This window comes from Maribacter sp., from assembly GCF_039968975.1.
Taxonomy (GTDB): Bacteria; Bacteroidota; Bacteroidia; order Flavobacteriales; family Flavobacteriaceae; genus Maribacter.
This window is the reverse complement of the sequence record NZ_JBDVOT010000153.1, coordinates 1-57068: the sequence shown is the minus strand read 5'-3', so window position 1 is coordinate 57068 and position 57068 is coordinate 1. Positions and strand designations below refer to the sequence as shown.

General features: G+C 34.7%; 59 protein-coding genes and 2 pseudogenes. 41 read left to right on the top strand and 20 right to left on the bottom strand.

Annotation, left to right across the window (positions count from 1 at the left end):
* Both ABJI11_RS10580 and ABJI11_RS10575 read left to right on the top strand, forming a co-directional pair.
* Positions 1-352 (top strand): annotated as a pseudogene (locus ABJI11_RS10580) (serine protease); the annotation flags it as partial.
* A 78-nt stretch (positions 353-430) separates the two neighbouring features.
* Entirely contained in the window at positions 431-1204 is a 774-nt protein-coding gene (locus ABJI11_RS10575; RefSeq protein ID WP_348351926.1) for a patatin-like phospholipase family protein, read from the top strand.
* Positions 1205-1266: 62 nt separating this feature from the next.
* Here ABJI11_RS10575 and ABJI11_RS10570 read toward each other — a convergent pair whose 3' ends face one another.
* Complete coding sequence (locus ABJI11_RS10570) at positions 1267-2316, bottom strand: ferredoxin--NADP reductase (protein ID WP_348351925.1); 1050 nt, start codon at positions 2314-2316, stop codon at positions 1267-1269.
* A gap of 1009 nt (positions 2317-3325) precedes the next feature.
* On the opposite strand from ABJI11_RS10570, the gene ABJI11_RS10565 reads away from it, so the two are divergent.
* The 28 genes from ABJI11_RS10565 (at position 3326) to ABJI11_RS10430 (ending at position 28826) form a co-directional block, all read left to right on the top strand.
* Positions 3326-3778, top strand: coding sequence for a DUF695 domain-containing protein (locus ABJI11_RS10565; RefSeq protein ID WP_348351923.1), 453 nt, complete (start codon positions 3326-3328; stop codon positions 3776-3778).
* A gap of 444 nt (positions 3779-4222) precedes the next feature.
* Positions 4223-4570 carry a YciI family protein gene (locus ABJI11_RS10560; RefSeq protein WP_348351921.1) on the top strand — a complete coding sequence of 116 codons (348 nt, stop codon included), beginning with the start codon at positions 4223-4225 and terminating at the stop codon, positions 4568-4570.
* A gap of 3 nt (positions 4571-4573) precedes the next feature.
* A complete protein-coding gene (locus tag ABJI11_RS10555) occupies positions 4574-5812 on the top strand; it encodes a sigma-70 family RNA polymerase sigma factor (protein WP_348351919.1) in 1239 nt (412 codons plus the stop codon).
* 114 nt (positions 5813-5926) lie between these two features.
* Positions 5927-7396, top strand: a complete 1470-nt coding sequence (locus ABJI11_RS10550) for a DUF5687 family protein (protein WP_348351917.1) — start codon at positions 5927-5929, stop codon at positions 7394-7396.
* A gap of 54 nt (positions 7397-7450) precedes the next feature.
* On the top strand, positions 7451-8170 hold the full coding sequence (locus tag ABJI11_RS10545) for an ABC transporter ATP-binding protein (protein ID WP_348351915.1): 720 nt from the start codon (positions 7451-7453) through the stop codon (positions 8168-8170).
* Between the two features lie 384 nt (positions 8171-8554).
* Positions 8555-11110 (top strand): hypothetical protein, encoded by a 2556-nt coding sequence (locus tag ABJI11_RS10540; RefSeq protein ID WP_348351913.1) that lies wholly within the window; start codon positions 8555-8557, stop codon positions 11108-11110.
* 3 nt (positions 11111-11113) lie between these two features.
* Positions 11114-11524, top strand: coding sequence for a polymer-forming cytoskeletal protein (locus tag ABJI11_RS10535; RefSeq protein WP_276491503.1), 411 nt, complete (start codon positions 11114-11116; stop codon positions 11522-11524).
* Positions 11502-11729 carry an AtpZ/AtpI family protein gene (locus tag ABJI11_RS10530; protein ID WP_027065440.1) on the top strand — a complete coding sequence of 76 codons (228 nt, stop codon included), beginning with the start codon at positions 11502-11504 and terminating at the stop codon, positions 11727-11729. The genes ABJI11_RS10535 and ABJI11_RS10530 overlap by 23 nt, the downstream gene beginning before the upstream one ends.
* Before the next feature lie 489 nt (positions 11730-12218).
* Positions 12219-13394: a F0F1 ATP synthase subunit A gene (atpB, locus tag ABJI11_RS10525; RefSeq protein ID WP_348351928.1), complete on the top strand. Its 1176-nt coding sequence runs from the start codon at positions 12219-12221 to the stop codon at positions 13392-13394.
* A gap of 38 nt (positions 13395-13432) precedes the next feature.
* On the top strand, positions 13433-13627 hold the full coding sequence (gene atpE / locus ABJI11_RS10520) for an ATP synthase F0 subunit C (RefSeq protein WP_027065438.1): 195 nt from the start codon (positions 13433-13435) through the stop codon (positions 13625-13627).
* A gap of 89 nt (positions 13628-13716) precedes the next feature.
* Positions 13717-14217 (top strand): F0F1 ATP synthase subunit B, encoded by a 501-nt coding sequence (locus tag ABJI11_RS10515; RefSeq protein ID WP_348351911.1) that lies wholly within the window; start codon positions 13717-13719, stop codon positions 14215-14217.
* An 8-nt stretch (positions 14218-14225) separates the two neighbouring features.
* A complete protein-coding gene (gene atpH, locus ABJI11_RS10510) occupies positions 14226-14765 on the top strand; it encodes an ATP synthase F1 subunit delta (protein ID WP_348351909.1) in 540 nt (179 codons plus the stop codon).
* A 1-nt stretch (position 14766) separates the two neighbouring features.
* A complete protein-coding gene (locus ABJI11_RS10505) occupies positions 14767-15576 on the top strand; it encodes a hypothetical protein (protein WP_348351907.1) in 810 nt (269 codons plus the stop codon).
* 29 nt (positions 15577-15605) lie between these two features.
* On the top strand, positions 15606-17186 hold the full coding sequence (atpA, locus tag ABJI11_RS10500; RefSeq protein WP_348351905.1) for a F0F1 ATP synthase subunit alpha: 1581 nt from the start codon (positions 15606-15608) through the stop codon (positions 17184-17186).
* A gap of 45 nt (positions 17187-17231) precedes the next feature.
* A complete protein-coding gene (locus ABJI11_RS10495; protein WP_348351903.1) occupies positions 17232-17789 on the top strand; it encodes a hypothetical protein in 558 nt (185 codons plus the stop codon).
* A gap of 89 nt (positions 17790-17878) precedes the next feature.
* Entirely contained in the window at positions 17879-18739 is an 861-nt protein-coding gene (gene atpG, locus ABJI11_RS10490; protein ID WP_348351901.1) for an ATP synthase F1 subunit gamma, read from the top strand.
* A 141-nt stretch (positions 18740-18880) separates the two neighbouring features.
* Positions 18881-20101 carry a TCR/Tet family MFS transporter gene (locus tag ABJI11_RS10485; RefSeq protein ID WP_348351899.1) on the top strand — a complete coding sequence of 407 codons (1221 nt, stop codon included), beginning with the start codon at positions 18881-18883 and terminating at the stop codon, positions 20099-20101.
* A gap of 73 nt (positions 20102-20174) precedes the next feature.
* Entirely contained in the window at positions 20175-21017 is an 843-nt protein-coding gene (locus ABJI11_RS10480) for an alpha/beta hydrolase (protein ID WP_348351897.1), read from the top strand.
* Positions 21017-21511 carry an RNA polymerase sigma factor gene (locus ABJI11_RS10475; protein WP_348351895.1) on the top strand — a complete coding sequence of 165 codons (495 nt, stop codon included), beginning with the start codon at positions 21017-21019 and terminating at the stop codon, positions 21509-21511. Before ABJI11_RS10480 ends, ABJI11_RS10475 begins: the two co-directional genes overlap by 1 nt.
* Positions 21504-22064, top strand: coding sequence for a hypothetical protein (locus tag ABJI11_RS10470; RefSeq protein ID WP_348351893.1), 561 nt, complete (start codon positions 21504-21506; stop codon positions 22062-22064). Before ABJI11_RS10475 ends, ABJI11_RS10470 begins: the two co-directional genes overlap by 8 nt.
* Positions 22065-22145: 81 nt before the next feature.
* On the top strand, positions 22146-22586 hold the full coding sequence (locus ABJI11_RS10465) for a hypothetical protein (RefSeq protein WP_348351891.1): 441 nt from the start codon (positions 22146-22148) through the stop codon (positions 22584-22586).
* A gap of 51 nt (positions 22587-22637) precedes the next feature.
* Positions 22638-24098: an oligosaccharide flippase family protein gene (locus ABJI11_RS10460; protein WP_348351889.1), complete on the top strand. Its 1461-nt coding sequence runs from the start codon at positions 22638-22640 to the stop codon at positions 24096-24098.
* Positions 24095-24529, top strand: coding sequence for a dUTP diphosphatase (gene dut, locus ABJI11_RS10455; RefSeq protein ID WP_348351887.1), 435 nt, complete (start codon positions 24095-24097; stop codon positions 24527-24529). Before ABJI11_RS10460 ends, dut begins: the two co-directional genes overlap by 4 nt.
* 15 nt (positions 24530-24544) lie before the next feature.
* Positions 24545-25477 carry a hypothetical protein gene (locus tag ABJI11_RS10450; RefSeq protein WP_348351885.1) on the top strand — a complete coding sequence of 311 codons (933 nt, stop codon included), beginning with the start codon at positions 24545-24547 and terminating at the stop codon, positions 25475-25477.
* A gap of 9 nt (positions 25478-25486) precedes the next feature.
* A complete protein-coding gene (locus ABJI11_RS10445) occupies positions 25487-26272 on the top strand; it encodes a DUF4292 domain-containing protein (RefSeq protein WP_348351883.1) in 786 nt (261 codons plus the stop codon).
* 4 nt (positions 26273-26276) lie between these two features.
* The gene (locus tag ABJI11_RS10440; protein ID WP_276491516.1) at positions 26277-27500 is read left to right on the top strand and encodes a peptidoglycan DD-metalloendopeptidase family protein; all 1224 of its coding nucleotides are present in this window, start codon (positions 26277-26279) and stop codon (positions 27498-27500) included.
* Positions 27501-27511: 11 nt separating this feature from the next.
* Positions 27512-28357, top strand: coding sequence for an aldo/keto reductase (locus ABJI11_RS10435; RefSeq protein ID WP_348351881.1), 846 nt, complete (start codon positions 27512-27514; stop codon positions 28355-28357).
* Between the two features lie 151 nt (positions 28358-28508).
* Positions 28509-28826 (top strand): hypothetical protein, encoded by a 318-nt coding sequence (locus ABJI11_RS10430; RefSeq protein WP_348351879.1) that lies wholly within the window; start codon positions 28509-28511, stop codon positions 28824-28826.
* Positions 28827-28896: 70 nt separating this feature from the next.
* On the opposite strand, the gene ABJI11_RS10425 is transcribed toward ABJI11_RS10430, so the two are convergent.
* The 4 genes from ABJI11_RS10425 to ABJI11_RS10410 all read right to left on the bottom strand — a co-directional run bounded on the left by ABJI11_RS10425 (position 28897) and on the right by ABJI11_RS10410 (position 32471).
* Positions 28897-29820: a hypothetical protein gene (locus ABJI11_RS10425; RefSeq protein WP_348351877.1), complete on the bottom strand. Its 924-nt coding sequence runs from the start codon at positions 29818-29820 to the stop codon at positions 28897-28899.
* Between the two features lie 105 nt (positions 29821-29925).
* Positions 29926-30759, bottom strand: coding sequence for a prolipoprotein diacylglyceryl transferase (gene lgt / locus ABJI11_RS10420; protein ID WP_348351875.1), 834 nt, complete (start codon positions 30757-30759; stop codon positions 29926-29928).
* 167 nt (positions 30760-30926) lie between these two features.
* The gene (locus ABJI11_RS10415; protein WP_036151042.1) at positions 30927-31439 is read right to left on the bottom strand and encodes an acyl-CoA thioesterase; all 513 of its coding nucleotides are present in this window, start codon (positions 31437-31439) and stop codon (positions 30927-30929) included.
* Positions 31440-31499: 60 nt separating this feature from the next.
* Positions 31500-32471: an SPOR domain-containing protein gene (locus ABJI11_RS10410; RefSeq protein ID WP_276491520.1), complete on the bottom strand. Its 972-nt coding sequence runs from the start codon at positions 32469-32471 to the stop codon at positions 31500-31502.
* A gap of 92 nt (positions 32472-32563) precedes the next feature.
* Here ABJI11_RS10410 and dprA point away from each other — a divergent pair, with 92 nt between their 5' ends.
* Entirely contained in the window at positions 32564-33682 is a 1119-nt protein-coding gene (gene dprA, locus ABJI11_RS10405) for a DNA-processing protein DprA (protein ID WP_348351873.1), read from the top strand.
* Between the two features lie 168 nt (positions 33683-33850).
* On the opposite strand, the gene trpS is transcribed toward dprA, so the two are convergent.
* The gene (gene trpS, locus ABJI11_RS10400; RefSeq protein ID WP_276491522.1) at positions 33851-34819 is read right to left on the bottom strand and encodes a tryptophan--tRNA ligase; all 969 of its coding nucleotides are present in this window, start codon (positions 34817-34819) and stop codon (positions 33851-33853) included.
* A 70-nt stretch (positions 34820-34889) separates the two neighbouring features.
* Between trpS and ABJI11_RS10395 the strand changes: the two genes are divergently transcribed.
* A complete protein-coding gene (locus ABJI11_RS10395) occupies positions 34890-35630 on the top strand; it encodes a lysophospholipid acyltransferase family protein (protein ID WP_348351871.1) in 741 nt (246 codons plus the stop codon).
* Between the two features lie 26 nt (positions 35631-35656).
* Here the strand turns inward: ABJI11_RS10395 and ABJI11_RS10390 are convergent, their stop codons facing one another.
* The 4 genes from ABJI11_RS10390 to recA all read right to left on the bottom strand — a co-directional run bounded on the left by ABJI11_RS10390 (position 35657) and on the right by recA (position 39299).
* A complete protein-coding gene (locus ABJI11_RS10390) occupies positions 35657-37171 on the bottom strand; it encodes a hypothetical protein (protein WP_348351870.1) in 1515 nt (504 codons plus the stop codon).
* A 33-nt stretch (positions 37172-37204) separates the two neighbouring features.
* Complete coding sequence (locus tag ABJI11_RS10385; protein WP_348351868.1) at positions 37205-37771, bottom strand: RNA polymerase sigma factor; 567 nt, start codon at positions 37769-37771, stop codon at positions 37205-37207.
* Positions 37772-37786: 15 nt separating this feature from the next.
* Positions 37787-38209, bottom strand: coding sequence for a hypothetical protein (locus ABJI11_RS10380; protein WP_276491527.1), 423 nt, complete (start codon positions 38207-38209; stop codon positions 37787-37789).
* Positions 38210-38291: 82 nt separating this feature from the next.
* Positions 38292-39299 (bottom strand): recombinase RecA, encoded by a 1008-nt coding sequence (gene recA, locus ABJI11_RS10375; RefSeq protein WP_276491528.1) that lies wholly within the window; start codon positions 39297-39299, stop codon positions 38292-38294.
* 374 nt (positions 39300-39673) lie between these two features.
* Between recA and ABJI11_RS10370 the strand changes: the two genes are divergently transcribed.
* The 9 genes from ABJI11_RS10370 (at position 39674) to ABJI11_RS10330 (ending at position 49138) form a co-directional block, all read left to right on the top strand.
* Positions 39674-40705 (top strand): rhodanese-related sulfurtransferase, encoded by a 1032-nt coding sequence (locus ABJI11_RS10370; RefSeq protein WP_348351865.1) that lies wholly within the window; start codon positions 39674-39676, stop codon positions 40703-40705.
* A gap of 243 nt (positions 40706-40948) precedes the next feature.
* Entirely contained in the window at positions 40949-42151 is a 1203-nt protein-coding gene (gene ricT, locus ABJI11_RS10365; RefSeq protein WP_348351863.1) for a regulatory iron-sulfur-containing complex subunit RicT, read from the top strand.
* Positions 42144-42629 (top strand): gliding motility lipoprotein GldH, encoded by a 486-nt coding sequence (locus ABJI11_RS10360; protein WP_348351861.1) that lies wholly within the window; start codon positions 42144-42146, stop codon positions 42627-42629. The genes ricT and ABJI11_RS10360 overlap by 8 nt, the downstream gene beginning before the upstream one ends.
* Before the next feature lie 3 nt (positions 42630-42632).
* Positions 42633-44978 (top strand): transglycosylase domain-containing protein, encoded by a 2346-nt coding sequence (locus ABJI11_RS10355; protein WP_348351859.1) that lies wholly within the window; start codon positions 42633-42635, stop codon positions 44976-44978.
* A gap of 107 nt (positions 44979-45085) precedes the next feature.
* A complete protein-coding gene (locus ABJI11_RS10350) occupies positions 45086-45784 on the top strand; it encodes a CoA transferase subunit A (protein WP_348351857.1) in 699 nt (232 codons plus the stop codon).
* A 4-nt stretch (positions 45785-45788) separates the two neighbouring features.
* The gene (locus ABJI11_RS10345) at positions 45789-46442 is read left to right on the top strand and encodes a CoA transferase subunit B (protein ID WP_348351855.1); all 654 of its coding nucleotides are present in this window, start codon (positions 45789-45791) and stop codon (positions 46440-46442) included.
* Positions 46443-46935: 493 nt separating this feature from the next.
* A complete protein-coding gene (locus ABJI11_RS10340; protein WP_348351853.1) occupies positions 46936-47301 on the top strand; it encodes a hypothetical protein in 366 nt (121 codons plus the stop codon).
* A gap of 147 nt (positions 47302-47448) precedes the next feature.
* A complete protein-coding gene (locus ABJI11_RS10335) occupies positions 47449-47973 on the top strand; it encodes a GNAT family N-acetyltransferase (protein WP_348351851.1) in 525 nt (174 codons plus the stop codon).
* A 16-nt stretch (positions 47974-47989) separates the two neighbouring features.
* Entirely contained in the window at positions 47990-49138 is a 1149-nt protein-coding gene (locus ABJI11_RS10330) for a serine hydrolase (RefSeq protein ID WP_348351849.1), read from the top strand.
* 9 nt (positions 49139-49147) lie between these two features.
* Here ABJI11_RS10330 and ABJI11_RS10325 read toward each other — a convergent pair whose 3' ends face one another.
* From ABJI11_RS10325 to ABJI11_RS10280, 10 genes and pseudogenes are all read right to left on the bottom strand, one after another.
* Positions 49148-50338, bottom strand: a complete 1191-nt coding sequence (locus ABJI11_RS10325; protein WP_348351847.1) for a methionine aminotransferase — start codon at positions 50336-50338, stop codon at positions 49148-49150.
* Between the two features lie 49 nt (positions 50339-50387).
* Positions 50388-50933 (bottom strand): type 1 glutamine amidotransferase domain-containing protein, encoded by a 546-nt coding sequence (locus tag ABJI11_RS10320; protein WP_348351845.1) that lies wholly within the window; start codon positions 50931-50933, stop codon positions 50388-50390.
* Between the two features lie 133 nt (positions 50934-51066).
* The gene (locus tag ABJI11_RS10315) at positions 51067-51549 is read right to left on the bottom strand and encodes a very short patch repair endonuclease (protein WP_348351843.1); all 483 of its coding nucleotides are present in this window, start codon (positions 51547-51549) and stop codon (positions 51067-51069) included.
* A 64-nt stretch (positions 51550-51613) separates the two neighbouring features.
* Positions 51614-52360, bottom strand: a complete 747-nt coding sequence (locus ABJI11_RS10310) for a succinate dehydrogenase/fumarate reductase iron-sulfur subunit (RefSeq protein ID WP_348351841.1) — start codon at positions 52358-52360, stop codon at positions 51614-51616.
* A 64-nt stretch (positions 52361-52424) separates the two neighbouring features.
* Positions 52425-54440 carry a fumarate reductase/succinate dehydrogenase flavoprotein subunit gene (locus ABJI11_RS10305; protein WP_348351839.1) on the bottom strand — a complete coding sequence of 672 codons (2016 nt, stop codon included), beginning with the start codon at positions 54438-54440 and terminating at the stop codon, positions 52425-52427.
* Positions 54441-54452: 12 nt separating this feature from the next.
* Positions 54453-55133, bottom strand: coding sequence for a succinate dehydrogenase cytochrome b subunit (locus tag ABJI11_RS10300; RefSeq protein WP_348351837.1), 681 nt, complete (start codon positions 55131-55133; stop codon positions 54453-54455).
* Between the two features lie 167 nt (positions 55134-55300).
* The gene (locus ABJI11_RS10295) at positions 55301-55735 is read right to left on the bottom strand and encodes a hypothetical protein (protein ID WP_348351835.1); all 435 of its coding nucleotides are present in this window, start codon (positions 55733-55735) and stop codon (positions 55301-55303) included.
* Positions 55736-55845: 110 nt separating this feature from the next.
* Positions 55846-56235 (bottom strand): DUF2721 domain-containing protein, encoded by a 390-nt coding sequence (locus ABJI11_RS10290; protein WP_348351834.1) that lies wholly within the window; start codon positions 56233-56235, stop codon positions 55846-55848.
* A gap of 12 nt (positions 56236-56247) precedes the next feature.
* Positions 56248-56586, bottom strand: a complete 339-nt coding sequence (locus ABJI11_RS10285) for a cupin domain-containing protein (protein ID WP_348351832.1) — start codon at positions 56584-56586, stop codon at positions 56248-56250.
* 4 nt (positions 56587-56590) lie between these two features.
* Positions 56591-57068, bottom strand: a pseudogene (locus tag ABJI11_RS10280) (glycosyl hydrolase); the annotation flags it as partial.

Here is a 57068-nt window from a genome sequence, read left to right as displayed (position 1 = left end):
AAAAGAGCTAGAGGTAGAGCTACATAATTCTCAAGGTGGAACAGATTTTATCAAGAAAGAGAAGAAAGAAGTATTTAATCTTTTAGGTGCAGATTTCGAAAATGTAGATAGGCAATTAGCTAAAAAATTGGATATTGATGGTGGGGTACAGGTTTCTAAACTATACCCTGGTAAGATTAAGAGTGAAACCCAAATGAGAGCTGGTTTTATCATTACGCATATTGATGGTAAACGTGTAAATGATATCGATGATGTTGCTTCCATTTTGGAAAATAAAAAAGGCGGAGTGATGCTGGAAGGTGTTTATGAAGATGGCACTAAAAATTATTATGCCTTCGGATTGGATTCATAGTCCGCTATAATGATTAATTTTATGCCAAGCGGATAATAGTATTCGCTTGGCATTTTTTTTGAAATTAATTCTAGATAGATGCAATTAGGTTCTAAGTCCATAGGTTTGGTGCTTTCCGGCGGGGGCATTAGAGGCATGGCACATATAGGTGTTATAAAGGCAATGCAAGAGTTTGGCATAGAGGCCAAGGTAGTTTCCGGTAGTAGTATCGGTGCTTTGGTGGGTGCGCTGTACGCAGCAGATAAACCTGTGGTTGACATGCTTAAGTTTTTTAAGGAAACACCGTTGTTCAAATACAATTACTTTGCTGTTGCCAAACCGGGTTTATTGAATAGCGAGAGCTATATAGCTTCTTTTAAGAAGTATTTTCCAGATGATAGTTTTGAGGCTTTAAATAGAGAACTTCATGTAGTCGCTACAAATTTGCAGAAAGGCGAAGAGCTTTTTATAGATAAGGGTGAATTGATAAAACCTTTGTTAGCATCGGCTGCATTGCCACCTGTTTTTAGTCCCGTGGAATATAACGGTGAACTTTATGCCGATGGCGGAATCATGAATAATTTTCCATCTGAAGCTGTACTTCCCAAAGTTGATTATGTAATTGGCAGCAATGTATCTGTAGTTTCTCAACTAGAGAAAAAGCATTTGAATAATTCATTTCAATTGACAGGCAGAGTAACCGGATTGATGATTTATGCCATAAACCGACAAAAAATTAATAACTGTCATCTTGTTCTAGAATCTAAAGAACTAGAACATATTGGTTTACTAGATAGGAGAGGCATTGAAAAAGCCTATGCAATAGGCTATGAAGCCGCGGTAAGAAAGTTTGAAGAAGTCTTTAGTAGCTAGATAATAAAACGGCCGGTTGAATCATAATTCAACCGGCCGTTTTATTTAATTTTTATGTGAGCTTAAACATCATCAAAATCTACTTTAATAGTAGGTGTTGTTGCATGAGCTTGGCAGGTAAGAATAAAGCCATCTGCTATTTCTTTATCCGTCAAAATTTGGTTCATGACCATTTCAGCACTTCCTTCCGTTACCTTGGCGATACAGCTACTACATACTCCGCCTTGACAAGAGTATGGAGCATCAATATTCTCCTTCAAAACAGCATCTAAAATGATTGTTTTCTTATCCATGGTAAACTGAAATTCCTCATCATCAACAAGAACGGTAACCGCTGTTTGGCCATCTGCCTGTATTGGTAATTCTTCTTTTATCTCAGTAGGTGTAAAAAGCTCAAAATGAATTTTATCTTTATCCACTTCATTTTCTGTTAAGGTGTCTTGCACCAAACGGATCATCTCTTCAGGTCCACATAAATAGTAACCATTAAAATCAACGTCCTTATGCTTATTTAATAAAGCATAATTCACGGTTGAGGTATCTATTCTACCAAATAAAGCCTTGTCTTCACGGGTTTGACTATTGGTGAAGTATACAAAAAACCGATTGGCATATTCTAGTTCAAGTTTTACCAAATCTGTATAAAACATAGTCTCTTCGTAAGATTTGTTTCCGTAAACCAGAACAAATGTATTCTTTGGGTTACTATCTAAAACAGATTTTACAATACTCATAATAGGGGTAATACCACTACCTGCCGCAAAAGCAGCAATGTTCTGTACTTCTTTAGAAGCATTGAATACAAAACGACCTTCTGGCTCCATAACCTCTAAGGTATCACCAACTTTTAATTCAGAATTGGCGTAGTTAGAGAATCCGCCATTGTCTACTTTTTTAATACCTATAGTAATGCCATCTTTTTCAGGAGATGAACTAATAGAATATGCTCTTCGTAATTCTTTACCTTTAATCTCTTTTTTTATGGTGATATACTGACCAGAAATAAACTTAAAGGTTTGTGCCAATTCTTTCGGAATTGAAAAGGTAACGGCAACAGAGGTTGGCGTTAATTTCTTAATATGTTTTACCGTTAATGGGTGAAAATGCGACATATGTTCGTTTCTTTAAATCGAATTACAAAATTAAGCATGCTTTGCCGATATCATATGACATTTGTCAAAAAAGTAGGTTTTGTTAATTTTTGTTTAACTTTTAGGATAGTATAATTGGTTTTTATTTTGCTAGTGCTTGTCTGTGACGAGTGCCGTACCTATTAAGTATTGGGTTATATATCGATAAAATATAATTTCAAAACTGGTCCCAGGCTGGCGTTAACTAGCTAATGACTTACTGTTGCGGCCACCAGTTGCAAACTGGCGGTAGCGGGGATTGGAAAACTATGCTATAGAATAGTAGTTAATAATTAATATTTTATGAGAGGATTTTTTTCCTTTATACGTTTTTTTTACGATAAATTATATTATTCGGATTATTCTAGGCTTAACAAGAATGATATAGATTCTAGCATTCAAAAGCTTATGTTTATCAGTTTTTGTCAATCAATCAATATTTTGACATTAGTTAATTTGCTTTTTTTATTTACTAATGTAACGTTTGAATTTTCTTTAAAATGGTTTTACCTTTTTATTAATATCTTGATATATGGTATTAATTATTACCATTATGAGTATAAAGAATATAATGATACTATACTGAAAAACAGAGATAAATATTACGATAAGCATATTTTGTTAAAAGCTTTGTTGTATTTATTTTTCTCGTCATGGATTTTTATAGAGAGTATGATAATTTATGTTGATAAAGTCGTTAGGTTCATTTAGATGTTAGTATTGTAAGCTTTAAGAGAATTATTTAGATAAGATTTTTATTGGAATCTTTTTATTTTGATATAGTTACGTATCCCGGCTAGCGCTCGTCTGTGACGAGTGCCGTAACGTGTAAGTATTGGTTAATAAATCCATATAATAATTCCCATACTGGTCCCAGTTGGCGTTAATTAGCTAATGGCTTACTGTTGTCTTCACCAGTTTTAAACTGGCGGTAGCGGGGGCAAACAGATTATTTTGATGCAAACGGAAATAAACAAATTAAAACAAAGTCATGAAAGATTATTTTCAATATGTAGTATTTAAAGATGAATTTTTAGTTGAAATTCCTTTAGAAATGAATTCAATTCCAGGGCTCTGTATAGTAAATAAGTCATTATGTAATTTTGATTATAAGAAAATTTTTCCTTGGAATTTAACATTAAGATTGAAATATGAAGATAAAGATGATGATTTAAGACCTACAAGAAGAGAGCTAAGTTTGATTAATAAATTTAGATTAAGATTAGAGAATGAATTTAATTTAAACGAAAAACCAAGTGCTCTTTTTATTGTAAATATATGTTATAGTGGAGAAGCGGATTTAGTTTGGATGTTGCACGATGCTGATATTACAAATACAATCTTAAAAAAGATAATTGAAAATAAAGAATATCAGTATGATTTCGGCTATAACATAACTTACGATGTAGAATGGGAAGAAGTTTCTGATTATTTAGATATATAGATAATGCCCCCCGCTAGCGCTTGTCTGTGACGAGTACTGTGCCAAGTTAGTGCAGGTTTAATAAATTAATATAATATCTACACTGGTGCTCGTTTTCAAGAGGCTCCATACTAGATAGAGGAATATTATTAAACCCCATACTGCCAATAATATAAGTGAAACCTAGCGTGAGTTTTTAACTCGTGCCGTAACAGTAACCACAAGAGCAAAAAGAGCTTCAAAAATTAATTTATAGTGGTTGCTCAATGCGAACTGTCAAGCTATTATTAAATATTAGTAGTAGTGGAGGATGGTAACAGAAGTTATTTCAGTTTAAATAATCCTTAAATTATCTTTTTAAAAAAGTTATACTAAAAATTGTCCCTAATTTGATTTCGGTAACGTCATGGGGTAAACAATAAGAACTTAGAGTGAGTTCTATTTAAAAACTAAAATAGTTAAATTATGAAAGATTTTATGATGATTTTTATTGGTGCAGATTACCAAGAATTAGGTTTATCGCCAGAGCAATTACAAGAACGAATGGGAAAATGGTTTGTTTGGAATGAAAAAATGATGGCTCAAGGTATTGTAAAAGGTGGTGATGCTTTAGTTCCGCATGTAAGAAGAGTATCCGGTCCTAAACGCACGGTAACTGATGCTCCATTAATAGAGGGTAAAGAGTTGATCGGTGGTTATTATATTGTACAAGCTAAAGATGCTGACGCAGTTGTTAAGATAGCAGAAGATTATCCAGATTATGATTTAAACGGTACCGTTGAAATTAGAGAAGTAATGGTTTTTGAGCAATAGCATATGGAACATAAAGTAGTAGACCATCTTTTTAGGCATCATTACGGGAAGATGGTCGCTATTTTAACCCGTTTTTTCGGGTTGTCGTATATAGAGACTATAGAAGATGCGGTACAGGATACCTTTATAAAAGCAACTTCGCAATGGAGAACTAAAATTCCCGATAATCCGGAAGCTTGGCTGAACCGAGTTGCCAAAAACAGGACAATTGATATTCTACGGAGTATACAAGCAGAAAAGAATAGAAACCTTAGCATTACAACTGGGGCATCATCTTTACAAATAGACGAACTGTTTTTAGATCATGAGGTTGCAGACAGTCAGTTGCGAATGATTTTTGTTGCCTGTCACCCAAGTTTACACCCCAGCGAACAAATAGCCTTTGCTTTAAAAACCATTTCTGGATTTAGTATTAAGGAAATCGCTGCCGCATTATTGACTAAAGAAGAAACAATAGTCAAACGATTGACCCGTGCTAAGAAATCTATTCGAAAAAATAACATTCAATTTAAATACCCAGCTCCCGAAGCTATTCCTGAAAGAATGGTACGAGTTATGGAAGTAATCTATTTGACATTTAATGAAGGCTTCCATTCTACAAACAAAGAAAAATTAATAAAAGAAGATTTATGTGGCGAAGCTATTCGCCTTTGTCAATTACTTTTAAAAAAGGAACAATTTAGAAGTAGCAGTTTGTACGCACTTTTTGCATTGCTTTGTTTTCATATGTCACGACTAGAAAGCAAAGTTTCCTCTGATAATCAAATAGTTAATTTAGAGCATCAAGACCGTGCCAAATGGTATTTTCCATTGATAAAGATGGGAAACAGTGCTATGCTTAAAGCTATGGATTATGATGACACGTCAGTTTATCATTATGAAGCTGCCATAGCCTCGGAACATTTAAATGCCAAAACATTTAAAGATACCAATTGGAAAAACATCTCTTATTGGTATGAACAACTGTATGCGTTCGAGCCAAATTCGTTTACCTTATTAAATCATGCTACCGTGTGTATTCAATTGAGTGATTTTGAAAAAACACTCCGCTTACTAAATAGTATAGATGTTTCTGATTTAGGACAAAGAGCCTATTTATATTATGGTTGTTATGCCGAATACTACATTAAGAAAGGAGATAAAGAGTTGGCAATTTCTTTTTTAGATAAAGCATTGCTGGGAACTACAAATAGGTTGGAAAAGGAGTTCTTGATGGGGAAGAAAGAGGAATTAATCGGTTAATTTTTCAAGATATATAGTAAGGTGTAAAATAGAAGGTTTAAGAATAATTTGAATTTTGTTTGTAACAAACTCAAGATTTTTCTTACTTATATTCTGAATACTAAAACCAACCGAATGTTTAAACGTTTTTCTTCATTACAATGGAAATCCTTTTTTAGATCCTCTAACCTTGGTAAAAGTCTAGGGATAAAAATAGTAATGGGATTTTTCGGCGTATATATGCTTATATCACTTGCTGGTGCAGGAGTAGGATTGTACTTTCTTTTAAAAGAAATATTCCCAGATCAAAGTCCTATGTGGACTATAAGCCAGTATTTCATTTACTGGATTTTAATGGAATTATTCTTAAGGTATTTCATGCAGAAACTTCCGGTGATGGATATAAAACCATTCTTGACTACACCGGTCAAGAAAAGTACCATTGCACATTATATATTAGGTAGGTCAGCAGCATCTATCTATAATTTATTGACGATATTCTTTATAGTTCCGTTTGCAATAGTTTTACTATTTAATGGCTATCCTGTACTAAATGTTTTATTATGGATAGTTGGAATTATAGGCATTGTACTAAGTATTAATTATGTAAATCTGCTTGTTAATAAGAATGATAAGGTTCTTATTGCCATTGTTAGTGTACTTGTTTTAGGGTACGGATTGGATTATTTTGGAGTGTTCTCTATAAAAGAATTTTTTGCTCCTGTTTTTCATGCGCTTTATGCATACCCGATTACGGTATTGATTCCGATTGCTTTAGCGGCTATTATATATTATGTCAATTTTAAATATTTGCGAGATAAGATTTATCTAGATGCCAAGCTTAAAACTAAGGCAGTAGAGGCAAATACTTCGGACATGTCTTGGACCAAGCGTTTTGGTGAAATGGGTTCTTTCTTACAGCTTGATCTAAAAATGATTTGGAGAAATAAAAGAACGAAGTCTCAAGTGTATATTTCTATTCTATTTGTGTTCTACGGTTTAGTTTTTTACACACAAGAAATGTATAGCAGTATGATGCCAATGAAAGCCTTTGTAGGCATTTTTATGACGGGTATTTTTTTGAGTAATTTTGGACAATTTATTCCTGCTTGGGATAGTAGTTACTATAGTATGATGATGTCCCAGAATATACCCATGCGCAAGTATTTGGAGTCTAAAGTATCATTAATTACCGTAAGTATCGTGTTCATGTTTTTACTGACCTTGCCTTATGTTTACTTCGGTTGGGATGCATTGGCAATCAATTTTGGTTGTGCATTATACAACCTTGGAATAAATATACCGGTCATTTTATATTTTGGATCATTTAATAAAAAAAGGATAGAATTAGATCAGAGTCCGTTTGGTAATATGCAAGGGGCAAGCGCTACTCAGTTTCTGGTTATGGTTCCGGTTTTAATTGTTCCTATAATTATATTTTCAATCTTCTATTACATCTTTAATTTAGAAGTGGCAGTGGCAGTATTATCGGTTTTAGGCATCATAGGTTTTGCCATGAAAAACTATTTACTAGGGTTGATAACGGAACAATACAAGAAAAAGAAATACGGAATGATTGCAGGTTTTAAAGAAAAGGCGAGTTAAGCTTTTTCTTTTGACGCATTTCATTTCATCCTAAAAAATTAGAATAACAAGATTATGATTACAATAGAAAATTTATCAAAAAAATACGGTTCACAACAAGTACTTAATATTGAATCCTTAAATATTCCAACGGGTCAAAGTTTCGGTTTGGTGGGTAATAACGGGGCGGGTAAGACAACATTATTTAGTTTGTTGCTAGATTTAATTCAGCCAAGTACTGGTCATATTATTAATAATGACGTTCAAGTAAACACCAGTGAAGATTGGAAACCATTTACATCATCTTTTATTGATGAAACTTTTTTGATCGGGTATTTGACTCCCGAAGAGTATTTCTACTTTATAGGTGATCTTCGTGGTCAAAATAAAGCGGATGTAGACGCGCTTTTAGCCCAGTATCAAGATTTCTTTCATGGCGAAATTTTAGGGCAGAAAAAGTACTTGAGAGATTTATCTAAAGGAAACCAGAAGAAAGCCGGTATTGTAGCTTCATTTATTGGTAAACCCAAAGTAGTCATATTAGATGAACCTTTTGCAAATTTAGATCCAACAACGCAGATTCGCCTAAAGCAAATCATTAAAGAACTAGCAGCGCAAGAAGATGTTACCGTTTTAGTTTCTAGTCACGATTTAATCCACGTCACCGAAGTTTGCGAACGTATTGTTGTTCTGAATAAAGGTGAGATGGTCAAAGACATAGAAACATCTACCGAAACATTAAAAGAACTAGAGGTGTTCTTTGGTGCAGAAAGTGCGCTGCCAGTAATGGAATAAAACGGATCTTTAGCTATTTTAAAGCAGTAGAGAACTATAATTCTTTAAAAAACAATGAGATTTTGACAACGCGTGATCAGACGAAATGCATTTTAAAGAAGTAACATTAAAAATTGAAAAACCGACCACTAGGTCGGTTTTCCATTTCTAAGTTTTAACCTAAGTAAGATAAAATCCGTTGAAGATGTAGTTGATCAGATTATCTGCAGTTATTTAATAATCTCTTGAACATTCTTATACAAAACAAACTATGCGGTCGGTAAAAATTTGTTGTAGAGGTCTATAAATGTTGCAAACGCTCAAAAATAAATATGCAGTTTACCGATAAACGGCATAATAATGTGGCTGTTTTTAAGTTAAACATACATACGTAGATCAACTATTTTGAATCTTAGAAACAAACTTATTATATCCGGTGTTTTGGCGAGTATGCTTTTTAATGCATGTTCTGTCAAAAAAGACAAGTTCGTAAACCGTAATTGGCACGCACTAAATACCAAATACAATACTTTGTATAATGGTAATATTGCTTTTGAACAAGGTCGAGAAACTTTAAACGATACTTATCAAGATGATTATTTTGAAGTCTTGCCTATAGAACGTTTAGAGGTTAGCGGCGAAATCAAATTAGATTCAGAAGACAACAATCCTAATTTCCTTATTGCAGAAGAAAAAGCTACCAAGGCTATTCAACGCCATAGTATGGATATTAAGGATGAAGAGCGAAATCCTCAGATAGATGAGGCTTTTCTGCTATTAGGTAAAGCCCGTTATTTTGATGAGCGCTACATACCTGCCTTAGAATCTTTTAATTACATTTTAAATAAATATTCTGAAAGCGATAAGTTAAACGAAGCAAGTATCTGGCGAGAGAAAGTAAACATTCGTTTAGAGAACGATGATTTGGCAATTAAGAACTTAAAGCGCTTAATGAAATATGAGCGTTTAAAAGATCAAGAATATGCTGATGCTAGAGCGATGATGGCACAGGCGTTTATAAATTTAAATGCACCAGATACCGCTGTTCAAAATCTTAAAATAGCATCGCATTACACTACTAAAAACCCAGAAAGAGGCAGGTACTACTATATCATAGGTCAGTTATATAATCAACTGGGCTTTAAAGATAGTGCCAATTATGCTTTTGATAAGGTGATTGAACTAAACAGAAAGTCGCCACGTGTCTACATGATCAATGCAAAAATTGAAAAATTAAAGAATACTGAGGTTACTGCTGAAAATAAGGAAGAGGTTTTAGAGTATTTAACAAAAATGGAACTGAATAGGGAGAATAGACCTTATTTAGATGGTATATACAGACAGTTGGCAGAATTTCATTTAGAGCAAGAGTCAGATAGCTTGGCATTGGTTTATTTCAACAAATCTTTACGTGCTTCTCAAAACAAGCCAAAATTGAATGCACTGAATTACGAGAATTTAGCGGAATACAATTTTGATGAAAGCGTATATAAGCCTGCAGGGGCTTACTATGATAGCGTGTTGACAAACCTTAACGAGAATACCAAGAAATTTCGTGCCATAAAAAAGAAGCGAGACAATTTAGAAGATGTTATTAAGTACGAGGACATTGTTCAATATTCCGATAGTGTAATTACACTTTTTGAAATGCCAAAAGACGAACAACTGGCTTATTTTGGCAAGCATATTGAAGATTTACAAAAGGCAAAGGAGGCTGCGCAGAAAAAAGAAAAGGCAAGAATTACCGATGGTTTTGCGGCATTTGCAAATAGTAAAGGTGGTAAAGAAAATAAAGGTAAATTCTATTTCTATAATATTACTAGTCTTGGCTACGGACAAAACGACTTTAAAAACCGTTGGGGCAATAGAGAGCTAACGGATGATTGGCGTTGGTCAGATAAATCTATTATCAATAGCGAGAATGTTGCATTACAGAATGCATCAGGTGTTAGCGATAGTTTAAGTGTGGTAAGCGAAGATGAGAAATTCTCATTAGATTATTACATGGACCGTTTACCTACAGATGTTGCCGTTATAGATAGTTTAAAGACAGAACGCAATTTTGCCAACTATCAATTAGGTTTAATATATAAAGAGAAGTTCAACGAGAATCTTTTGGCAGCAGCCAAATTGGAAGATGTATTGGCATCTAACGCAGAAGAACGATTAATTCTTCCCTCAAAATATAATCTTTATAAAATATATGAAGAAGTTGATAGTCCGTTGAAAGAGACCATGAAGGCAGATATTATTGCCAATCATTCAGATTCTAGATACGCTGAAATATTATTGAATCCACAAGCAGTTTTGGCTGATAGTTCTGATAGCCCGGAGAAACGCTATGAGAGTCTTTTTAAACAATATAAGGAACAACAATACTTACAGGTAATTACAGGTGCAGAAGAGAACATCAATAGATTTACGGGCGACCCAATTGTGCCAAAATTTGAGATGCTAAAGGCAAATGCCATTGGTAGGTTACAAGGTTTTGAACCATTTAAAGAAGCATTGAATTATGTTGCGTTGACGTATCCTAATAATCCAGAGGGCAAGAAGGCAGAACAAATGATAGCCGAGCAGCTTCCGAAGTTAGAACAAAAAGAGTTTTCACCAGAGACAGATTCTAAAGGAACTTCCAATTGGAAAGTAGTGTTCCCTTTTAAAAGAAGTAATACAGAGCAGGCATTAAAGTTGATGGAACTGTTAGAGCAATCTATTGTAGATCTTAAATATAAGAATATTGTCTCTAGAGATATTTACAACCTAGAAGACCAATTTATAGTGGTACACGGATTTAAATCTAAAGATTTTGCCTTAGGGTATGCCGAGCTACTAAAAAACAATAAGGATTACCTTGTTGCTGATGAGAATTTTGTAGTTTTATCGGAGAACTATAAGATTGTACAAGTACACAAGAATATAATAGCATATAGAAATACGCTTTTAACCCCAAAACCGTGAACAATGTTTTCAGACAAACAAAAACCTAGAGGTATGAATGAAGTAGGAGGTCAACCTAACAGAATAGAAAAGAACACTAAAATTAAAGGAGATATCATATCTGAAGCAGATTTTCGTATAGATGGTAAGCTAGATGGTAATGTAAAAACTTCTGGTAAAGTAGTGATTGGTAAAGACGGCTACATTCATGGAAAAGTAGAATGTGTAAATGCAGATATAGAAGGTAGCTTTAATGGTGAACTTTTAGTGTCTGATCTATTATCCTTAAAATCGTCCGCAGTTATAGAGGGCACGGTGTCAGTAAGTAAATTGGCGGTTGAGCCAGGTGCTACATTTAATGCTTCTTGTACCATGGGCGGTGGTAAGTCAATGGGTTCTAAACCATCTAATAATGGATCCGCAAAAGCCTCGTAATGATAATTCTGAACTTTTAAGAAATGCTGCAAGCTTATCTGGTGTAGCCATACAAATGGGCGTCACTATATTTTTGGGCAATCTTTTAGGGGAGTGGTTAGATCAAAAATTTGAAAAAACGTTTTTAGAGGATACATTTACATTACTTGCTGTATTTTTGTCCATCTATTTAGTCATAAAAAAAGTTATGGCGTTAAATAAATAAACGTTGCTAAAAAATATCATTTTATATATAGTCGTGTTCACTGTTGTGGGCGCGACTTCTTATTTTCTACAGAATCTTGCTTTGTTAGATCCGCCAACCTATTTTGGTCCGCTTTTGTTCAAAGCATATACATTTCACTTCTTGTTTTCCCTTGCATTGGTCATCATTTTCTTAATTGCCTCAAAAAACAATTCTTTTTTTGATCAATTGGGTTTTATGTATATGGGTGTGCTGGTTTTTAAGATTACAATTTTTGCGGCAATGTTCTATCCTTACCTTTTAGGGGAACTGATTATGCCTCAAATATATAGAGGCGCGCTGCTAATACCAGTGATTATTTTTTTGTTTCTAGAAGTGTTTTTTATATCTAAAATTATGCGCAAAAAAAGACTCTAAATTTTAAAGCTTTAAAATTGGGTAGTTTATGCAATAATTAACTACTTTTGCGCAAAATTTCTAGGAGCTAAATTTTTTGATATAGAACTAATGATGCAAGTTTCAAATACGATTAAAACCTTATTACAACTTCTAATACTTTGTTTTTCATTACAAAGTTTTGCGGTATCAGATACTGTACCAGAGGGAGCAGTTAGCTCTAAAGAGCAGGTAGATGAGTATATTTTACATCACCTTAAAGATTCTCATGACTTTCATTTGTTCTCATATACAAGTGATTCAGGTGAAAGAAAGCATGTTGGTTTTCCACTTCCTGTAATTCTTTGGTCAAGCAATGGGTTGGCAACTTTTATGTCATCAGAATTTCACCATGATGATAACGGTCATGTAATTGTTGAGAAAAACGGTTCTAAATTCGTAAAGCTCCATAGTAAGATATATGAGTTGGATGCAGGTGCTTCTACAGTAAGTTTTGATGAAGAACATCACGCAACAAATGCACATAAAGTTTTAGATTTTTCAATTACTAAAAGTGTTGTTGGGGTGTTGTTAGTAGGTTTACTAATGTTATTGGCCTTTTCTTCTTTGGCGAAACAATATGGAAAGAAAAATATACCTACTGGTTTTGGTAGAGTGTTAGAGCCACTTGTACTTTATGTAAGAGATGAGATTGCAAGACCTAATATTGGTGAGAAACATTATAGAAGATTTACAGGGTATCTGTTAACGGTATTCTTCTTTATTTGGGTGTTGAACTTATTAGGACTTACGCCATTTGGTTTTAACGTTACAGGGCAAATAGCGGTAACGGCTTGTTTGGCTATTTTCACTTTGATCATATATACGGTTAGTGGTAATAAAGATTATTGGATGCACATTTTATGGATGCCAGGTGTACCTGTATTTGTAAAGCCTATTCTAGCTATAATAGAATTAGCTGGTGCTTTTATTATTAAGCCATTTTCATTGTTGGTACGTTTGTTCGCGAATATATCTGCCGGTCACATTGTTGTAATGAGTTTAATTGCAATTATGTTTACACTTAAAGAAAGTTTAGGTGTTGCGGGTGCAACGGGTCTTTCATTGGTTTTATCATTTTTCATCACCTTAATTGAGGTGTTGGTAGCCTTTTTACAGGCATATATATTTACTGCGCTTTCAGCACTATTTATAGGTATGGCGGTTGCAGAACACGATCACGAACATGAACATGATTCTCATGGACATGAAGTGGCAGATGTTGAAGATGTAAGAGGAGATTTTATTTAACAAGAGTTTTTTTAATTTAATTATATAAATCAATTAGTATGGTAACTTACAATTTAATTGGAGCAGGTTTAATCGTTATCGGAGCAGGTCTTGGTCTTGGTCAAATCGGTGGTAAAGCAATGGAAGGTATTGCTCGTCAACCAGAAGCGGCAGGAAAAATTCAAACTGCGATGATTATCGTAGCTGCACTTTTAGAAGGTTTAGCATTCGGTGCTTTGTTCTTAGGAAAATAAGAACATGAAAACCCAAAGACATTTTCCTGTAACGGTTGGTTGCAGGAAATGTTTTTTAATTATTTGATTTAGATTTTAAAGATTAGGATATGGAAGTTTTATTGAACGATTTTTCACCAGGTTTGTTTATAGTTCAAACAATATTATTATTAGGATTAATATTCTTGATGGTAAAATTTGCTTGGAAACCAATTTTGAACTCTTTGAACGAAAGAGAGACTGGTATTGAAGAAGCATTGGCTGCAGCTGAAAAAGCTAAGGCAGATATGCAAAACTTACAAGCTGATAATGAGAAGATGCTTCAAGAAGCACGTGCAGAACGTGAGGCTATGTTGAAAGAAGCTCGTGAAATCAAAGAAAAAATGATTTCTGATTCTAAAGAGCAAGCAAAGCTTGAAGGTGATAAGATGTTAAAGCAAGCACAAACGGCAATCGAAAGTGAGAAAAAAGCTGCTGTTGCTGACATTAAAAGTCAGGTTGCAGAATTGTCTGTTGCTATAGCAGAGAAAGTATTGAAAGAGGATTTATCTAGTAATGACAAGCAATTGAAATTGGTAGATACAATGTTGAGCGATATAAAACTTAACTAAAAGAAATAATGAGCGAATCTAGAGCTGCATTACGTTACGCAAAGGCAATATTGGATATGGCCAAGGAAAACAAAGCCTTGGATGCTGTTGAGAAAGATATGCGTTCAATCGCCGCTACTATTTCAGATAGTAAAGAACTTAAAGATGTATTGGCTAGTCCGGTTGTTTCTGGTACGATGAAAAAGAATGCTTTACTTGAAATATTCAAGGGTTGCCATTCAATTACAGAAGGTACTATTAATATGTTGGTAGACAACAAACGTTTAGGAATGCTAAACGAAGTTGCCTTAAAATACATTATCCTTAATGAGCAACAAAAAGGTAAAGATGTAGCTTACGTTACAACTGCAGTACCTTTAGATGCTGCTATGGAAAAGAAAATATTAAAGAAAGTTGCTGAACTTACAGGTAATGAAGTTACCATTGAAAGCAAGGTTGACGAAAGTATTATTGGAGGCTTCATCCTAAGAGTTGGAGATTTACAGTATGATGCTAGCGTAAGCAACAAGCTTAATAATTTAAAAAGAGAATTTTCAAATAGTCTATAATATGAATAGAGTAGTTTTTGGACTTGTTTTACTTTTGAGTGTTTCTATTAGTGCTCAAAAAATTGGTGTTAAGAAAGGTGTTATATTAGTTGATAAAGTTGCTATTCCTGTAAAGATGGAAACAGAGCATAGGGCTACAAAGACCATGGGCGATTATGATATTTTGTATTCATTTACGAATTCAACTTCATCAGAATTATTTCTTCAAGTAAATAGTATAGGAAGAATGTTGGTGCCAAATGGGGCTAAAGAGAGCTGGTTAGAAATATCAAATGCCGATTTTTCCAAAACTAATGCTATAGATATTGATCCTGATTATGGGACTGGTAAGAAGAAAATTATTAGTTTTTTAATGCAAAAGCTTGAGTTTTTTGATTTAGCTGGAAATGTGAATACTGATAAGATTAATGCATTTTTAGAGACTATAACAGAAAGTAAAGCAAAAGCAGTTGTTAATAAAGCTAAAAACCAAGGTAAAGAGTTAGAAGCAAAAGTAGCAGCTATTAATCCTTTTGTTCAACAAGATTTGAGTATTACAAAAGGTGGTAGAATGGGTACTGAGGTAATTGGAAATGTAACTTCACCTGATGATTATTCAGGAACTAGATCAACTCCTATAAAAGTATATGATGTTGAGGGAAATTTAGTTGCAACAGCAACAACAGATATTCAGTCACCTGTTAAGGTTTCATTGCAAGATGGATCTAATTTTGATTACAAAGCGAAAAGACAATTAAGTAAGGTTACAAAGCAAGAGTTTTTAACCGAGTTAATAGGAGAGTTGATTAAAAAAGGTAATAGTCCTTGGTAAAAATATTACAGTAAATTAATAAGTAAGATATGGCAGGAGTAAAAGCCGCTGAAGTATCAGCAATTTTAAAGAAACAATTATCTGGATTTGATGCTACCGCTACTTTAGACGAAGTAGGTACTGTATTACAAGTTGGTGATGGTATCGCAAGAATCTACGGATTAGCGAACGCTCAATACGGAGAATTGGTTGAGTTCGAAGGCGGACTTGAAGGTATCGTTTTGAACCTTGAAGAAGATAACGTTGGTGTCGTTCTTTTAGGCCCTTCTAAATCAGTTGGTGAAGGTGATACGGTTAAACGTACACAACGTATTGCTTCTGTAAAAGTAGGTGAAGGTATTGTTGGTCGTGTAGTTGATACTCTAGGTAACCCTATCGATGGTAAAGGACCTATATCTGGTGATACTTATGAGATGCCATTAGAGCGTAAAGCTCCAGGGGTAATCTATAGAGAGCCTGTAACTGAGCCAATGCAATCTGGTATTAAAGCAATTGATGCGATGATCCCGGTTGGTAGAGGTCAAAGAGAACTTGTTATTGGTGACCGTCAAACTGGTAAGACTACAGTTTGTATCGATACCATTCTAAACCAAAAAGAATTTTATGATGCTGGTGAGCCTGTTTACTGTATCTATGTTGCCATAGGTCAGAAAGCATCTACTGTTGCTGGTATCGCTCAAGTATTGGAAGATAAAGGAGCAATGGCATATACTACTATCGTAGCTGCTAATGCATCTGATCCTGCTCCAATGCAAGTATATGCACCGTTTACGGGAGCATCTATTGGAGAATATTTCCGTGATACAGGTCGTCCTGCATTAATTATATATGATGATTTATCTAAACAAGCGGTTGCTTACCGTGAGGTGTCTCTTTTATTAAGAAGACCACCAGGACGTGAGGCTTACCCAGGCGACGTTTTCTACCTACACTCTAGATTATTAGAGCGTGCAGCAAAAGTTATCAATGATGATGATATCGCAAAAGAAATGAATGATTTGCCAGAGGTATTAAAGCCAATGGTAAAAGGTGGAGGTTCTTTAACGGCATTGCCTATTATTGAAACTCAAGCGGGTGACGTTTCTGCTTATATCCCAACCAACGTAATTTCTATTACTGACGGACAGATATTCTTAGAGCAAGATTTATTCAACCAAGGTGTAAGACCGGCAATTAACGTTGGTATCTCTGTATCTCGTGTTGGTGGTAACGCTCAGATTAAATCAATGAAGAAGGTTTCTGGTACATTGAAATTAGATCAAGCTCAGTTTCGTGAATTAGAAGCGTTTGCTAAGTTTGGTTCAGATTTAGATGCTGCTACATTGAACGTAATTGAAAAAGGTCGTAGAAATGTTGAGATATTAAAGCAAGCACAGAACGATCCTTATACTGTTGAAGATCAAGTTGCCATTATCTATGCTGGTTCTAAGAACTTGTTAAGAGATGTGCCGGTTGAGAAAGTAAAAGAATTTGAACGTGATTACCTAGAGTTCTTGAATGCTAAGCATAGAGGTGTTCTAGATACATTGAAGTCTGGTAAATTAACCGATGAGGTTACAGATACATTGACTTCTGTTTGTAAAGAGCTTTCAGCAAAGTATAAGAAATAGTCATTAGTTATGACTTGTAAATAGTAACCTATAAACCTTTATAATATGAAAACTGTTTTAAAAAGTGTATTTTTTATAAGTCTATTAACTTTAATGTCTTGTGGTAATGGTAAAACAAATTACGCTGAGAACGCTGCTTCTATACAATCTTTAGGAGTTGAATTACAAAGTGAATTTGGCGATGCCTATTATACTTCTATCAATGTAACATCGAGTGATTTAGGATCGGTAGTTTCTGTTACAAATACAGAGGACCCTTCTTCTATGAAAATGGCTGATTGGGCACTCTTTCAAGGTTCATGGAAGCAAAATTCAGATATTACTCTTGAGGTTCCTGAGGGCGCAAAAGCAGAAGATTATATGTTCCAAGTAGGTAAACAAGTTAAGTTTGATGTTCTTGGTAAAATTGTTGATGATGCTAAAGCGAAGCTTAAGGCTGATAAGAAGATTGATGGTAAGGTGCAGCTTATTTTAGTAAATGCCCCTAATGATGGTAATTTTGAATCAATGCAGTATTTTTTAACACTAGAGCCTATGTCGGGTGGTACCAGCTTTGATTTTCAATACCAAATGGATGGGACTTTAATTAAATATGATTATTAAAAATAGTTCAGAGTATTGAACACTAAGTAAAAAGTACAAAGCAAAAGAGTAACTCATTACTTTATACTATTTACTAAATACTGAATAAAATGGCAAATTTAAAGGAGATACGTAATAGGATTTCATCGGTTTCTTCAACGATGCAGATTACCAGTGCTATGAAAATGGTATCTGCTGCAAAATTGAAAAAGGCGCAAGATGCTATTACGGCAATGAGACCTTATGCAGATAAACTTACTGAACTATTACAAAACTTAAGTGCTAGTTTAGAAGGTGATTCCGGTAGTGTTTATGCCGATAATCGTGTTGTAAACAAGGTTTTAGTGGTATCAGTTACTTCTAATAGAGGTCTTTGTGGTGCTTTTAACACTAATATTTTAAAGCAATCAACCAATTTGGTCGAAAATGTTTACGCTGATAAACAAGTAGATTTCGTTGCAGTTGGTAAAAAAGCTAATGATTACCTTGAGAAGCGTTATAAAGTAATTGCTAATTATAGTGAAGTTTATGACGATTTAACTTTTGACAACGTAGCTGAAATTGCTGAAAGTTTAATGGCTCTTTTTACGGAAGGTGAATATGATCGTATTGAGATTGTTTACAATAAGTTTAAAAATGCTGCTACCCAAATTGTAATGACCGAACAATTTTTACCAATTGTTCCATTAGAAGTTGAAGAAACTGCGAGTGCCGATTATACTTTTGAACCATCTAAAGTTGAAATCATTGAGCAATTAATCCCTAAATCCTTAAAAACACAATTGTACAAAGGTATTAGAGATTCATTTGCTAGTGAGCATGGTGCACGTATGACGGCAATGCACAAAGCAACCGATAACGCAACAGAAATGCGTGATCAATTGAAGTTAACATATAACAAAGCAAGACAGGCTGCTATTACCAATGAGATTTTAGAAATCGTTGGTGGTGCTGAGGCATTGAATAACTAATACTTCTATTGTCTTTTGTGACTAACATAAGTGAAGTCATATAAGCTTGAAAATATATAGAATTGAAAACCCCACCTAAAAGTGGGGTTTTTGCTTTTATAGCTTTAAGATTACTTTTTTTACCCGACTTTTGCCTTGACCATGAAATCTAAAAAAACAGCTTTACTCTTTATTTTTATCACCATTTTGGTTGATGTTATTGGTATCGGTATCATTCTCCCAATTATTCCCGATTTGATTATGGAATTAACAGGTGAGGGTAATCACATGGCTATTATATACGGAATGTGGTTGACTACTGCTTTTGCGGGCATGCAGTTCTTGTTTTCGCCGGTGTTAGGCGAAATATCCGATAGATTTGGAAGAAGACCCATATTGCTTCTTGCCCTTTTAGGCTTAAGTATAGATTACTTGATTCATGCTTGGGCACCAACAATTACATGGTTATTTCTAGGTCGTTTTTTAGCAGGAATTACGGGTGCTAGTTTTACCGTTGCATCTGCGTATATCGCTGATGTAAGTACCAAAGAAAATAAGGCAAAGAACTTCGGATTAATAGGTGCCGCATTCGGAATTGGATTTATCATAGGTCCTGGTATTGGTGGATTTTTTGGAGAGATAGATATTAGACTCCCATTTTATATTGCTGCGGGCTTAACATTTGCCAATTTTCTTTTTGGGTATTTCTTTGTTCCTGAATCTTTGACTCCAGAGAATAGAAGGCACATCAACTTCTCAAAAATGATTCCTGGGGTTTCTTTGTTCGCTTTGAGAAATTATAAGGGTATCTTATTATTGATTTCAGCATTCTTCTTGGCAAACCTTGCCGGTCAAGCATTACCTTCTACATGGTCTTATTATGGTATAGAACGTTATGATTGGAATCCTAAGCAGATAGGATTATCGTTAATGGTAGTTGGTTTGCTAGTGGCTATTGTTCAAGGTTATTTGGTGGGGAAGATTGTAGCCAAATTCGGAAAGCGTAAAGTAATTACATTCGGGTTTTTACTTTGGACAGTCGGTATGTTTCTATTTTCATTCGCCAAAGAACCCTGGATGTTGTACGCCTTTTTAGTTCCGTATGCTTTAGGTGGTATTGCCGGTCCTACAGTACAAGGGGTTATTTCTAATCAGGTTTCTGAAAAAGAACAGGGAATATTACAGGGATCTATAACCGGTTTGGTGAGCATCACTGCTATTTTGGGTCAGTTCATCTTTGCACCGGTATTTTATTATTTTATCCGCCCAGAAGCTTCTATATACTTTCCGGGTGCTCCGTATGCCTTGGCGGCGATATTTCTCTTAGCGGCTTTTATTTTAGCATCTACAGCTATAAAAAGGATGGATGTAGAGCCGGAATAATTTTTTTTTCAATTTTAGATGTAACATTTTTTAATTCTTGAATCTAAAGGGTAAATAATCAAAAACTCTTAGAATGAAAACAATTAAAACTTTACTTATCGCATTTTTTACTTTTGTCTCACTTTCTAGTACTGCACAGAACTCATCTTTCAAAGTTGAAGTAACCGGTACTGGTAATCCTATATTATTATTTCCAGGGTTTGCCTGTACGGGAGATGTTTGGAATGATACCGTAGAAGAATTGTCAAAAAATTACGAGTGTCACGTATTTACTTTTGCTGGTTTTGGTGATGTACCTGCGATTGAAAAGCCTTGGTTACCAAAAATTAAAGAAAGTGTAGAAGAGTATATTTTACAAAACAAACTGGAAAATGCGGTTTTGCTAGGGCATAGTTTAGGTGGTGCCTTGGCACTTTGGATGGCAACAGAAGAAAATACTTTTAAAAAAGTAATAGTTGTAGATGCTTTACCGTCCACCGGTACTTTAATGATGCCTAATTTTAAAAGTGAGTATATGATATATGACTCGCCTTACAATAAACAGGTACTGGCAATGAATGCTATTGATTTTGAAGCTATGGCTGCTCAAATGGCAAGTGGTATGACCAAAGAAAAGTCAAATCAGGATATAATCAAAAATTGGATGATTAAGGCGGATAGAGAAACCTATGTTTATGGGTATACCGATCTTTTAAAACTAGATCTTCGTGAAGACTTGGGTAAAATAGAAACACCGGTTACAATATTAGCGGCTACTGAACCTTATGGATTAGAAATGGCTAAATCTACCTACGATACTCAATATAAAAAACTTTCAGAGTATACTATACAATTTGCTGAAGGTTCTTCTCATTTTATTATGTTAGATCAACCTACATGGTTTTTAGAAAACTTAAATGCTGAACTGGATAATTAATGGCATCAAAAGAAATTAAATACAAAGAGTTATATAAAAACAATTACCAAAAAGTCATGCGATTATGTATGGGTTATACAGAAGGTAATGAAGCTCTAGCCAAAGACCTGGCTCAAGAAACGTTTATAAAGGTGTGGCAAAACTTAGATAACTTTAGAAATGAAAGTGCAATAGACACTTGGATCTATCGTATTTGTGTAAACACATGTTTGGCTGAAATAAGGCGCGAACGTAAAAAAGGGAACAAGCAATTAGTTAGTGATTTGCAGATAAGCGGAGCTATTGAAAATTCTAATGATAAAGAAGATATGCTTGTTCAATTATACAAATGCATCAATACATTAAGTAGTACCAATAAGGCTATAATATTATTGGAGTTAGAGGGAGTTCCGCAGTTAGAAATTTCAAAAATTATTGGAATTAAACACGAAGCTGTTAGAACTAGAATACATAGAATAAAACAACAACTTACAAAATGCGTAAACAATGAATAACTTTGAAGATTTACAAAATAAATGGCAGAACCAATCAGAAATACCTGCAACCGATGACGGATTTCAATCCCTTTTAAAAAATGTAAAATCCATAGAGAACAAGCAGAAAACCGGTAATATAGTTTTAACGCTTACTATTATAATATTGGTTTCTTTCTTAATATATGTATCAGGATATAAGAGCGCTACATTCATGCTTGGTATTGGCTTAATGATTGGCAGTTTGGTAATTAGAATTGCCATTGAACTATTTAGCTTGAAGAAACTACGAAAAGTAAATTTTAGCGAAGATGCTAGCACTTTCAAAGAAGACTTAACAACCTATTATTCTTTCCGGAAATACACGCATTACTTGGTTACACCGGTAGCTGTTATTGTTTATACCGTTGGGTTTATAATTTTATTACCATTATTTAAAGCTACTTTATCTAACGGTTTTTATATCTATATTTTATGCTCATCAGTTGTTTTTTTAATAGTGTTCTCTGTGTTTTTATACAAGCAGGTAAAAAATGAACTCTTTAAATTAAAGCAATTGCAATTAAGAGACTGAGTATATAATTTGTGATAGCAATGTTAAATGACCTATTAAACCCATATTACTTATTATCTTTATAAGAATAATATGGGTCTAATGAAATATGTACTTAGTTGCTTTTTAATATTCTGTCTTTGTTTAACCAGTTGTACCTCGCAGAAAAAACTACAAACGGAGACTCCGTTTGAAATTGGAAATGCTACTTGTCAACAGTATACTGGTGGTAGAGAAGAAAGTGGTTCTGGTACCGAGTTACGAATTCCGGTTTCATTACTTGAAAATTCTGATATTGAATTGAATGAAGTATATTTTCGAGGTAAACAGGTGAAGGCAATAGTAAATACTGTTGATAATCAAAAAATGATTTTGGTTAGAATACCTAACAATAACCCCGAATCATCTGAAACTTTAAAGTTAGCGTTGAATACAGATGAGGCTGTTATAAGTTATAATGAAAATGGAGAAGTGAAATATGCCAAAATAAATGGTATAAAACAAAAGCAACCATTAATTTATAAGGGCGCACCCAAAAACTAACTTTGTAACTAGGCTTTTAATAGGTACTTTTATCGCCTGAATGTATAGTGCTTGAATCCACTCAAAAAACTTTTTAAACAAACGGCAATTTATGGCTTGGCAACTGTCTTGCCAAGGATGATTTCGTTTTTGCTTGTGCCTATTTATACTGATGTTATGGCACCGGGTAAATATGGTGAGGTTACACTTATTTTTTCGTGGTTTGCAATTTTCAATGTTTTTTTAGCATATGGAATGGAAACTGCTTTTTTCCGTTTTTATAAAGATTCAGAAAATAAAAAGAAAGTAGTTAGTACATCATTGTTATCCATTATGGGCTCTACGGCCTTATTGGTCTTAATTGGTGTTCTTTTTAAAGAAAAATTATCATTAGCATTAAATATCGATTTGCCCTTTATGAACTACGTGTTAGGTATTTTAGCACTAGATGCTTTGGCAATTATACCTTTTGCATGGTTGCGGGCAAATGAAAAGCCTATGCGTTACGCTTTTGTAAAAATTCTAAATGTATCGCTCAATTTGGGGCTTACCTTGTTTTTCTTAATCCTTTTGCCCAAAGTTACCGCAGGAGCTTCAGAAGGATTTTTAAAATCGCTCTATAAGCCAGATTATGAAATCCCTTATATTTTAATCGCCAATCTTATTGCAAGCGGTGTTACATTATTACTAATGATTAGGGTATATATTCGTAAACCTTATGTTTTTGATAAAGACCTTTGGAAAAGAATGGTACGTTATGCAATGCCAGTTATGGTCGCCGGTATTGCATTTACAATTAATGAGGTATTTGATCGGTACTTACTTTCAGAACTTTTACCTGTTGAAATCGCAAAGACTGAAATGGGTAAATATTCAGCATGTTATAAACTAGCACTTTTTATGACCCTATTTGCTACCGCTTTTCGAATGGGAATAGAGCCCTTTTTCTTTAGTCATTCTGATACTAAAAATCCAGAAAAAGCTTATGCTCAAATAACTAATTATTTTGTGGTTATGGGAAGTGTAATATTGTTAACTGTGGTAGTTTTTGCTGATGTTTTAAAACAGTTTTTAGTTTTGAACGAAGCGTATTGGGATGCCATGCCAATAGTGCCCTTGATTGTTTTAGCAAGTTTTTTCTTGGGTATTTATCATAACCTATCGGTTTGGTATAAAGTTACTGATCGTACAAAGTTTGGGGCATATATTTCAATGATCGGTGCTGTATTGACTATAATAGTCAATCTAATATTCATTCCGTATTTTGGATATATGGCTTCAGCAGTTGCAACGTTATTGGCATATGGAACCATGATGCTGCTTTCCTTTTATTTTGGGCGCATGTACTATCCTATTCCTTATAACTTCAGAAAAATTATATTTTATTTAGGTATATCCATCTTGTTTTCTACTCTTTCATTTTACATTTTTGATAGAAACCTTTTTATTGGTATTCCGTTATTAATTTTGTTCTTAGGTCTGGTATATAAATTAGAATTTGAGAACCTTAAAAAACTATATGTAAACAGATGAACATAAAAATTATTAATAAATCGAATCACGATTTACCACATTACGAAACAAGTGCATCTGCAGGTATGGACTTAAGAGCTAATCTTGACGAAGCGGTTACGCTACAACCTTTAGGCAGAGCTATTATACCAACTGGTCTTTTTGTTGAGTTGCCGGTAGGTGTTGAAGCTCAAGTAAGACCAAGAAGTGGGCTTGCAGCAAAAAAAGGAATTACGGTACTTAACGCTCCTGGCACAATAGATGCTGATTATAGAGGAGAAATAGGTGTAATTCTAGTAAATATTTCTAGCGAGGATTTTGTAATTGAAAATGGTGAACGTATTGCACAAATGGTCATTGCAAAACATGAACGCGCTGAGTGGAACCTTGTAGATAGCTTGTCTGAAACTGCTAGAGGAGAAGGCGGTTTTGGTAGTACCGGTGTAAAGTAGTTTTATAAAATTGAGATGAAGAAATTGATTTTTTTGGGTTTGTTTTTCGGCGTATTTATTATGCCGAGCTGGACTTATGCGCAAGAAAATCAAGAATTGGAGGTTGAGCAAAGCTCAGAAGTCTTTCTAGAAGAATACTCAGACACTTTTCAAGAAAATTTTTTCGAGGGACTAAAACAAATGGGCATAAGAAATTATGATCGTGCCATTACCTATTTTTTAGAATGTAAACGTTTACAACCTCAAAATACTGTCGTTTCTTTTGAACTTGCTAAATTTCATTTATATGATAAGCAATTTATACTTGCTCAAGACTATGCGTTAGAAGCTTTGAATGGAGAACCTGAAAATTATTGGTATGCAGAAACTTTGGTTGACATTGTCGATGCCAAAAAAACGGTCATAGGTGAAATAAAGGGAGAATTGCCATGGAGTAATGTCGTACTTAGAGGTAATTTGGCGGAAATCTACTTTTTAAATGAAGATTATTTAACTGCTAAGTCAATGTTGAAAGGAGTTAAGACCTCTAAAAAACAAGAATACTTAGAGGGTAAAATAAATGACTCTATTGCCAAACAACAAAAGAAAGTAGTACCTGTTGTAAAAACCGAAACTAAAGTTCCTTCTGAAGATTTAAACACTGTATCAGCCTATAAAGCTAAGATTGAAGTTATGCTTAGTTCAGCTTCTGATAATGATGAAGTACTTACTACAACGGAAGAGGCTATGGAGAGTTTTCCTTCTCAACCTTATTTTTATTATGCAAACGGTGCGGCTTTGAATAAAGCCTCAAGACATAAAGATGCTATAGATATTTTGGAAACAGCTTTAGATTATCTAATTGATGATACGCAGTTAGAAAATGCTATTTATAAAGAATTGGCTAATGCATATACCGCAACCAATAATACCTCTAAAGCAAATATGTACCTTAGTAAAATTAAATAGTAATTTTAGATGACGAAGTTTTTGAGTACAATGAAGATAAAGTATGTTTTACTGATGGTTGTGATAGCTTTTATGGCTTCTTGTAAAAGTACAAAGGTGATTTCTGGTGGTACGGTAGATGCTAAATTATCATCTAAATCGGTGATTAAGGCGCATTACCAAAATGAAGCTGGTTTTAAGACATTGGCAGGTAGGGTAAAAATAAATTATTCTGATGGTGAATCTTCTCAAGGTGTTTCTGTCAGCCTAAGAATGGAAAAAGATAAAGCTATTTGGATGAGTGCTCCTTTAGGTATTGTAAAAGCATATATTACACCAGATAGAGTTTCTTTTTATAATAAGTTAGAGAACGAATATTTTGATGGTGATTTTTCCTATTTAAGTGAGTTGTTAGGAACTGAGGTCGATTTTTCGATTTTACAAAATTTATTGACCGGTCAGGCAATAGTGGACTTAAGAGAGGAGAAATATGATATTGGTGTTTCAGCAGATACTTACAGACTTACTCCAAAGGAGCAAGGTACTTTATACAAGACTTTGTTTCAAATAGAACCTCAAAATTTTAAGATGGCATTACAACAGCTTTCTCAGCCAGCCGATAAACGCTTGTTAGAAATTGCGTATAAAAATTATCAAAGTATAGATAAAGAAGTTTTGCCTAATGAGATTATGGTGAAGGCCATAAGTAAGGATAAGGAAAATACGATAGGCCTTGAGTTTAAAAATTTAGAATTGAACGGAAAAGTTAACTTTCCATATTCAATACCAAAAGGGTTTAAAGAAATAGAGTTGTAAGAAGATGTTGTTCAAATTAAAATATGTTTGTTTTCTATTGGTACTGTTTACTTCAGTATCTGCTTTTGCGCAAACCAGCGAGCAAAAAGCTTTGGAGGAAAAACGAGCGCAACTTCAATCTGAAATTCGAAACATAAACAGGTTACTTTTTGCCGAAAAAAAAGAGAAAGGTAATGTCTTAGATCAAATGGAGGCGTTAGATAAGAAAATCACTGTACGCCAACAATTAATTAGGGTTACCAATCAACAGTCTAATTTGTTGAACAGACAGATCAATACCAACATTAGAAATATTGGCAAGTTAAAGACGGAGCTTCAAGAGGTAAAGGATGAGTACGCCAAAATGATTCAGAAGTCATATCAGAACAAATCAAAACAGAATAGATTAATGTTCTTGTTGTCTTCAGAAAGCTTTTTTCAAGCCTTTAAAAGGCTTCAGTATATGAAGCAGTATACAGATTATAGAAAAGAGCAGGGAGCACAGATATTGGTTAAAACAGAAGAGCTTTCTCGCTTAAATGCAGATTTAAATGAAGAGCGAAAAGTAAAAGAGGTATTGCTTGCACAGAACAAGAAAGCTAAAAATCAATTGTTTGCCGAAATACAGACTCAAAAAGCATTGCTGGGAACAATTCGTAAGAACGAAAGTAAATATGCAAGTGCTATTGAAACTAAAAAGAAGGAAGCAAGAAAGATAGATCAGCAGATAGAAAAATTGATTAGAAGTGCTATTGCCGCATCCAATAAAAAATCAGGCAGTACAACTAAAAACTCAAGTAAATTCGTTTTAACTCCAGAGGCTACCGTTATTGCAAAAAACTTTTCTGCGAATAAGGGAAAACTAATTTGGCCAGTTGAAAAAGGCATCAAAAGCCAGGGATTTGGAGTGTATGCCGATCCGGTCTACCCAGGCATCAAGCATCAAAGTAACGGAGTTATTATTGCAACCGATGAGGGTTCTAAAGCCCGCGCTATTTTTGAAGGTGAGGTCATTGCTATTTTGGCAGTACCTGGAGGTAATAAAGGTGTTCAAATCAAACACGGTAACTTTATTAGCACCTACTATAATCTTTCTGAGCTATACGTGAAAAAGGGTGATAAAGTAGCCAGTAAAGAAGAACTAGGTATAGTATACACCAATAAGAACAATGGCCAGACCCGTTTAAAATTTTATTTATATCAAGATACATCTCGTCTTAACCCAGAAGAGTGGGTGTATCGTCTTTAAAAAATACAACGATGAAAAACGAACTCAAGATTACAGATATTAAAGGAAGCTTTGAACTGCGTAACGGGGTTCAAATGCCATATCTAGGTTTAGGTACATACTTATCAGATAATGATCAAGAAGTTGTAGATGCTGTTAAAAGTGCACTTCAGTTAGGGTATCGTCATATAGATACTGCCGCAGCTTATAAGAATGAAGAGGGCGTAGGTAAAGGAATACGTGAAAGCGGAGTAGATAGAAGTGAGATTTTCCTGGTAACCAAAGTTTGGAACGATAATCAGGGTTATGAAGAAACACTGAAAGCTTTTGATGCTAGTTTAAATCGGTTAGGTGTAGATTACTTGGATTTATATTTGGTTCACTGGCCGGTTGAAGGTAAGTACAAAGATACGTGGAGAGCTTTAGAGCATTTGTACGCGCAAAAGAAGATTAGGGCTATTGGTGTCAGTAATTTTCTAAAACATCATTTAGAAGATGTTATGAGCGATTGTACGGTGGTGCCTATGGTGAACCAAATGGAGTTTCATCCGCATTTAGTACAACAAGAGTTGATTGATTTTTGTACCGATAACGGAATTCAATACGAGTCTTGGTCACCTTTTATGCAAGGCAAGGTTTTTGAGTTGGATATTTGTACAGATATAGCTAAAAAGCATAATAAGAGTGTAGCACAGATTATTCTACGTTACAATTTGCAAAAAGGTATTGTTGCCATCCCTAAATCCGTACATACAAAACGTATTGCATCTAATGCGGATATTTTTGATTTTGAGTTGTCTGCAGCTGATATTGCTTTTTTAGACGGATTGGAGACTGGAGAGCGCGTTGGGCCCGATCCCGATAACTTCAATTTTTAGCGGGGAATTTTATCAATACTATTTTTCTGTTATTTAAATAATATCATTTCTTTAATTTTAGTTTATCATATTGATTTTCATGTTATTATGTAAGTGATGGTTGATTATTTTTTCCGAATTTTGAGGTATTAATCAGAAAAAGGAAATTATTATGCTTAACACAATTACTTTAAATTCCGATGCTACTCAGAACCAATCAGGTAATGTTAGTAAACTAAAATCTTCTGGTTTTACATTGAATGAATCGCTTAAGTCAATTTTGATCTATACAGTATTTTTAGCTACTTGTTTAACATTGGCGTACAGTGGCTTTGTAACCTCTGCAATTGCCTTATTTGTATTGGGTACTGTTTGTTTAGCTGCACTTTTCATTTGGAATAATGCAAGCAAAATAGAAATGGACCTTTCTTTTAAGGTTGACTTAAAGCAATCTGAGTTAGAAAAAGATTTGTATCGCGAGGCTGTGTAATCAAAATTTGCTGGTAGCTCTTATTTAAATAGGGGTAGACAATTTGATTAAATGAACCTGGGCGATATTTTTACTCATTTATCCATGTCATCAATTCTTTCTGGTCAATTATAGACCAACTATGCGGATGCCTTTCTCCATTTGCTCGATAACCCTTATCCTGTGTTGGTATGTATTCTACTTGGTTAAATCCTGCTTCTTTTAAGTCTTCAGAAAGGCTTTTGATGTAATAACTGTTCAATTGGTCATAATCTGCCATTCTGTTCTTTTTCCACCAAAGTGTATCTGGTTCAGTATAAAGTCGAATTTTCGTGTTTTTCAAGCCTATTAGATTATTGATGGTATTAGTTTCAGAAGTATTGACTGCATATTGCTGATATGTTATAATATCGTCTTTAGGATTACCTAATTGATTTTCTAGATTTTCAATAATCCAGGTACTTTCTGCAACAGACACTTCAGAAAATTTTCGTTCTAAATTCTTTTGAGAGCTTTTATATAGCGCTACCAAATCAATTGGTGAGTCCACTATAAAAACTCCTTTAGGTGCTAATTTAAAGCGCTTATGTTGATTTAAATATGAACTTATTAATAAAGAAACGTTTCCACCGCTTGAATATCCACCAATATAAACATCATTTATAGGCAAGTTATTTTCTGTAAATATGCTTTTTAGTTGCTCTGCCAGTGCAATCTTTTCATTTTCTTCTAGCCACAGTTTTTGATTGTAGTTCATGAAAATAACTGCAACGTTACTCTCTTCCGTATATTTAAGTATTTTGAATTCTTTTGTAGTGTCTTCACCCTTGTGAGGGTAACCTGGGAAAAGGATCAATACTTTTTTTGCTTTTTCACTTGGTTTAATTAGTTGATATAAGTCTGTATTTATTTCCTGATATCCGGTATTTGCAATAGGTTTTTCTTTCTTTTTAATGATGTTTTCACAAGAAATTAAAATAATAATTGCTAATATGATTCCGACGATTTTTTTCATGGATACCGTGTTTAATACATTTACCGCGTTTTAATTTAAATTAGTTGATAAACTTAACTGAACATCTTTCTGCAAACCTTTTTGATTTACTCTTAAAATCAAATTTTAATGGGAATAAGCATTTTTAGATTTTTTGCTGTAGATGGTAATCGATATTCCTAAAAGGATAAGTGGAATACTTAGAATTTGACCCATATTTAAAGTTAAAGAATCTTCAAATTCAACTTGATTCTCTTTAACAAATTCAATCATAAATCGTGCTGTAAACATTAAGATAAAAAGAACACCGACCATAAGCCCATTTTGCCTTTTAATTTTTTTTGAGTTATAGATAAATAAAAGAACACAAAAAATAAACAAATAAGATGCAGCTTCATAGAGTTGTGTTGGGTGCCTTGGAATTAGGTCATCTCTTTCGAAAATTACACCCCATTTACCGTTTGTTGGTTTTCCATAAACTTCGGAATTCATAAAATTACCTATCCGAATACAAGCAGCGGTAACAGAGGTTCCAAGTGCTATTCTGTCCATTATCCATAATATATTTGTTCTGCTTTTTCTAGCATATAAGATTATTGCCACAACGATTCCTATTAATCCACCATGGCTTGCAAGTCCTTGAAATCCGGTGAATTCGAAAGACTCTCCAATTTTTCGAATTGGTAATAGAATTTCAAGTGGATTTTCAAAGTAGTATTGTGGCTCATAGAAAAAGCAATGCCCAAGTCGTGCTCCTAAAAATGCACCTGCGATTATATACATTGTCAGTTGTTCTAAATTTTCAAGAGGTATATTTTCTTTTCGATAAATTTGTTTGACAATGAAATAACATAGGGCGCAGCCTAGAGCCCAGGATAAACTATAGTACCTAATAGGAAACGTGTTGAATAGCGTAAAGATCTCAGGGTCAACATTCCAGTTTATAATCCCGTCTTTCATTATAATTTTGTTTGTAATAGTTTGGACGAGAAATTCGTCTTAACATGATTTATCTTCAAATGAAAAATCAAATTGAGTAAAAACACGAATTTAGAACTTTCTTAGTCAATTATTACTGCTAAAACTAAACTAACAACTGAAATTATAAAAATAAAACAGAGCGCTATTTACTTCGTAAACAAAGCTTTAAGTTCGGTAGCATTATCTGGTTTCATTTTACCGGCCAATACTAAACTTAATTGCTTTCTACGTAGTGCACCTTCAAAACGAGTAATTTCTAGAGGAGTTTCCGGTGTTAATTCTGGAACTTCAGTTGGCGTACCTGTTTCATCAACGGCAACAAAGGTGTAAATAGCTTCATTTGCCTTAGTACTCTTGCCACTGTAGCGGTCTTCTATCCAAACATCAATATAAACCTCCATAGAGGTGTTATATGCTCTAGAAACGGCAGCTTCTACGGTAACAACGCTACCAAGCGGAATTGCCAAGTTGAATGCTACGTGGTTTACAGATGCGGTGACAGTGATTCTGCGGCTATGTCTACCTGCTGCAATACTGGCCGCACGATCCATACGGGCCAATAATTCGCCGCCAAATAAATTTTGAAGTGCGTTGGTCTCACTTGGGAGAACCAAATCGGTCATTGTAGTACGTGATGCTGCAGGAGTCTTTGCTTCCATTAATTTGAAATTTTCCGCAAAGATACGGGCATCATCGGTACTTATAAAATGTGTATAGGTTTATTTTTCTGTTAATAACCAAGCATCTTTAGATTGCGTTCGTTTAATTTCACGTAACGCTTTTAAAGCATCGTTGGCATTGGTATAACTATCAAAAGTTACCATGTGTAGACCGTAGGCATTAGTACCATAATAGCCGGCATTAAATCCGTTAGCTTTAAGCTGTTCTATTTTTCTATCTGCATTACCTCTAACCCTAAATGCACCTGCAACTATAAAATGTGTTGCTTCACCTTTGTTTATAGCAGGTCTTGTTGCTGAAGTTGTAGTGGCATCAACAGTAACCGTTGGTAATTCTAAAGGAGATAGATCAAAAAAGGTTGCTTCTTGAATTTGTTTGTTTACAAACTCTTCAGCATCCTGTCTCGCTACTTGCTCGTTTGTATGCTGCTGTTGGTAAGCACGATAACCGGTTACGCCAGTAGAGAAAGCCAACATTAAAATAGCGGCATATTTTAAATAAGGTCTAAAACCTTTTGTTTCTCTGCGCTCAGGACTGATAACGAACGGTATTTTTTCTTCGATCTCTTCTACTTCAACCTTTAAAACTTCTCTGGTTACAGGAATAGAATTAAAGTTAGAAAGACCAAATGATGACGTTAAGTAGTTTGTTTCGTTAGCAGGTTGAAACAATATTTTATCTTCTTGATTTCTAGTTAAAGAACCAATATTCTTTAGGTGCAAAGAAGTTTCTTTAACTAAAACCTCTTGCCAAGTTTTAACTTGGTTTTCAATTTCAACCAATGCCGTTTCATAAGAAACTTTCTCTGCATTTGATACATAAGAAACCAAAAGCCCATCATTAGAAATGAGTTGTCTATTGAAAACAATAGATTTATTTGGCGCGCTAAACGTGTTTGTAACCACGTTTATTTGGGCAGAATTTTTTTGGGTAAGGAATGCTCCAAATCCAGGAACAACAACACAGTTGTACCTATAAAGTAAATCGCTTATATAGTGTTCTAATACCATTGGATCACAAATATGAAAAAAATAAAGAGGTATAAAAACCTCTTTCGTAACTTTTTATTAACATATTTTTTTCGCTTATTTGTGAACAAGAAATGAAAACTACACAACATACTGCTGATGAACTTGTTGCAATTCTTCGTTTGCAACATGTGCCAAATATAGGAGACACTCTTGCAAAGAAATTAATTTCACATTGTGGTAGTCCATCCGCAATTTTCGAAGATAAAAAGCAAAATCTGCTTAAAATTGATGGTATAGGTACGCATACCATTAGACATTTATTTGATCTAGAACATTTAGAGGCTGCAGAGTCGGAATACAATTATATTCTTAAGAATGATATAAGTTGTACCTATTTTTTAGATGATGATTACCCTAAGTATTTAAAGCATTGTATTGACGGTCCCATTCTATTGTTTAAAAAAGGGAATATTGATTTACAGAACCGTAAACTGATTAGCGTGGTAGGTACGCGTAATATAACCAGCTACGGAATGTCTTTTTGTGAGCAGTTTATTGAAGAGGTTGCTCCTTTAAATCCAGTAATAATTAGTGGCTTTGCATACGGAGTTGATATTTGTATTCAGAGGGAAGCCGTAAAACATGGTTTGCAAACCGTAGGATGCTTAGCTCACGGTTTAAATCAGATCTATCCAAAGGTTCATGCCAAGTACCAAGCCGATGTTTTAAAGAATGGTGGGTTCTACACTGAATTTTGGAGTACTAGCAATCCAGAACGTGAGAATTTCTTAAAACGAAACCGAATTATTGCGGGAGTTAGTGAAGCTACGGTAGTAGTGGAATCTGCAGAAAAAGGTGGAAGCCTTGTAACTGCTGATATTGCCAATAGTTATAATAGAGATGTTTTTGCCGTACCAGGTAGAACAACAGATAAATATAGCTTGGGTTGTAATAACCTGATAAAGCAGCAAAAAGCACATGTAATGACTTCAGCTGCAGATTTGATTTATTTGTTGGATTGGGATATTGAAGAAAAACAGCATAAGACCATTCAAAAACAATTGTTTATTGAGCTGGATGATATTGAGCAAAGTATTTACACCTATTTACAGAATAACGGAAAGCAAATTTTAGATAGTATAGCCCTAGATTGTAAACTGCCTATTTATAGAACATCTTCTACCTTGTTAAATATGGAAATGAAGGGAGTAATAAGACCCTTACCAGGTAAATTGTTCGAGGCTATTTGAAAATTTTATAAACCACTTAGTTTGTTTTTATGAGTTTAGATTAAAATTCATCATTAAATGCTCACTTAATCGATATTTCCGAATTTAATATCGATAGACGAATGAATAAAAACAAAAAACCGACCACTAGGTCGGTTTTTTAATATTTGTAGTTTTCTGTGTGATTAATTAATAACCTAACTTTTCACGAACTCTTTCTAGTACTCCGTCCGCTACTTTTCTAGCTTTTTCTGCACCTAAAGCTAGTGCATCATCAATCTCATTTAAGTTGTTCATGTAGTATTCAAACTTTTCACGGGGCTCTTCAAACTTATTTACAATTACTTCATAAAGTGCTTGTTTTGCATGACCGTAACCGTAGTTTCCTGCTAAGTAATTAGCACTCATTTCTTCAATTTGTGGCTCACTTGCCAATATTTTATATAAAGCGAATACGTTGTCAGTAGAAGGGTCTTTTGGGTCTTCCATTGCTGTGCTATCCGTCTGTATTCCCATAATCTGTTTGCGTAACTTTTTATCGGTCTGAAATAGACTTATCAAATTACCTTTACTCTTGCTCATTTTTGCCCCATCTGTACCCGGTATGTACATGGTTTCTTCTTGTACCTTACCTTCTGGTAATACAAATGTTTCGCCTAATTGTGCGTGAAAACGAGAAGCAACATCCCTAGTCATTTCTATATGTTGCATTTGATCTTTGCCTACAGGTACAATGTTAGCATCGTACAATAATATATCTGCCGCCATTAACATTGGGTAAGTGAATAGTCCGGCATTTACATCTTCTAACCTGTCTGCCTTATCTTTAAAAGAATGTGCAAGCGTTAATCGTTGATATGGAAAAAAGCAGCTTAGGTACCAAGCCAACTCCGTGGTTTGTGGTACATCGCTTTGTCTGTAAAAAACAGTATTTTCTATATCTAACCCAAAAGCTAGCCATGTTGCAGCAACAGCATAGGTGTTATGACGTAATTCTGCGCCATTTTTAATCTGTGTTAACGAATGCATATCTGCAATAAATAGAAAAGATTCGTTAGAAGGATCGTTTGCCATATCTATTGCTGGCTTGATCGCTCCAAGAATATTACCTAAATGCGGAGTCCCTGTACTTTGTATGCCTGTTAAAATTCTTGCCATTTTCTTTATTCTAAGAAAGCAAAGGTAAAACAAATACAAAAAAACTATCGTAAATAACTACTTTTGATTTATGCTTAAATTGGTTAAACAAACCGGTCAAACTATATATCGAATTTGGTTTTATATTTTAGTGGCCATTCCTATTCTACTCTTTTTTCCATTTCTTGTCCTATTTGCTTCAAGGGAGGCGTGGTATCCACAGTTTTTTTGGATGGCCAGAAATCTATGGGCAAGATTTATACTATATGGTATGTTTTGTTTTCCAAAAGTGACCTATGAGCAGAAGTTGGTTAAAAATAAGAGCTACATGTTGGTGGCTAACCATACTAGTATGCTAGATATTATGCTGATGTTAATAGTAAGTAAAAACCCATTTGTATTTGTGGGGAAGAAGGAACTGGTTAAAATACCTTTATTCGGATTCTTCTATAAACGCGTTTGCATTATGGTAGATCGCGACAATACACAGAGTAGAACGGCTGTATATAGAAGAGCGCAAAAAAGACTGCAACAGGGCTTGAGTATCTGTATTTTTCCTGAGGGTGGTGTGCCAGAAGAGCATGTGCTGTTAGATAAGTTTAAAGATGGTGCTTTCAAAATGGCTATCGCTCATAAAATACCCGTAGTGCCCATGACCTTTTATGATAATAAGGAAAGGTTTTCTTTTACATTTTTTAGTGGCGGTCCCGGTAAATGTAGAGCTAGAGTGCACTCATTTGTTGAAACACATTCCATTCGTCCAGAAGATACGACAGAGCTAAGAACAAGTGTTAGGGAAACAATACTTAACGATTTAACCAAAAATAGCTAGGTTAATAAATATGCTTCAATCAATTTTTAAAATTGAAAAGAGAGCCCGCTATAAACTCCAACAGAATATGGTCTAAAAGTTCCGTTTACATCAGAAAAGGTATTTAATTGATATTTAAATATGGGTTCTACATTAAAACGAATCTTCTGCGAAAAATTATAGTTAAGGCCTAGACCCATGTTGGCGCTGAAATTTAAATCGTTAATATTATTTGCCTCACCTATTTCAGTGGTTAAGTCACCTGAAGTTAATGATACCGCGTTATCGATTAAGAATAGTGAACTAACTCCACCAATGAGATTTACCTCGAATTTTTTATCGATTAGTGCATAGTTCAATTCTACGGGTAGTTCTAAGTACCCTAATTGTTGAGACATAAATCCGTCTTTAGATGCACTTTTTGCTGTAACATCTTGAGCTGAACTTACGGTACTGTATTTATCTGAGGTGACTATTTTACTGGAAATGGTTAATGTATTTGATGTTTCTGCATAATCAATAGTAGCTAATTGTCCATTGCCAGATGCTAAACTGGAAGAAGATGAAAAAGCAACATCTTCCGTGTCATAACCATAATCAACTTTATTGATTCCTGAGCGAATAGTTAGTTTTTTGGAAACCGCATAGGCTACAGAAACACCGTAACTCATGTTTACGGTTCCTGATTTTGTATTCGGAGTAAAAATCGAATTAACGGGTGAGCCTTCACCTATTGCATTAAAATATACTGGTGCAACATTGGGCCCTGCAGACCACCTATTGTTCGCAACTTTCTTCTTTTTTAGCTCTTCTTGGTCTTCTATTTCCTCATAAATTGATTTTTTGTTTAATTCAATTTCTTCGGTAGGGTCTTCAATAGAGGTATTTGCCGCTATAGCGTTTTCTTTACCCAAAATATTTGGGTCTGACTGAATAGTAACATCCGCATTGTTGGCAGCTATCTTCTCTTTTGTTTTTTGAATAATGGTAGATGAGTTTTCAATATCATTTTTAGCAATTTCTGTGCTGGCAGTATTTTCAGCTACTAATACTTCATGTTTTATGGTATTGTTTTCTGAAGTGTTTGTACTTTTTTCCGCAATAGTACTAACAAGTTCAGAGTTCTGGTTTGCATTATTATTAATTACAGCAGCACTGTTAGAATCATCTCTGCTGTTTGGTGAGTTGCTTTTAGTATTTGAAAATTGCTCTTCTATAACCGTGGTAGATTGCTCAACTATTGGGTTGGTGTTGTTGTCTATTGAATCAACAAAAACCTCCGTTTTTGTAGTTGGTTGAATATCTTTTACTTCAATTGCTTTATTATTGGTGTCTACCAAAATTTCATTGGTAGTGTGTTCTTCTGTAAAAGGGTTAAATATTAATAAACCAATCATTATTGCGGCAGCAATACCACCAAACGACCACCATAAAGGTATGATTCTTTTCTTTTTTCTTTTGTCCAATGACGCATCAATCGCACGCCAGACCTTGTTGTCTGGTGTTTGTTTGAAGTCCGATAGCTTATCTCGGAATAGTTCGTCTATATTTTTCTTCTGCATCTAGTACTGTTTCTGTTTATAATCAAAATCAGATTATAAAAAGTGTGTTGATATTATAATTAAGACACTAACAATAGATTGTGTGATCTTAGTTTCTATTTTTTCTTTTAATAATGTGCGGGCCCTGGCAAGATTTGATTTAGAGGTGCCAATTGTTGTTCCCAGTATTTCGCTAATTTCTTTATGCGTATAGCCATCCATAACATATAGATTGAATGTTGCGCGGTATTTATTTGGTAATTCTTGAATGTAACTTAAAAGCGTTTGTAAGCTGATGTCGCTAAAGGCATTATCAACGGTTACTTCTTCTTCTGTATTATCTGTAACTACGTTTAGGTACTCTTGCTTTCTATATTTTTGTAGGGCGGTGTTAACGGTAATTCTTTTCATCCAACCTTCAAAAGATCCCTTATTCTTAAACTGGCCAATTTTGTCATAAATGGTCATAAAACTGTCGTGCAAGGTATCTTCTGCCTGTGATTTTGATTTGGAGTATTTAAGGCATATACCAAATAGCGTAGTGGCATAGGCTCTGTATAGTAGCTCCTGTGCTTTACGGTCTCCTTTTTTACAATTATGTATGAGTTCTTCTAGACTCACAAATGGTTGGTTGTTTTAAGGGTTGTTTACTGGAACGACAATTTCCATATATTCTGCCTCTCCGTCGCTATTATCTCCTTTATAAAATTTAAATGTATAGGGTTCGGTATAAATCACCTGGAAGTTAAAAGACGCTGTTTCTTGAATTAATTCTTCCATACAATCATCAAAATCAGTTCTTACTGCCCCTATGGCAACAACACTTCTAACGGTCAGGGAATCTTTAACAACGTCAAAACCTTCATAGTATGTGCAGCTATCCGGTTTTAAATAATTTACAGAAATCGTATAGACCTCATTGAGATCAAAAGATTCTGGTACTTCTGCATTAACAATCTCCAATGCTGTGAAATGGAAATTGGCGTCATCATCATCAATAGAACAACCATTGCTTAAAAATGCTAAGACCAATGTCAATAACATTAACTTAATTTTCATCGTATAACTATTTTGTGATAAGATGAAAACTAGGCGCAATGGTTGCGTTAACTCATTTATGTTTACTTAAATAACTCTGAATTTAAGCGTTAAGGGCTGCAATGGCTTCTCTGATCTTACCATCTAACTCCTCGAACAATTCAGGGTTATCTAAAAGTAGGTTTTTAACTGCATCACGACCTTGACCTAATTTTGTGTCACCATAGCTAAACCATGATCCACTCTTTTTAACAATTTCGTATTCAACACCTAAGTCGATTACTTCACCAACTTTAGAAATACCTTCACCGTACATAATGTCAAACTCAGTAGTACGGAAAGGTGGCGCTACTTTGTTCTTTACCACCTTAACTCTGGTCTTATTACCCTTAACATTACCATCCGTATCTTTTATTTGTGTAGACCTTCTAATATCTAAACGAACAGATGCGTAAAATTTAAGTGCATTACCACCAGTAGTAGTTTCTGGGTTACCGAACATTACACCAATTTTTTCACGTAATTGGTTAATGAATATTACAGTACAATTTGTTTTACTGATAGAACCGGTAAGCTTTCTTAATGCCTGAGACATTAAACGTGCATGAAGACCCATTTTAGAATCTCCCATTTCACCTTCGATCTCACTTTTTGGTGTTAAGGCGGCAACAGAATCGACTACAACGATATCTATAGCTCCTGATCTAATTAGGTTATCTGCAATTTCTAAAGCTTGCTCACCATTATCTGGCTGAGAAATAATTAGGTTATCGATATCTACACCTAATTTTTCAGCATAAAAACGATCAAAGGCATGTTCAGCATCTATAAACGCTGCAATACCTCCATTTTTTTGTGCTTCTGCAATTGCATGTAAGGTAAGGGTTGTTTTACCTGAAGATTCTGGTCCGTAAATTTCAATTACACGACCTCTTGGGTAACCGCCTACGCCTAATGCTATATCTAAACCTAAAGAGCCAGAAGGTATCACTTCAACATCTGCAACAACACTATCTCCCAGTTTCATTACAGCGCCCTTACCGTAGGTTTTATCCATCTTGTCAAGGGTCAGCTTTAATGCTTTTAATTTTGCTTCTTTTTCAGAACTCATTCTCTATTTTTTTGGAAAGCTAAATTACCAAATCTTTTTTGAATTGAACAATATTGAAATGATTACGCAACCATTTTAATTAATCGCTATCTTTTATTAAATAGAAGTTACTTAATTGGTTATCAATTGCTTTTTTAGTGTAAGCGATTATAGGTGGTTATCTCCTTCATGTATGTTTTTCGAGAATGCTATGAAAAAGAGAAGAATGGAATAACCAATAAAGAGTCTTGCTATAATCAAGGCTCTTTTTTTATGAGTTAAGGTGGTTAACCTTAATAAAATAGGTGGGTTTTTCAATATTATAACTATTTTTGCCATTCAAAATTTTTCTATAAACCTTCTGCCTAATGGCAGACTTAAATTATTAGTATAGCATGCAACTGTACAATACGTTAAGTGCAATAGAAAGAGCAGCTTTAATTGAAGAAGCGGGTAAGGAGCGCCTTACTATCTCTTTCTATACCTATGCACACATTGGTAATACCAACATTTTTAGAAATCACCTTTTTATCAACTGGAACGAGATGGATGTTCTTGGGCGAATTTATGTTGCTCATGAGGGCATTAACGCCCAACTTTCTGTACCAGCTGAAAATTTTAATGTTTTTAAGGAACATTTAGATAGCATTTCTTTTTTAGAGAATGTGCGACTCAATATTGCCATTGAGCAAGACAACCTTTCATTTTTGAAGTTGAAAGTGAAAGTGCGCAAGAAAATTGTAGCAGACGGATTGGAGGATAATTCTTTTGATGTTACCAATAAAGGTATACACGTTGGTGCAGAAAAGTTCAATGAGCTGATTGAAGATCCAGATACCGTTTTGGTAGATATGCGTAATCACTATGAAAGTGAAATTGGTCATTTTAAAAATGCAGTTACACCAGATGTAGATACATTTAGAGATTCCCTAGATATAATTGAACGAGATTTAGCCGATCATAAAAAGGATAAAAAACTGGTCATGTATTGTACTGGTGGAATTCGATGTGAAAAAGCCAGTGCGTATTACAAACACAAAGGTTTTGAGCAGGTGTATCAGTTAGAAGGCGGTATTATTGAATATACCAGACAAGTAGAAAAGAATAATCTTGAAAATAAATTCAAGGGTAAAAACTTTGTATTTGACCATAGAAGGGGAGAGCGTATTAGTGATGATGTAATCGCTAATTGTCATCAATGTGGACAGCCGTGCGATGATCATGTAAATTGCGCCAATGAAGCTTGTCATCTTTTATTCATTCAATGTAAATCTTGTGCGGAAAAAATGAATAATTGCTGTTCAGATGCATGTAAAGAAGTACATGAGCTGCCATATGAGGAGCAAAAAGCTTTACGAAAAGGAAAAGTGGTCAGTAATAAGATTTTCAAAAAAGGACGATCAGAAGTATTAAAATTTAAAAAATAAACTTCTTGTCATTATCAGATTTAAGATGTTGAACTAGATAATTGAACATAAAAAAACAGCGTAAATCGCTGTTTTTTTATGTTCTTGAAATACTCTTGGGTTATTGCTAATGTCGCTATTTAAAACCATCAGCGCTAATTTCACTTTTATTTCACATTAAAAAAACTGTATCTTTACCTATAAGTTTTTTATGAACCTTTTTTGGTGAATTTTATATAATTCAACCAAACCAATATATATAATATGAGTTGTAGTAGTTGTTCTACCGGTAAGGATGGACAACCAAAGGGATGCAAGAATAACGGTACTTGCGGTACAGATGGTTGCAATAAACTGACAGTTTTTGACTGGCTTTCAAATATGTCGCTCCCTAATGGGGAACGACCATTCGATTTTGTTGAAGTAAGATTTAAAAATAGTAGAAAAGAGTTTTTTAGAAATACAGAGAATCTCTCACTTTCCATTGGCGATATAGTTGCCACACAAGCACAATCTGGTCATGACATTGGCATGGTTACCTTAACTGGTGAACTTGTACGTGTTCAAATGAAGCGAAAGAAAGTATCTTTCACTGATGAGGAAGCACCTAAGGTGTACAGAAAAGCGAGTCAGAAAGACATTGATATTTGGCAGAAATGTAGAGATAGAGAAGAAGAAATTAAGAAAAGAGCACGTGAAATTGCTATTATTTTAAAGCTTCAAATGAAAATTTCTGATGTGGAGTTTCAAGGTGATGGATCAAAAGCTACTTTTTACTATACGGCAGATGAACGTGTAGATTTTCGTCAGTTGATAAAAGATATGGCAAAAGCATTCGGTATTCGTATCGAAATGCGCCAAATAGGCTATCGCCAAGAAGCACAGAGACTTGGTGGTATAGGTTCTTGCGGTAGAGAGCTATGTTGCTCAACATGGTTAACGGATTTTAGATCTGTTAGTACTTCTGCTGCGCGTTACCAACAGTTGTCATTGAACCCGCAAAAGCTTGCGGGTCAGTGTGGTAAATTAAAGTGTTGTTTAAATTATGAGTTAGATGTGTATATAGATGCATTAAAGGATTTTCCTTCTCAAGACACCAAATTGTTTACTGAAAAGGGACTCGCTTTTTGTCAGAAAACCGATATTTTCAAAGAAATGCTATGGTTCTCATATAAAGAAGACCCGGGTAACTGGCATGTGCTTTCTAAAGATCAGGTAAACGAAATTTTAGCAAAAAACAAGAAAAAAGAAAAAGTTTCTAGTTTGGAGATGTACGCAATGGAAGTTGTCGTAGAAGAAAAAGTAGTGTTTGAGAATGTTGTAGGTCAAGATAGCCTTACCCGTTTCGATAAGCCTAAAGGCGGAGGAAATAGAAACAAAAACAGGAATAAGAATAAAAACCGAAACCGCAACAAAAATAAGAACAAGAACAGAAATCGTAATAGAAACCAAAAGAAGGATGCGTAGTATATTTTTTTGTTTTTTAGCACTTGTGCTTTTTGCTTCTTGTGATAGTAATATTATTAAAACTAAATATCAAACCTTAGAAGATGGGGTTTGGAATAAGGATAATGTTCTAGAATTTTCTTTGTCTGAAATGGATACCATTGCTGAACATGATGTCTTTATCAATGTTCGAAATGATAATACTTTCCCATATAGTAATTTATTTCTTATTGCTTCGTTAACTACTCCAGAAGGTGAAGTAACAAAAGATACCCTTGAATATGTAATGTCTTTACCAGATGGTACTTGGTTAGGTAAGGGCAGTGGTAGTATCAAGGAAAATAAATTATGGTATAAGGAAAACATCGTTTTTTCATCTTCAGGCGTATATACTATAGAGGTATCACAAGCAATGCGTAAAAATGGTAATGTTTCTGGAATTATTGGGCTAGAAGGTATTACAGATGTAGGTATAGAAGTAACAAAAAGCACCCCGTAAACAATGGCAAAACAGGTTAAGAAAAAAACAACGAATAGTTTTTCGAAATTCATATTATGGTTTTGGATTTTGTTTGCATCGGGTATTGCTATTGTGGCTTTGATATTTCTATCTGCTTCATGGGGGTTGTTCGGTGAATTACCACCTTATGAATATTTAGAGAATCCGCAGACAAACTTGGCATCACAAATTATCTCTTCTGATGGTAATTTGTTGGGTAAATTCTATTTAGATGATAACCGTACCGATGTAAAGTTTGACGAATTACCTGATAACTTGGTAAATGCCTTGATTGCAACTGAAGATGCACGTTTTAAAGACCATTCTGGTATCGACGCTAGAGGTACTGTTAGAGCATTTGCTTATTTGGGTAGTAAGGGTGGAGCAAGTACTATTTCTCAGCAATTGGCACGTCAACTTTTTGTTGGTGTGCGATCTAGAAGTAAGTTCGATGCTATAAAGCAAAAAATTAAAGAGTGGGTTTTAGCAATTCGATTAGAGCGTAGCTATACCAAAGAAGAAATCATTAGTATGTACTTTAATATTTATGATTTTGGAAATAATGCCGATGGTATTCGTTCTGCTGCACGTATTTATTTCGGTAAAGAACCAAAAGATCTTAAAATTGAAGAGTCTGCTATGTTGGTGGGCATGTTCAAGAACTCATCACTTTTTAACCCTATGCGTAGGGAAGAAATGGTAAAAAATCGTAGAGATGTTGTTCTTGCACAAATGGCAAAATACGATTATATCTCTGAGGTAGAAAAAGATTCGCTACAGGCTATGAAGATGGATATTAATTATAATCCAGAAACGCATAGTGTAGGTTTGGCCACTTACTTTAGAATGTATTTGCAGCGTTTTATGAAAGATTGGATATCTAAAAATCCAAAGCCAGCAATAGGTGACGAGCCAGATAAGTATAATTTATATTTAGATGGATTAAAAATTTATACAACTATTGATTCTAAAATGCAGGCCAATGCAGAAGAAGCGGTTAATGAGCACATGACAAAATTGCAAGCCGAATTTTTTCATCAGAATACTCCAGATAGAAATAAGACAGCTCCTTTCTTAGATATTACTCCAGAAGAAACGAAGAAAATCATGGAACGTGCCATGAAAATTTCTGATCGTTGGAAAATTATGAAAGCTGCAGGAAAATCTGAAAAAGAGATTCGTGCATCTTTTGACAAGAAGACCGAAATGACTGTTTTTGATTGGAAAAGTCCTACTAAAGAAAAAGATACTATACTAACTCCAAGAGATTCCATACGTTATTATAAAGCTTTTTTAAGAACAGCAATGATGTCAATGGAGCCACAAACAGGTCATGTAAAAGCGTGGGTTGGCGGTATCAATTACAAGCATTTTCAGTATGACAATGTTATACAAGGTTCAAGACAAGCAGGTTCTACTTTTAAACCTTTTGTCTATGCAGCAGCCATAGATCAGTTGCGATTATCACCTTGTGAAACTCGCCCAGACACCCAGTATTGTATTGAGGCTGGTAAACATGGTAATATGGAGCCATGGTGCCCTAGAAATTCTAATCTTAAATATTCCGGTAATAGCTATACGTTGAAAAAGGCACTGGCAAACTCGGTAAATACGGTTACAGCACAATTAATAGATGAGGTTGGTCCTAAATCTGTAGTTAGCATGGTGCGTAACTTAGGGTTGAGCGGAGATATTCTAGAAGTACCTTCAATTGCTTTGGGTACCGTAGATGTTAATGTGTATGAAATGGTGGGTGCCTATGGTGCGTTTGCCAATCAAGGTGTGTACGTGAAACCAGTAATGGTTACTCGTATTGAAAATAAAGATGGTACCGTTTTGTATGAATACGTTCCTGAAACTAAAGATGTGTTGAGTAAAGATGTTTCATACGCTATTTTAGATTTAATGAAAGGTGTTACGAAAGGCGGTTCTGGTACGCGTTTACGTACTACAAATGCTAATAAATGGAGAAAGGAGTATGATGAAATTATAACTGGTTATCCTTATAAATTAACAAATCCTATCGCTGGTAAAACTGGTACTACACAAAATAATAGTGATGGTTGGTTTATGGGTATGGTTCCTAACCTAGTTACCGGTGTTTGGGTAGGTGGGGAAGAAAGAGCTGTTCACTTTAAAAGTATTACGTATGGACAAGGAGCATCTATGGCATTACCTATTTGGGGTTTGTATATGACTAAGAATTATGCAGACGAAGAATTGGGTATTTCTAAAGAAGATTTTGAGAAGCCAAGTAACATGTCCATTGAAATAAATTGCGATAAATTTGCTGAAGGTGTTCAGGATAATAATAATTTAGAAGATGATCTAGAAGATTTAGATTTCTAGATAACATTATAAAATGATTTAAAAAAGGTCTTAGCGTAAGCTAAGACCTTTTTTTATTTTATCCCATTTATAATCGGTATTTTAGTGACAAGATAATTAACGACAAAATGATACGTAAAACAGTAGCAAATGTAACTAAAGCTTTGGCAGGTGTACAAGACGGAATGACTTTTATGTTAGGTGGATTCGGGCTTTGCGGTATTCCAGAGAATGCAATAAGTGAATTAGTAAGATTGGGAGTAAAGGATATAACATGTATTTCAAATAATGCGGGAGTTGATGATTTTGGCTTGGGTTTATTGTTGCATCAACATCAAATTAAAAAAATGGTGTCTTCCTATGTAGGGGAGAACGATGAATTTGAACGACAGATGCTAAGTGGTGAATTAGAAGTGGAATTAACTCCACAAGGTACACTTGCAGAAAAGTGTAGAGCTGCACAAGCAGGTTTTCCTGCATTTTATACCCCAGCAGGTTATGGTACTGAAGTAGCGGAAGGAAAGGAAGTAAGAGAGTTCAATGGAAAAATGTACATTTTAGAAGAGGCTTTTAAGGCAGATTTTGCATTTGTAAAGGCATGGAAGGGTGATGCTGCTGGTAATTTGATTTTCAAGGGTACTGCAAGAAACTTCAATCCTTGTATGTGTGGTGCAGCTACTATCACTGTAGCTGAGGTTGAAGAGTTAGTTTCGGAAGGGGAGTTAGACCCTAACGAAATACATATTCCAGGAATTTTTGTGCAACGCATTTTCCAAGGAAATGATTATGAGAAAAGAATAGAACAAAGAACGGTACGTCAAAAATAAGCGCATGTTAGATAAAAACGGAATTGCAAAAAGAATTGCACAAGAAGTGGAAGACGGTTATTATGTAAACTTAGGTATTGGTATTCCTACCCTAGTTGCTAATTATGTACGTGATGATATAAGTGTAGAATTTCAAAGTGAAAATGGAATTCTAGGTATGGGTCCTTTTCCTTTAGAAGGTGAAGAAGATGCTGATTTGATAAATGCAGGTAAACAAACCATTACTGCATTGCCTGGTGCGTCTTTTTTTGATTCTGCTACTAGTTTTGCCATGATTAGGGGAAAACATGTAGACTTAACCATTCTGGGTGCTATGGAAGTTGCAGAGAACGGTGATATAGCCAATTGGAAAATTCCTGGTAAATTGGTCAAAGGTATGGGTGGTGCTATGGATCTTGTTGCATCTGCAGAAAATATAATCGTGGCTATGATGCATACCAATAGGGCAGGTGAATCAAAACTTTTAAAAAGGTGTAGCCTACCATTAACAGGCGTTGGTTGCGTTAAAAAGATTGTTACCAATTTAGCTGTGTTAGAAGTTACGAAAGATGGATTCTTATTGTTAGAGCGTGCGCCAGGTGTAACAGTCAACGAAATTAAAGAAGCTACCCAAGGTAATTTGATAGTTGAGGGAGAGGTTTTGGAGATGAGTGTTTAAAATGTAAAGGTTAATAACCGATTATATGTGTTTTTTATTTTTTTCACAACAGGTTATATTCAGTACACAACATTTATGATTGAAATTTTGAAGAACAGATGTATCTTTATTACTCAATTATACCCCATAACCTATTAATTTCTTAACAATTATGAATTCTCAAATTAACCACACCACAAACGAACATAAAGTACAAGTTTATAGAAATGACTTTTTTAGCGGATTCTTAAGACTTACTAAAAAGTTATTTATGTTATAAATTACTTTTGAGATTTAAAAAAAAGAGCGACTTAATAAGTCGCTCTTTTTTTTTGGACTATTTTGAAATAAACCTCTTTGTCTTTGTATAAAATATTTTGATGAACTAATTTCTCTAGGTTCACCACAGGTTTAATTAGTTTTACCACAAATAGTTTATTGTAAGAAAAAGACTACATATATTTGAAGTGTAATAAAAAGTGAATCCCAAATCGCTTTTGAAACTTAACCTAAAATGAAGTATTTATTTAGTTGCCTAATTTTGTTGGTATTTGTTACCTCGTGTTCAAAAATTGAAGAAAATGACGATCCTATAATTGGTATTTGGAACCACACCGTTAAAACGGCTACCAATACAAATAAGATGGTTATTGATAATGAAGAATGGATCTTCAATGATGTCTACCTTGGCAGATTTCATGGTTATAAAGATGGACAAGTAGTTTATCTAACAGATTTTAACTGGAGTGTAAACGGTGACGTTTATATAGTAAGCTACCCAGGCACTGATTTCCCCGATGATATAGTAAAAATGCAAGAAACTGATGAAGGTACTATTCTCATGAGAACTGAGGGTAAAGTCTTTGCAGAGAAACAATAATAAGTTCGCAATTGAAAAATGCCCATGAACAATTGTATTTCCATTAACAGGTAATACAAAGAACAGATAAGTTACCAAATCAACCTTTTTATAACATCTCCCCCGATTAGGAGCAAAGTAATTTGCTCCTTTTTTTATTTTAGAGGTATGGAACTTAAATTTAAATTGTGTTCTTTAAACGACCTTGAGAAACTAAGGCTTATTTCTGAACAAACTTTTGTAACTGCTTTTGAAAAAGATAATGACCCTGTTGATTTCAAGAATTATATTGATAAAGCTTTTACCCTTGAAAAAATTAAAGAAGAGCTGTTAAACAGCAATAGCAATTTCTATTTTGTATATCAAAATAGTAAGACGGTTGGTTATTTTAAACTTAATGTTGGTGATGCTCAAACAGAAATAATCACTGATAAAACTATAGAGCTTGAACGTATATATGTTTTAGCTCATTATCAAGGTAAGGGCTTAGGAAAATGTTTCTTAGATTATATTAAGAATTTGGCTTTCAACAAGAGTAAAAAAAAGCTCTGGTTGGGCGTTTGGGAACATAATATTGCTGCTATACGATTTTACGAACGTGAAGGCTTTGTTAAATTTGATACTCATCCTTATTATATTGGAGAAGATGAGCAAACGGATTGGTTAATGGGTTATGATTTAAGTAACTTGTAGCTTCAAACCAACACTTATGAAATTATACTATTTTACTTTTTTTGCATTTATAGGTTTTTTAAACTTAAATGCTCAAGAATATTACTTTCCTGAAAGAAATGCAGACTGGGAAGTCAAATCTCCTAAAGATTTTAAAATTAAAGATGCAGCTTTAAAGGATGCGGTAGATTTTGCAGAGGCTAATGAATATTCTGGTTCTAGAGACTTACGTATTGCCATTGTTAAAGGATTTGAAAAGGAACCATTCCATAAAATATTAGGTCCAACGAAGAAGCGTGGTGGTCCTGCAGGTATGATTCTTAAAAACGGATATGTGGTTACCCAATGGGGAGATACTAAAAGGGTTGATATGACTTTTAGTGTAACCAAGAGTTTTTTGAGTACCATGGCTGGTCTTGCTGAAGACGAAGGTTTAATTACCGACACTAAAAATGTAGTAGGTGATTATATCTGGGACGGTACTTTTGATGGAGCCCATAATTCTAAAATTACCTGGGAGCATTTGTTGCAACAAAACTCTGCTTGGTCTGGCGAACTTTGGAGAGGAAAAGATTGGGCAGACAGACCGCCAAGTGAAGGAGGTATAGATGATTGGAAATTGGCAACACCTAAAGAACCAGGTACAGTTATGGAGTATAATGATGTACGTGTTAATGTTTTGGCATATTCACTTACTCATGTTTGGCGTAAACCTATGCCATTGGTACTAAAAGAGAAAATCATGGATAAAATTGACGCGTCTTCTACCTGGCGTTGGTTTGGTTATGATGATGCTTGGACAGAAATTGACGGTCTACAAATGAAATCTGTAACCGGTGGTGGTCACTCAGGTGCAGGTATCTTTATCAGTGCCGAAGATATGGCACGCTTTGGTATGTTGTTTTTAAATAATGGTAAGTGGAAGAACGAAAGATTGATTTCTGAAGATTGGATTAAAAAGGCAACTACACCATCAATACCTAATGCTAATTACGGGTATATGTGGTGGTTAAACAAGAAGGGAGCTAGACATTGGGAAGGACTATCTGAAAACATTTATTACGCCGCCGGTTTTGGTGGTAATTTCATTATCATAGATAAAGAAAATGATGTTGTCGTGGTTACACGCTGGTTAGAGCCTAGTAAAGTTGGCGAGTTTATGACCAAGGTAAATGCTGCTTTTTAACAAAACCCTTTAGAGCTTGCATAAAATCTCTACTGCTTGCTCTAAGGTTTCTTTCTTTTTGGCGAAACAAAAGCGTAGCATGTGATCATTTCTATTTTCAACGTTAAAAGAAGATATAGGAATAGATGCTATTCCTTTTTCTGTTATTAAGCGCTTTCCAATAACTTCATCTTTGTCCATAGAAATTTGTGTGTAGTTTAATAGTTGAAAATAGGTTCCTTGCGAAGGTTTATATTTAAATTTGGACGATTTTATTCCATCTAGAAAGAAATCTCGTTTTTCTTGGTAAAAATTGTTCAAATCTAAATAATGTGATGGGTTTTTTAGATAATTAGCCAATGCACGTTGTACCGGATGGTCTACACAAAACACAGCAAATTGATGTACTTTTCTAAATTCGGCCATCAATTCAGTAGGAGCTACGCAATAGCCCATTTTCCAACCGGTTACGTGAAACGTTTTCCCAAAAGAGGCACAGACGAAACTTCTATTGGCTAAATCTGGAAATCGCGAAACACTTTCATGCACTTGTCCATCAAAAATAATATGCTCATAAACCTCGTCGCTCAGAAGAATGATATTGGTGGGTTTTAATATCTTTTCTAACTGTTCCATATCGGATTTTGTTAGAATGGTACCACTGGGGTTATGGGGTGTATTTATAATAACCATTTTGGTTTTATCGGTAATCTTATTTTCAAACGCTGACCAATCTATTTTATAATCTGGAGCTTCTAATTGAACATAAACAGGTATTCCTCCATTTAATGTAATTGCTGGCTCATAACAATCATAGGCTGGTTTTATAACAATTACCTCATCACCTTTGGTGATAAAGGCTGTAATGGCGGTAAAAATAGCTTGAGTGGCACCTACAGTTATAGTTATTTCATCTTCGGGAGAATAAGTATATTGGTGTAGCGATGCTATTTTCTCTGAAATGCCTTCTCTAAGACCATAATATCCTTGCATAGGTGCATATTGATTATGACCTGCTAATAATGCATCATTGACCATAGACTTTAATTTTTCGTCAGCCTTAAAATTTGGGAAACCTTGAGATAGGTCAATAGCATGATGCTTTCTAGCAAGATTACCTACTGTAGTGAATATTGTTGTCTTTACATCTGGTAGTTTAGATGTACTTATATGCTGTTCATAGTCCATAATAGTAAATGTATGAATTTTAAATACGGACATAAAAAAAGCCCAGTTATATGACTGGGCTTTTCAATTTTATTTAAATGAATTATGCATGTTGCATTTCGTGTTTTCCTTCTTTGATTTCCTCAATTAATTTGGAATTAAATGCGGGTAAATCATCAGGGTTTCTACTTGTTACAAATCCTTCATCTACAACTACCTCTTGGTCTACCCAATTAGCACCTGCATTGATTACATCATCTTTTATAGAATTAAACGATGTCATTTTTCTACCTTCTACAACCCCTGCACTAATTAATGTCCACGGTGCATGGCAAATTGCCGCTACGGGTTTCTTCAGCTTAAAGAAGTCACGTACAAAATCTAATGCTGTTTCTTCTCTTCTTAATAGATCAGGATTAATTACCCCACCTGGTAGCACCAAGGCATTATAATCTTCTGCCTTAACTTCACTTAATGTTTTATCTACTTTATAACTGTTAGACCAATTACCATCTGCCCAACCTTTTATTTCTCCGTTTTCTAAACTTACGATATCTACATTAAAGCCTTCTTTTTCCATGGCTTCTTTTGGACATTTTAATTCACTTTCTTCAAATCCATTTGTAGCTAATATTGCTATCCTCTTCATATTATATATAGTTTTTAACGATTAATAATTTGTTTGATAGTAAGTTACATATCATGCCTTCTATTATCCGTTAAAGCCTTATTAATAAAGGGTTGGCAAGGGTTAAACATTTACTAAATGAACTTTATAAAATTCAATTTGTGCTCATTTGCACCGCTTTTAAATGCTTAATGGTTTTTTCTAAGCATTCCTGAAGATTCTTTTTTACCTCGGTCTCCCAAAATCTAAATACGGTATAGCCCAAGGCTATAAGTTCTTGGTTTACTTCAATGTCTCGTTGCATATTACGCTCAATTTTTGCTATCCAGAATTCTTGGTTGGTTTTAACTTTGGGTTTACGCTCTTCCCAATTTTTACCGTGCCAATATTCACCATCTATGAAAATGACCGTTTTATATTTTGGCAATGCAATATCTGGCTTTCCTATAAGCTTTTTGTAATCTATGCGATACCTATAACCAGCAGCGTATAATGCTTTTCTAAATGCAAGTTCTGGTTTTGTATTTTTCCCTTTTATTTTGCTCATTATTTTAGAGCGCTGGGGCGTAGTGTAAAATCCGGATGCTTCGTTGAACCTAGGTACTATAATGCGTTCTTTGGAGTAGTCTTTGGGCATATTTAAAAATAAAAAATCCCGAACCTTTACGGTCGGGATTTTTTAAAACTTTATGATTAAAAGTCTAACCTTTAACGTTAGCACTTAAAAATTCGCGGTTCATTCTTGCAATATTCTCTAATGAAATTCCTTTAGGGCATTCCACCTCACAAGCACCGGTATTTGTACAGTTACCAAAACCTTCAAGATCCATTTGTGCAACCATGTTTTTAACACGAGCAACAGCTTCTACCTGTCCTTGTGGTAATAACGCATACTGAGATACTTTAGCACCAACAAATAACATAGCAGATGCATTTTTACAACTTGCTACACAAGCTCCACAACCTATACATGTAGCGGCATCCATAGCTTCATCTGCTGCATGTTTGGATATTGGAGTACCATTGGCATCTTGAGTGTTACCTGAAGTGTTTACAGAAATGTAACCACCTGCATGTTGTATTCTATCAAATGCTCCTCTATCAACAACTAAATCTTTTATAACAGGAAACGCTTTTGCTCTAAATGGCTCTATTGTAATAGTATCACCATCTTTAAACATACGCATGTGTAATTGACATGTAGTTACGCCTCTATCTGGACCATGAGCTTCACCGTTGATGAACATTGAGCACATACCGCAGATACCTTCTCTACAATCGTGGTCAAAAGCAACTGGCTCTTCACCATTATTAATTAGTTGTTCGTTAAGAACATCCATCATTTCTAAGAACGACATATGTTCAGAAATCTCTGTCACTTTATAATCGACCATTTTACCCGTAGCTTGGGCATTAGATTGTCTCCAAATTTTTAATGTCAGATTCATATTTTAAGTATTGAGTAATGAGTATTAAGTAATGAACTAAATCATTTCTAATAGCTCAATACTATTATTTATAACTTCTTTGTTTTAATTCGATTTCGTTGAACTCTAATTGTTCTTTGTGTAGAACGGCATCTCCAGGTTCTCCTTTGTATTCCCATGCAGAAACAAATGCGAAATCAACATCGTTTCTTTTTGCTTCGCCAGCTTGTTCTCCACCAATTTCTACAGACTCTTCTCTAAAGTGACCACCACAAGATTCTTCTCTTTCTAAGGCATCTTTGGCGAAAAGTTCACCAAGTTCCAAGAAATCTGCTACACGACCAGCTTTTTCCAATTCTGCGTTAAGTTCAGTTGCAGTACCAGGTACACTTACGTTTTTATAGAAATCTTCACGTAGAGCCTTAATTTCTGCCATAGCTTCTTTTAAGCCTTCTGCGTTACGAGACATACCACATTTCTCCCACATAATATTACCTAATTTCTTGTGGTAATAATCTACGGAATGAGATCCTTTGTTATTTACAAAGAAATTAATTTTATCTGTTACTTCTTTTTCAGCGGCATCAAACTCAGGTGTATCCGTAGGAATTTTTCCTGTTCTAATTTCGTGAGAAAGATAGTCTCCAATAGTATATGGTAAAACAAAATAACCATCTGCTAAACCTTGCATTAATGCAGAAGCTCCCAATCTATTTGCTCCGTGATCAGAGAAATTTGCTTCGCCAATACAGTAAAGACCGTCTACAGTAGTCATTAAGTTATAATCAACCCAAACACCACCCATGGTATAGTGTACTGCAGGATAAATCATCATTGGTGTTTTGTACGGATCTTGATCTACAATTTTTTCGTACATCTGAAAAAGGTTTCCGTATTTAGCTTTAACTATAGCAGCACCTAGTTCATATATCTTGTCAGCAGAAGCGTTGTTTATGTTGTGAATCTTAGCTTGCTCTTTACCATATCTTTCAATAGCGGAAGCAAAATCTAGATAAACGGCTTCACCAGTTGCATTTACGCCATAACCAGCATCACAACGTTCTTTTGCAGCTCTAGACGCAACATCACGTGGAACCAAGTTACCAAATGCAGGGTATCTTCTTTCTAAGTAATAATCTCTTTCATCTTCAGACAAATCGGTAGGCTTTTTCTTGCCTTCACGAATTGCCATAACATCATCCATGTTTTTAGGAACCCAAATACGACCATCATTACGTAAAGACTCTGACATTAACGTCAGTTTAGATTGATAGTCTCCAGAACGTGGAATACACGTTGGGTGAATTTGCGTATAACAAGGGTTTGCAAAGAAAGCTCCCTTTTTGTGTATTTTCCAAGCAGCGGTTGCATTAGATCCCATTGCATTGGTTGAAAGGAAATAAACATTTCCGTATCCACCAGAAGCAATAACGACAGCATGTGCAGAGTGGCGTTCTATTTCTCCTGTCACCAAGTTACGGGCAATAATACCACGAGCCTTACCATTTACTTTTACAACATCTAACATTTCATGACGGTTGAACGGAGTAATTTTACCACGTGCAATTTGTCTGTTCATTGCAGAATATGCTCCTAATAATAACTGTTGTCCTGTTTGTCCTTTAGCGTAGAACGTACGTGAAACTAATACACCACCAAAAGAACGGTTGTCTAATAGACCACCATAGTCTCGTGCAAAAGGAACACCTTGCGCAACACATTGGTCAATAATATTTGCAGAAACTTCTGCAAGTCTATATACGTTAGCTTCTCTAGAACGGTAATCACCACCTTTTACGGTATCGTAAAATAAACGGTATGTAGAATCACCATCTCCTTGATAGTTTTTTGCAGCGTTAATACCTCCTTGTGCAGCAATAGAGTGAGCTCTTCTTGGAGAATCTTGGTAGCAAAATGTTTTTACATTATAGCCCAATTCTGCTAAAGTGGCAGCAGCAGAGCCACCAGCTAAACCTGTTCCTACAACGATAACATCAATATTACGTTTGTTGGCAGGGTTAACCAAATCTATATGATTCTTATAATCGGTCCACTTCGTTTTCAACGGACCTTTAGGTACTTTTGAGTCTAATACAGACATAAGTAATAGGTATTAATGATGATTAAAATGATGAAAAAGGGCAATGAAAATAAATCCTAACGGAAGTAAAATCGAATACACTTTTGCAAACAATTGTAGTTTTTCTTTTCTCATGCTAGTTGCACCGGCAGACTGAAATGCAGAACTAAAGCCGTGCATAAGGTGTAGCGATAAGAATATGAAGGCAATTACATAAGCACCAACACGTAATGGGTTTTCAAATTTATGAGCTAATTCCTCATAATATCTGAAGCCTTCACCATTTGGTAGTAAACCAGTCATGTCTCCATCAATAAACTTGGTGTTAATTTCTGGTAACCAGAAATCGATAAAGTGAAGTACTAGGAAAGCTAAAATAGCTAATCCGCTGTAAATCATATTACGGCTCATCCAAGATGAATTAGCGCCGCCATTGTTTTTAGCATATTTTTTTACTCTAGCACTTCTGTTTTTAGCTTCTAAAATGAAACCCATCACAAAGTGATAGATAACACCAAAAATTAAAACAGGTTGCAAAACGTATTGTACCGCCCAAAAAGTACCCATGAAATGCGAAGCTTCATTGAACGCATCGGGACTGAAAACCGATAAGATGTTTATTGCAAAATGCTGAAGTAGAAAAAACATTAAAAAGAAAGCAGAAAGTGCCATTGCATACTTTCTACCAATCGAAGATTTAAAAAATCCGCTCATTAGTCGTTAATTTTATATGCGAATTTACATCACAAGCTAGTTATTAACAAGGATTAGGCAGTTTTAGTATGTCTATTTAGATTGATTTTAAAATGCATTTTAGCCATGTTTAAGTATTTTCTTCGATTTAAGCTCTAAAATTCTCAAATCATTAAACAAAGCGGTGATTAAGAATTAGTTGATTTGTCTGCTTTTTTAGAAATATCAAGGGCCCAAACAACAGCTTTGTCTAAATCTGTAAATGTTTGAATTCTTTTTGGAAAAATTAATTGTTTCAAAACTGTGCTAAATAAATTATTTCTTAATGGTCCGACCGATGCAATATGCTGCATGTCAAATCGATTTTTGTGATACTTAAACCATTCAAATGGTGCAACTCGATATCTATTTATTCTATTGGCGATATATATGAATGGTATATCTTTATCATAGATTTCCTGCGCTGCGTATACCGCTTTTTTCGCATTATTCCATTTGAAATGTGCTCCTTCGCGCATCTCAGAAATGACAATGCCTCCTTTAAAGAAATAGAAAACCCCAAATTCAAATTCTCTTATTTCCTTTATTTGATTTATTAATTCGAGTTCTCGAACTCTTTTCATGCCTATTTTTTGTAAAACGGCAAATATACTGGTTATTAACTCAATAGCTTATATAAACATCGACGAACAGTTAGGTTATTAGTTAGATATCTTTACTATGTCTGTAATTATTACTTCTCCATATCCTTTAACTGAATTTCTAATGCTTTAGTCGATAATTGAACTTCAACCAGTGATAGCACTAATGACAGCATTAAGGCGAACAAACTAATGCCAAAGATGAAATTTGCCCAAAATGTTAACTCCACATAAATTAAGGTCATGGTGATTACGGCAAGTAGAAAACTAAAAATAGCTGTTGCCTGCATGTTTTTAATAATCGTTAGTCGTTTACGAAGTTTCTTTACTTGAAGACCTACTGAAGGTGACGCTGTTTCTTCAAACTTTCTGTGCAGTTGTCTAATTAATGCCGCTATTGCCAAATACCTGGCGTTGTATGCAAGCATGGTCAATGAGATAGCAGGAAAAAGTAATGCCGGTATACCTAAAGTGAGTTCCATAAATAATATTTCTTAATCAGTAGCTATTCCAAAATAGGTCCAGGTAACATCAATATCAAAAGGATTAGCTTGCGCATGAATCTCACCTGGGGCTATTGTAATGCATTTTCCCGGTCCTACTTCATAATTTTCTCCTGATATCGTAAAAACGGCTTTACCGGTCTGTATATGAAAAACCTCGAACATGGTATCATGCTTATGCAACTCAACTTTTTGACCGGGTTTAAATACTGCAGTACCATACATCATTAATTGGGGTATTTCACCTCTATTTATCAATGTCTTTTTCTTAATGCTTGGGTCATGGCTTACACCTAGTTCCGGTAGCTTATTCCAATCTACTATTTTCATATAGCTATTCTATGTCAAAAGTTACCTTTTCAGTTGTTCCGTTGCCCGTTATCTCGACAGTGTAGCTACCTTTAGGCAAATAAGTGCTGCCATTATTGGCTTGTTTTAATTCGGTTTTGTGCTTTTTAAGGTAATTCAGCTTTCCAATTTTAGAAAATGCAACATCATATGATAAAACGTTCAGTCCTTTATTGGCTATAATTTCTGTTTCACTTACCACAATATTATCAGATGATTTTATTTTGGCTTGGTATACATCATCTCTGTCAGAGTAAAAGGTGATGTCCAATCCTGGTGTTCTGGCTTTTGACCAAGAACTCCTTGAGTTGCCCCATCGTGCCGAGTGTTTTAAATTATCTAACGGATACACATGTAAATCTTTACTTAATATTTCTGGTGTCATACTTTGTAATGCTGAAATATCAGCTTTATAAATACTTCTACCGTGTGTGCCTACTATTAGGTGTTTTGCTTCTTCCTGT

What these genes read in the sequence shown, in the direction of transcription:
- ABJI11_RS10550 (WP_348351917.1), top strand. Translation starts at nt 5,927, where the DNA reads ATGTTTAAACGTTTTTCTTCATTACAATGGAAATCCTTTTTTAGATCC.
- ABJI11_RS10360 (WP_348351861.1), top strand. Translation starts at nt 42,144, where the DNA reads ATGCGTAGTATATTTTTTTGTTTTTTAGCACTTGTGCTTTTTGCTTCT.
- ABJI11_RS10440 (WP_276491516.1), top strand. Translation starts at nt 26,277, where the DNA reads ATGTTGTTCAAATTAAAATATGTTTGTTTTCTATTGGTACTGTTTACT.
- atpE (WP_027065438.1), top strand. Translation starts at nt 13,433, where the DNA reads ATGGTAACTTACAATTTAATTGGAGCAGGTTTAATCGTTATCGGAGCA.
- dprA (WP_348351873.1), top strand. Translation starts at nt 32,564, where the DNA reads ATGAAAACTACACAACATACTGCTGATGAACTTGTTGCAATTCTTCGT.
- ABJI11_RS10535 (WP_276491503.1), top strand. Translation starts at nt 11,114, where the DNA reads ATGTTTTCAGACAAACAAAAACCTAGAGGTATGAATGAAGTAGGAGGT.
- ABJI11_RS10570 (WP_348351925.1), bottom strand. Translation starts at nt 2,316, where the DNA reads ATGTCGCATTTTCACCCATTAACGGTAAAACATATTAAGAAATTAACG.
- ABJI11_RS10505 (WP_348351907.1), top strand. Translation starts at nt 14,767, where the DNA reads ATGAATAGAGTAGTTTTTGGACTTGTTTTACTTTTGAGTGTTTCTATT.
- ABJI11_RS10445 (WP_348351883.1), top strand. Translation starts at nt 25,487, where the DNA reads ATGACGAAGTTTTTGAGTACAATGAAGATAAAGTATGTTTTACTGATG.
- recA (WP_276491528.1), bottom strand. Translation starts at nt 39,299, where the DNA reads ATGAGTTCTGAAAAAGAAGCAAAATTAAAAGCATTAAAGCTGACCCTT.
- ABJI11_RS10395 (WP_348351871.1), top strand. Translation starts at nt 34,890, where the DNA reads ATGCTTAAATTGGTTAAACAAACCGGTCAAACTATATATCGAATTTGG.
- ABJI11_RS10300 (WP_348351837.1), bottom strand. Translation starts at nt 55,133, where the DNA reads ATGAGCGGATTTTTTAAATCTTCGATTGGTAGAAAGTATGCAATGGCA.
- ABJI11_RS10435 (WP_348351881.1), top strand. Translation starts at nt 27,512, where the DNA reads ATGAAAAACGAACTCAAGATTACAGATATTAAAGGAAGCTTTGAACTG.
- atpH (WP_348351909.1), top strand. Translation starts at nt 14,226, where the DNA reads ATGAGCGAATCTAGAGCTGCATTACGTTACGCAAAGGCAATATTGGAT.
- atpB (WP_348351928.1), top strand. Translation starts at nt 12,219, where the DNA reads ATGCAAGTTTCAAATACGATTAAAACCTTATTACAACTTCTAATACTT.
- ABJI11_RS10390 (WP_348351870.1), bottom strand. Translation starts at nt 37,171, where the DNA reads ATGCAGAAGAAAAATATAGACGAACTATTCCGAGATAAGCTATCGGAC.
- ABJI11_RS10290 (WP_348351834.1), bottom strand. Translation starts at nt 56,235, where the DNA reads ATGGAACTCACTTTAGGTATACCGGCATTACTTTTTCCTGCTATCTCA.
- ABJI11_RS10515 (WP_348351911.1), top strand. Translation starts at nt 13,717, where the DNA reads ATGGAAGTTTTATTGAACGATTTTTCACCAGGTTTGTTTATAGTTCAA.
- ricT (WP_348351863.1), top strand. Translation starts at nt 40,949, where the DNA reads ATGAGTTGTAGTAGTTGTTCTACCGGTAAGGATGGACAACCAAAGGGA.
- ABJI11_RS10335 (WP_348351851.1), top strand. Translation starts at nt 47,449, where the DNA reads ATGGAACTTAAATTTAAATTGTGTTCTTTAAACGACCTTGAGAAACTA.
- ABJI11_RS10575 (WP_348351926.1), top strand. Translation starts at nt 431, where the DNA reads ATGCAATTAGGTTCTAAGTCCATAGGTTTGGTGCTTTCCGGCGGGGGC.
- ABJI11_RS10555 (WP_348351919.1), top strand. Translation starts at nt 4,574, where the DNA reads ATGGAACATAAAGTAGTAGACCATCTTTTTAGGCATCATTACGGGAAG.
- ABJI11_RS10430 (WP_348351879.1), top strand. Translation starts at nt 28,509, where the DNA reads ATGCTTAACACAATTACTTTAAATTCCGATGCTACTCAGAACCAATCA.
- ABJI11_RS10480 (WP_348351897.1), top strand. Translation starts at nt 20,175, where the DNA reads ATGAAAACAATTAAAACTTTACTTATCGCATTTTTTACTTTTGTCTCA.
- ABJI11_RS10485 (WP_348351899.1), top strand. Translation starts at nt 18,881, where the DNA reads ATGAAATCTAAAAAAACAGCTTTACTCTTTATTTTTATCACCATTTTG.
- ABJI11_RS10310 (WP_348351841.1), bottom strand. Translation starts at nt 52,360, where the DNA reads ATGAATCTGACATTAAAAATTTGGAGACAATCTAATGCCCAAGCTACG.
- ABJI11_RS10340 (WP_348351853.1), top strand. Translation starts at nt 46,936, where the DNA reads ATGAAGTATTTATTTAGTTGCCTAATTTTGTTGGTATTTGTTACCTCG.
- ABJI11_RS10295 (WP_348351835.1), bottom strand. Translation starts at nt 55,735, where the DNA reads ATGAAAAGAGTTCGAGAACTCGAATTAATAAATCAAATAAAGGAAATA.
- ABJI11_RS10475 (WP_348351895.1), top strand. Translation starts at nt 21,017, where the DNA reads ATGGCATCAAAAGAAATTAAATACAAAGAGTTATATAAAAACAATTAC.
- ABJI11_RS10370 (WP_348351865.1), top strand. Translation starts at nt 39,674, where the DNA reads ATGCAACTGTACAATACGTTAAGTGCAATAGAAAGAGCAGCTTTAATT.
- ABJI11_RS10315 (WP_348351843.1), bottom strand. Translation starts at nt 51,549, where the DNA reads ATGCCCAAAGACTACTCCAAAGAACGCATTATAGTACCTAGGTTCAAC.
- ABJI11_RS10410 (WP_276491520.1), bottom strand. Translation starts at nt 32,471, where the DNA reads ATGGTATTAGAACACTATATAAGCGATTTACTTTATAGGTACAACTGT.
- lgt (WP_348351875.1), bottom strand. Translation starts at nt 30,759, where the DNA reads ATGAAAGACGGGATTATAAACTGGAATGTTGACCCTGAGATCTTTACG.
- dut (WP_348351887.1), top strand. Translation starts at nt 24,095, where the DNA reads ATGAACATAAAAATTATTAATAAATCGAATCACGATTTACCACATTAC.
- ABJI11_RS10425 (WP_348351877.1), bottom strand. Translation starts at nt 29,820, where the DNA reads ATGAAAAAAATCGTCGGAATCATATTAGCAATTATTATTTTAATTTCT.
- ABJI11_RS10305 (WP_348351839.1), bottom strand. Translation starts at nt 54,440, where the DNA reads ATGTCTGTATTAGACTCAAAAGTACCTAAAGGTCCGTTGAAAACGAAG.
- ABJI11_RS10495 (WP_348351903.1), top strand. Translation starts at nt 17,232, where the DNA reads ATGAAAACTGTTTTAAAAAGTGTATTTTTTATAAGTCTATTAACTTTA.
- ABJI11_RS10560 (WP_348351921.1), top strand. Translation starts at nt 4,223, where the DNA reads ATGAAAGATTTTATGATGATTTTTATTGGTGCAGATTACCAAGAATTA.
- ABJI11_RS10320 (WP_348351845.1), bottom strand. Translation starts at nt 50,933, where the DNA reads ATGAAGAGGATAGCAATATTAGCTACAAATGGATTTGAAGAAAGTGAA.
- ABJI11_RS10330 (WP_348351849.1), top strand. Translation starts at nt 47,990, where the DNA reads ATGAAATTATACTATTTTACTTTTTTTGCATTTATAGGTTTTTTAAAC.
- ABJI11_RS10545 (WP_348351915.1), top strand. Translation starts at nt 7,451, where the DNA reads ATGATTACAATAGAAAATTTATCAAAAAAATACGGTTCACAACAAGTA.
- ABJI11_RS10325 (WP_348351847.1), bottom strand. Translation starts at nt 50,338, where the DNA reads ATGTCCGTATTTAAAATTCATACATTTACTATTATGGACTATGAACAG.
- ABJI11_RS10350 (WP_348351857.1), top strand. Translation starts at nt 45,086, where the DNA reads ATGATACGTAAAACAGTAGCAAATGTAACTAAAGCTTTGGCAGGTGTA.
- ABJI11_RS10450 (WP_348351885.1), top strand. Translation starts at nt 24,545, where the DNA reads ATGAAGAAATTGATTTTTTTGGGTTTGTTTTTCGGCGTATTTATTATG.
- ABJI11_RS10565 (WP_348351923.1), top strand. Translation starts at nt 3,326, where the DNA reads ATGAAAGATTATTTTCAATATGTAGTATTTAAAGATGAATTTTTAGTT.
- ABJI11_RS10530 (WP_027065440.1), top strand. Translation starts at nt 11,502, where the DNA reads ATGGATCCGCAAAAGCCTCGTAATGATAATTCTGAACTTTTAAGAAAT.
- atpA (WP_348351905.1), top strand. Translation starts at nt 15,606, where the DNA reads ATGGCAGGAGTAAAAGCCGCTGAAGTATCAGCAATTTTAAAGAAACAA.
- ABJI11_RS10285 (WP_348351832.1), bottom strand. Translation starts at nt 56,586, where the DNA reads ATGAAAATAGTAGATTGGAATAAGCTACCGGAACTAGGTGTAAGCCAT.
- ABJI11_RS10465 (WP_348351891.1), top strand. Translation starts at nt 22,146, where the DNA reads ATGAAATATGTACTTAGTTGCTTTTTAATATTCTGTCTTTGTTTAACC.
- ABJI11_RS10355 (WP_348351859.1), top strand. Translation starts at nt 42,633, where the DNA reads ATGGCAAAACAGGTTAAGAAAAAAACAACGAATAGTTTTTCGAAATTC.
- atpG (WP_348351901.1), top strand. Translation starts at nt 17,879, where the DNA reads ATGGCAAATTTAAAGGAGATACGTAATAGGATTTCATCGGTTTCTTCA.
- ABJI11_RS10470 (WP_348351893.1), top strand. Translation starts at nt 21,504, where the DNA reads ATGAATAACTTTGAAGATTTACAAAATAAATGGCAGAACCAATCAGAA.
- ABJI11_RS10380 (WP_276491527.1), bottom strand. Translation starts at nt 38,209, where the DNA reads ATGAAAATTAAGTTAATGTTATTGACATTGGTCTTAGCATTTTTAAGC.
- ABJI11_RS10345 (WP_348351855.1), top strand. Translation starts at nt 45,789, where the DNA reads ATGTTAGATAAAAACGGAATTGCAAAAAGAATTGCACAAGAAGTGGAA.
- trpS (WP_276491522.1), bottom strand. Translation starts at nt 34,819, where the DNA reads ATGGCAAGAATTTTAACAGGCATACAAAGTACAGGGACTCCGCATTTA.
- ABJI11_RS10415 (WP_036151042.1), bottom strand. Translation starts at nt 31,439, where the DNA reads ATGGAAGCAAAGACTCCTGCAGCATCACGTACTACAATGACCGATTTG.